This is a genomic window from Mesorhizobium sp. L-8-10 (assembly GCF_016756635.1).
In the GTDB taxonomy this organism is placed as follows: Bacteria; Pseudomonadota; Alphaproteobacteria; order Rhizobiales; family Rhizobiaceae.
Genome location: NZ_AP023263.1, coordinates 5,059,483 through 5,115,525, shown reverse-complemented (window position 1 = coordinate 5,115,525; position 56,043 = coordinate 5,059,483). Strand labels below are relative to the sequence as shown.

The 56,043-nt window shown below is 65.0% G+C and carries 56 protein-coding genes and 3 pseudogenes (2 of these 59 cut by a window edge); 40 read left to right on the top strand and 19 right to left on the bottom strand.

The features are described from left to right. The 6 genes from JN280_RS23705 to JN280_RS23680 all read left to right on the top strand — a co-directional run. Positions 1-302: the end of an SGNH/GDSL hydrolase family protein gene (locus JN280_RS23705; RefSeq protein WP_202305870.1), read on the top strand. It extends 337 nt beyond the left edge of the window; 302 of the gene's 639 nt are visible here — the last part of the coding sequence; its start codon lies beyond the left edge, outside the window; the stop codon is at positions 300-302. Between the two features lie 2 nt (positions 303-304). Next, positions 305-883 (top strand): N-acetyltransferase family protein, encoded by a 579-nt coding sequence (locus JN280_RS23700; RefSeq protein WP_446720786.1) that lies wholly within the window; start codon positions 305-307, stop codon positions 881-883. Positions 884-901: 18 nt separating this feature from the next. After that, positions 902-2,347 carry a dihydrolipoyl dehydrogenase gene (gene lpdA, locus JN280_RS23695; RefSeq protein WP_202305863.1) on the top strand — a complete coding sequence of 482 codons (1,446 nt, stop codon included), beginning with the start codon at positions 902-904 and terminating at the stop codon, positions 2,345-2,347. 77 nt (positions 2,348-2,424) lie between these two features. Further along, positions 2,425-2,715, top strand: a complete 291-nt coding sequence (locus JN280_RS23690) for a GlsB/YeaQ/YmgE family stress response membrane protein (protein WP_202305862.1) — start codon at positions 2,425-2,427, stop codon at positions 2,713-2,715. Between the two features lies 1 nt (position 2,716). Continuing rightward, on the top strand, positions 2,717-3,679 hold the full coding sequence (lipA, locus tag JN280_RS23685; RefSeq protein ID WP_202305861.1) for a lipoyl synthase: 963 nt from the start codon (positions 2,717-2,719) through the stop codon (positions 3,677-3,679). Positions 3,680-3,691: 12 nt separating this feature from the next. Then, entirely contained in the window at positions 3,692-4,147 is a 456-nt protein-coding gene (locus tag JN280_RS23680) for a type II toxin-antitoxin system RatA family toxin (RefSeq protein ID WP_202305860.1), read from the top strand. A gap of 509 nt (positions 4,148-4,656) precedes the next feature. Here JN280_RS23680 and JN280_RS23675 read toward each other — a convergent pair. Together JN280_RS23675 and JN280_RS23670 are read right to left on the bottom strand one after the other, a co-directional pair. Beyond that, positions 4,657-5,613 (bottom strand): DUF2950 domain-containing protein, encoded by a 957-nt coding sequence (locus JN280_RS23675; RefSeq protein WP_202305858.1) that lies wholly within the window; start codon positions 5,611-5,613, stop codon positions 4,657-4,659. A gap of 10 nt (positions 5,614-5,623) precedes the next feature. Continuing rightward, positions 5,624-7,024, bottom strand: coding sequence for a DUF3300 domain-containing protein (locus tag JN280_RS23670; protein ID WP_202305856.1), 1,401 nt, complete (start codon positions 7,022-7,024; stop codon positions 5,624-5,626). 885 nt (positions 7,025-7,909) lie between these two features. Here JN280_RS23670 and JN280_RS23665 point away from each other — a divergent pair. The 4 genes from JN280_RS23665 to JN280_RS23650 all read left to right on the top strand — a co-directional run bounded on the left by JN280_RS23665 (position 7,910) and on the right by JN280_RS23650 (position 11,127). Then, a complete protein-coding gene (locus JN280_RS23665; RefSeq protein WP_202305854.1) occupies positions 7,910-8,758 on the top strand; it encodes a bile acid:sodium symporter family protein in 849 nt (282 codons plus the stop codon). 338 nt (positions 8,759-9,096) lie between these two features. Then, on the top strand, positions 9,097-10,053 hold the full coding sequence (locus JN280_RS23660; protein ID WP_244741980.1) for an AraC family transcriptional regulator: 957 nt from the start codon (positions 9,097-9,099) through the stop codon (positions 10,051-10,053). 136 nt (positions 10,054-10,189) lie between these two features. Then, the gene (locus tag JN280_RS23655; protein ID WP_202305852.1) at positions 10,190-10,552 is read left to right on the top strand and encodes a hypothetical protein; all 363 of its coding nucleotides are present in this window, start codon (positions 10,190-10,192) and stop codon (positions 10,550-10,552) included. 32 nt (positions 10,553-10,584) lie between these two features. Then, a complete protein-coding gene (locus JN280_RS23650) occupies positions 10,585-11,127 on the top strand; it encodes a carboxymuconolactone decarboxylase family protein (RefSeq protein ID WP_202305851.1) in 543 nt (180 codons plus the stop codon). 37 nt (positions 11,128-11,164) lie between these two features. Here the strand turns inward: JN280_RS23650 and JN280_RS23645 are convergent, their stop codons facing one another. Then, positions 11,165-11,596 carry a winged helix-turn-helix transcriptional regulator gene (locus JN280_RS23645; protein ID WP_244741976.1) on the bottom strand — a complete coding sequence of 144 codons (432 nt, stop codon included), beginning with the start codon at positions 11,594-11,596 and terminating at the stop codon, positions 11,165-11,167. 133 nt (positions 11,597-11,729) lie between these two features. Between JN280_RS23645 and gstA the strand changes: the two genes are divergently transcribed. From gstA to JN280_RS23625, 4 genes are read left to right on the top strand one after another with little or no spacing between them, the layout of a single operon-like run. Then, the gene (gstA, locus tag JN280_RS23640) at positions 11,730-12,344 is read left to right on the top strand and encodes a glutathione transferase GstA (protein ID WP_202305849.1); all 615 of its coding nucleotides are present in this window, start codon (positions 11,730-11,732) and stop codon (positions 12,342-12,344) included. A 58-nt stretch (positions 12,345-12,402) separates the two neighbouring features. Further along, positions 12,403-12,798 carry a nuclear transport factor 2 family protein gene (locus tag JN280_RS23635; RefSeq protein WP_202305848.1) on the top strand — a complete coding sequence of 132 codons (396 nt, stop codon included), beginning with the start codon at positions 12,403-12,405 and terminating at the stop codon, positions 12,796-12,798. 3 nt (positions 12,799-12,801) lie between these two features. Continuing rightward, entirely contained in the window at positions 12,802-13,032 is a 231-nt protein-coding gene (locus tag JN280_RS23630) for a tautomerase family protein (protein WP_202305846.1), read from the top strand. Next, positions 13,029-14,006, top strand: coding sequence for a nitronate monooxygenase (locus JN280_RS23625; protein WP_202305844.1), 978 nt, complete (start codon positions 13,029-13,031; stop codon positions 14,004-14,006). Before JN280_RS23630 ends, JN280_RS23625 begins: the two co-directional genes overlap by 4 nt. 218 nt (positions 14,007-14,224) lie before the next feature. Here the strand turns inward: JN280_RS23625 and JN280_RS23620 are convergent, their stop codons facing one another. Both JN280_RS23620 and JN280_RS23615 read right to left on the bottom strand, forming a co-directional pair. Next, positions 14,225-14,725, bottom strand: coding sequence for a CinA family protein (locus JN280_RS23620; protein ID WP_202305843.1), 501 nt, complete (start codon positions 14,723-14,725; stop codon positions 14,225-14,227). After that, positions 14,722-15,942 (bottom strand): bifunctional 2-C-methyl-D-erythritol 4-phosphate cytidylyltransferase/2-C-methyl-D-erythritol 2,4-cyclodiphosphate synthase, encoded by a 1,221-nt coding sequence (locus JN280_RS23615; protein ID WP_202305842.1) that lies wholly within the window; start codon positions 15,940-15,942, stop codon positions 14,722-14,724. Before JN280_RS23615 ends, JN280_RS23620 begins: the two co-directional genes overlap by 4 nt. A 242-nt stretch (positions 15,943-16,184) precedes the next feature. Here JN280_RS23615 and dusB point away from each other — a divergent pair, with 242 nt between their 5' ends. Genes dusB through ntrC form a run of 3 tightly spaced genes read left to right on the top strand, consistent with a single transcriptional unit; the run spans position 16,185 to position 19,800 of the window. Next, on the top strand, positions 16,185-17,210 hold the full coding sequence (dusB, locus tag JN280_RS23610; protein WP_202305841.1) for a tRNA dihydrouridine synthase DusB: 1,026 nt from the start codon (positions 16,185-16,187) through the stop codon (positions 17,208-17,210). Further along, on the top strand, positions 17,207-18,346 hold the full coding sequence (locus tag JN280_RS23605; protein WP_202305840.1) for a two-component system sensor histidine kinase NtrB: 1,140 nt from the start codon (positions 17,207-17,209) through the stop codon (positions 18,344-18,346). The genes dusB and JN280_RS23605 overlap by 4 nt, the downstream gene beginning before the upstream one ends. Next, complete coding sequence (gene ntrC / locus JN280_RS23600; RefSeq protein ID WP_202305839.1) at positions 18,343-19,800, top strand: nitrogen regulation protein NR(I); 1,458 nt, start codon at positions 18,343-18,345, stop codon at positions 19,798-19,800. The genes JN280_RS23605 and ntrC overlap by 4 nt, the downstream gene beginning before the upstream one ends. A 7-nt stretch (positions 19,801-19,807) precedes the next feature. Here ntrC and JN280_RS23595 read toward each other — a convergent pair whose 3' ends face one another. Then, positions 19,808-20,098: a hypothetical protein gene (locus JN280_RS23595; RefSeq protein ID WP_202305838.1), complete on the bottom strand. Its 291-nt coding sequence runs from the start codon at positions 20,096-20,098 to the stop codon at positions 19,808-19,810. Here JN280_RS23595 and JN280_RS23590 point away from each other — a divergent pair. From JN280_RS23590 to hflX, 6 genes are all read left to right on the top strand, one after another. Next, positions 20,097-22,376, top strand: a complete 2,280-nt coding sequence (locus tag JN280_RS23590; protein WP_244741971.1) for a sensor histidine kinase NtrY-like — start codon at positions 20,097-20,099, stop codon at positions 22,374-22,376. The genes JN280_RS23595 and JN280_RS23590 overlap by 2 nt on opposite strands. Beyond that, entirely contained in the window at positions 22,366-23,727 is a 1,362-nt protein-coding gene (ntrX, locus tag JN280_RS23585; RefSeq protein ID WP_202305835.1) for a nitrogen assimilation response regulator NtrX, read from the top strand. Before JN280_RS23590 ends, ntrX begins: the two co-directional genes overlap by 11 nt. A gap of 100 nt (positions 23,728-23,827) precedes the next feature. Beyond that, positions 23,828-25,204 carry a Trk system potassium transporter TrkA gene (gene trkA, locus JN280_RS23580; protein ID WP_202305833.1) on the top strand — a complete coding sequence of 459 codons (1,377 nt, stop codon included), beginning with the start codon at positions 23,828-23,830 and terminating at the stop codon, positions 25,202-25,204. An 81-nt stretch (positions 25,205-25,285) separates the two neighbouring features. Beyond that, positions 25,286-26,149, top strand: a complete 864-nt coding sequence (locus tag JN280_RS23575) for a D-amino-acid transaminase (RefSeq protein WP_202305831.1) — start codon at positions 25,286-25,288, stop codon at positions 26,147-26,149. Between the two features lie 139 nt (positions 26,150-26,288). Next, positions 26,289-26,537: an RNA chaperone Hfq gene (hfq, locus tag JN280_RS23570; protein ID WP_202305829.1), complete on the top strand. Its 249-nt coding sequence runs from the start codon at positions 26,289-26,291 to the stop codon at positions 26,535-26,537. A 30-nt stretch (positions 26,538-26,567) separates the two neighbouring features. Continuing rightward, positions 26,568-27,926, top strand: a complete 1,359-nt coding sequence (gene hflX, locus JN280_RS23565; RefSeq protein WP_202315005.1) for a GTPase HflX — start codon at positions 26,568-26,570, stop codon at positions 27,924-27,926. Between the two features lie 6 nt (positions 27,927-27,932). Here the strand turns inward: hflX and mazG are convergent, their stop codons facing one another. After that, positions 27,933-28,757, bottom strand: a complete 825-nt coding sequence (gene mazG, locus JN280_RS23560; protein WP_202305825.1) for a nucleoside triphosphate pyrophosphohydrolase — start codon at positions 28,755-28,757, stop codon at positions 27,933-27,935. Between the two features lie 170 nt (positions 28,758-28,927). Between mazG and JN280_RS23555 the strand changes: the two genes are divergently transcribed. The 13 genes from JN280_RS23555 (at position 28,928) to ccoS (ending at position 39,619) form a co-directional block, all read left to right on the top strand. Beyond that, the gene (locus JN280_RS23555; RefSeq protein WP_244741967.1) at positions 28,928-29,449 is read left to right on the top strand and encodes a tyrosine phosphatase family protein; all 522 of its coding nucleotides are present in this window, start codon (positions 28,928-28,930) and stop codon (positions 29,447-29,449) included. A 246-nt stretch (positions 29,450-29,695) separates the two neighbouring features. After that, on the top strand, positions 29,696-30,118 hold the full coding sequence (locus JN280_RS23550) for a CBS domain-containing protein (protein WP_202305810.1): 423 nt from the start codon (positions 29,696-29,698) through the stop codon (positions 30,116-30,118). 239 nt (positions 30,119-30,357) lie between these two features. Further along, positions 30,358-31,281: a DMT family transporter gene (locus tag JN280_RS23545; protein WP_202315001.1), complete on the top strand. Its 924-nt coding sequence runs from the start codon at positions 30,358-30,360 to the stop codon at positions 31,279-31,281. Between the two features lie 22 nt (positions 31,282-31,303). Next, on the top strand, positions 31,304-31,852 hold the full coding sequence (locus tag JN280_RS23540; protein WP_202305808.1) for a hypothetical protein: 549 nt from the start codon (positions 31,304-31,306) through the stop codon (positions 31,850-31,852). 469 nt (positions 31,853-32,321) lie between these two features. Beyond that, the gene (locus tag JN280_RS23535; RefSeq protein WP_274609101.1) at positions 32,322-32,762 is read left to right on the top strand and encodes an RrF2 family transcriptional regulator; all 441 of its coding nucleotides are present in this window, start codon (positions 32,322-32,324) and stop codon (positions 32,760-32,762) included. 20 nt (positions 32,763-32,782) lie between these two features. Further along, the gene (gene ccoN, locus JN280_RS23530) at positions 32,783-34,441 is read left to right on the top strand and encodes a cytochrome-c oxidase, cbb3-type subunit I (protein ID WP_202305798.1); all 1,659 of its coding nucleotides are present in this window, start codon (positions 32,783-32,785) and stop codon (positions 34,439-34,441) included. Positions 34,442-34,446: 5 nt separating this feature from the next. After that, positions 34,447-35,178, top strand: coding sequence for a cytochrome-c oxidase, cbb3-type subunit II (gene ccoO, locus JN280_RS23525; RefSeq protein WP_202305794.1), 732 nt, complete (start codon positions 34,447-34,449; stop codon positions 35,176-35,178). A 4-nt stretch (positions 35,179-35,182) separates the two neighbouring features. Then, positions 35,183-35,353: a cbb3-type cytochrome c oxidase subunit 3 gene (locus tag JN280_RS23520; protein WP_202305788.1), complete on the top strand. Its 171-nt coding sequence runs from the start codon at positions 35,183-35,185 to the stop codon at positions 35,351-35,353. Next, positions 35,344-36,213, top strand: coding sequence for a cytochrome-c oxidase, cbb3-type subunit III (gene ccoP / locus JN280_RS23515; protein WP_202305786.1), 870 nt, complete (start codon positions 35,344-35,346; stop codon positions 36,211-36,213). Before JN280_RS23520 ends, ccoP begins: the two co-directional genes overlap by 10 nt. Beyond that, entirely contained in the window at positions 36,210-36,413 is a 204-nt protein-coding gene (locus JN280_RS23510) for a hypothetical protein (protein ID WP_202305783.1), read from the top strand. Before ccoP ends, JN280_RS23510 begins: the two co-directional genes overlap by 4 nt. A 13-nt stretch (positions 36,414-36,426) precedes the next feature. After that, positions 36,427-37,212, top strand: coding sequence for a DUF2189 domain-containing protein (locus tag JN280_RS23505; RefSeq protein WP_202305782.1), 786 nt, complete (start codon positions 36,427-36,429; stop codon positions 37,210-37,212). Next, positions 37,209-39,476: a heavy metal translocating P-type ATPase gene (locus tag JN280_RS23500; protein ID WP_202305781.1), complete on the top strand. Its 2,268-nt coding sequence runs from the start codon at positions 37,209-37,211 to the stop codon at positions 39,474-39,476. The genes JN280_RS23505 and JN280_RS23500 overlap by 4 nt, the downstream gene beginning before the upstream one ends. After that, on the top strand, positions 39,473-39,619 hold the full coding sequence (ccoS, locus tag JN280_RS23495; protein ID WP_202305780.1) for a cbb3-type cytochrome oxidase assembly protein CcoS: 147 nt from the start codon (positions 39,473-39,475) through the stop codon (positions 39,617-39,619). Before JN280_RS23500 ends, ccoS begins: the two co-directional genes overlap by 4 nt. 23 nt (positions 39,620-39,642) lie before the next feature. On the opposite strand, the gene JN280_RS23490 is transcribed toward ccoS, so the two are convergent. Then, entirely contained in the window at positions 39,643-40,965 is a 1,323-nt protein-coding gene (locus tag JN280_RS23490; RefSeq protein WP_202305778.1) for a DUF3422 family protein, read from the bottom strand. Between the two features lie 771 nt (positions 40,966-41,736). On the opposite strand from JN280_RS23490, the gene JN280_RS23485 reads away from it, so the two are divergent. Then, positions 41,737-42,648, top strand: a complete 912-nt coding sequence (locus JN280_RS23485) for an agmatinase (protein WP_202305777.1) — start codon at positions 41,737-41,739, stop codon at positions 42,646-42,648. A 165-nt stretch (positions 42,649-42,813) separates the two neighbouring features. Here JN280_RS23485 and JN280_RS23480 read toward each other — a convergent pair whose 3' ends face one another. Next, entirely contained in the window at positions 42,814-44,319 is a 1,506-nt protein-coding gene (locus JN280_RS23480) for a winged helix-turn-helix domain-containing tetratricopeptide repeat protein (protein ID WP_202305776.1), read from the bottom strand. A gap of 133 nt (positions 44,320-44,452) precedes the next feature. Between JN280_RS23480 and JN280_RS23475 the strand changes: the two genes are divergently transcribed. Further along, positions 44,453-45,655 carry an MFS transporter gene (locus JN280_RS23475; protein WP_202305775.1) on the top strand — a complete coding sequence of 401 codons (1,203 nt, stop codon included), beginning with the start codon at positions 44,453-44,455 and terminating at the stop codon, positions 45,653-45,655. A gap of 96 nt (positions 45,656-45,751) precedes the next feature. On the opposite strand, the gene JN280_RS23470 is transcribed toward JN280_RS23475, so the two are convergent. The 3 genes and pseudogenes from JN280_RS23470 to JN280_RS23460 all read right to left on the bottom strand — a co-directional run bounded on the left by JN280_RS23470 (position 45,752) and on the right by JN280_RS23460 (position 47,200). Next, positions 45,752-46,129, bottom strand: coding sequence for an ACT domain-containing protein (locus JN280_RS23470; RefSeq protein WP_202305773.1), 378 nt, complete (start codon positions 46,127-46,129; stop codon positions 45,752-45,754). A gap of 81 nt (positions 46,130-46,210) precedes the next feature. After that, positions 46,211-46,552 (bottom strand): annotated as a pseudogene (locus JN280_RS23465) (phosphotransferase); the annotation flags it as partial. A gap of 255 nt (positions 46,553-46,807) precedes the next feature. Further along, entirely contained in the window at positions 46,808-47,200 is a 393-nt protein-coding gene (locus JN280_RS23460) for a hypothetical protein (protein WP_202305769.1), read from the bottom strand. A 105-nt stretch (positions 47,201-47,305) separates the two neighbouring features. Here JN280_RS23460 and JN280_RS23455 point away from each other — a divergent pair, with 105 nt between their 5' ends. Then, on the top strand, positions 47,306-48,148 hold the full coding sequence (locus tag JN280_RS23455; RefSeq protein ID WP_202305767.1) for a LysR family transcriptional regulator: 843 nt from the start codon (positions 47,306-47,308) through the stop codon (positions 48,146-48,148). A gap of 9 nt (positions 48,149-48,157) precedes the next feature. Then, positions 48,158-48,442, top strand: a complete 285-nt coding sequence (locus JN280_RS23450) for a FluC/FEX family fluoride channel (protein WP_342216116.1) — start codon at positions 48,158-48,160, stop codon at positions 48,440-48,442. 12 nt (positions 48,443-48,454) lie between these two features. Here the strand turns inward: JN280_RS23450 and JN280_RS23445 are convergent, their stop codons facing one another. The 7 genes and pseudogenes from JN280_RS23445 to tnpA form a co-directional block, all read right to left on the bottom strand. Beyond that, positions 48,455-49,813 (bottom strand): sigma-54-dependent transcriptional regulator, encoded by a 1,359-nt coding sequence (locus JN280_RS23445; protein WP_202305766.1) that lies wholly within the window; start codon positions 49,811-49,813, stop codon positions 48,455-48,457. Beyond that, the gene (locus JN280_RS23440; protein WP_202305765.1) at positions 49,810-51,660 is read right to left on the bottom strand and encodes an ATP-binding protein; all 1,851 of its coding nucleotides are present in this window, start codon (positions 51,658-51,660) and stop codon (positions 49,810-49,812) included. Before JN280_RS23440 ends, JN280_RS23445 begins: the two co-directional genes overlap by 4 nt. A gap of 50 nt (positions 51,661-51,710) precedes the next feature. Further along, positions 51,711-52,088: pseudogene (locus JN280_RS23435) on the bottom strand (DUF1850 domain-containing protein). Continuing rightward, positions 52,085-54,202: a TRAP transporter permease gene (locus JN280_RS23430; RefSeq protein ID WP_202305764.1), complete on the bottom strand. Its 2,118-nt coding sequence runs from the start codon at positions 54,200-54,202 to the stop codon at positions 52,085-52,087. The pseudogene JN280_RS23435 and the gene JN280_RS23430 overlap by 4 nt, the downstream one beginning before the upstream one ends. A 63-nt stretch (positions 54,203-54,265) precedes the next feature. After that, positions 54,266-55,210, bottom strand: a complete 945-nt coding sequence (locus JN280_RS23425; RefSeq protein ID WP_202314998.1) for a TAXI family TRAP transporter solute-binding subunit — start codon at positions 55,208-55,210, stop codon at positions 54,266-54,268. A gap of 218 nt (positions 55,211-55,428) precedes the next feature. Next, a complete protein-coding gene (locus JN280_RS40340; RefSeq protein WP_202305763.1) occupies positions 55,429-55,884 on the bottom strand; it encodes a helix-turn-helix domain-containing protein in 456 nt (151 codons plus the stop codon). A gap of 155 nt (positions 55,885-56,039) precedes the next feature. Then, positions 56,040-56,043 (bottom strand): annotated as a pseudogene (gene tnpA / locus JN280_RS23415) (IS200/IS605 family transposase); it runs 425 nt beyond the window's last position.

Sequence of the window (56,043 nt, the reverse complement as noted above, 5' to 3'; positions counted from 1 at the left end):
TCGTTCGTACGCACCCCTATCAGCTTGCCGCGCCCGCTCCGAAGCTGATCATCGTCTCCCCGCCCGCCGTGTCGCGTACGGATAACGTCGATTTCGCGCAGGCCTTCGCCGGCGGCGAAGGCGCGTCGCAGCATCTGGCAACCCAGTACGCGGCGCTCGCGCGGGAAATCGGCTGCGATTTCTTCGACGCCGGCACTGTCGCCCGGACGACGCCGCTCGACGGCGTGCATCTGGACACCGAGAACACGCGCGCCATCGGCAAGGCGCTGGCGCCGCTGGTGCGCCGCGCGCTGGACCTCTGATCTTGGCGGGAGAGCTCATCATGCGGCGCGCCGAAAGGCGCGACGCGGCCGAACTGGCGATCCTGGTCGATATCGCCTCGCACGGCTTCGCCTCCTGGTTCTGGTACGGGGCGGTGCTGGACGGCAGTCTCGACACGGCGATGGAGAAGGGCCGCATGAGGATGCGGGACGATCCGGCGGAAGGATGGCAGGGCGCGGTGGTCGCCGAATGGAAGGGCGACCTCGCGGGTGCCCTGATCGCCTATCAGATCGGCGAGAGCCCGCGCGACATGCCCGCGCCCCATCCGGTCGTGGAGCCCATCCTTGCGCTGCAGCGGCAGGTGATCGGCAACCGTTTCGTCGACAGCCTCGGCGTCTACCGCGAGCATCGCGGCAAGGGCATCGGTCGAGCCCTGCTCGCCCAGGAGCTTCGCGAGTCGGGAGAGGTGCCGACCAGCCTGATCACCGAAAACCACAACGAGACTGCCCTGTCGCTCTATCGATCGAGCGGTTTTCTCGAAGTGTCGCGCGCGGCTGCCGTCCCGCTTTCCGCGGACCACAAAAGACATGACTGGGTGCTGCTCACCCGAAACCCCGCATAGACGGAGACAGGAAGCATCATGGCCGAAAACTACGACGTGATCATCATCGGTTCGGGGCCTGGCGGTTACGTGACCGCGGTGCGCTCGGCCCAGCTCGGCTTCAAGACGGCGATCGTCGAGCGCGAGCATCTGGGCGGCATCTGCCTCAACTGGGGCTGCATCCCGACAAAGGCGCTGCTGCGTTCGGCCGAGATCATGCACTATGCCGAGCACGCGAAGGATTACGGCCTGAAGATCGACGGCACGGTGTCGGCCGACGTCGCCGCCGTCGTAGACCGCTCGCGCAAGGTCTCCCTGCGGCTCAACGGCGGTGTCGCCTTCCTGATGAAGAAGAACAAGGTCGACGTGATCTGGGGCGAGGCCAAGTTCACCAAGCCCAATGAGATCGTCGTCTCCAAGACGGCGAAGAAGCCGATGGAGCCGCAGCCGGCTGCCCCCAAGGGCACCAAGGGCGAGGGCACCTACACCGCCAAGCACATCATTCTCGCCACCGGCGCCCGGCCGCGCGTGCTGCCTGGCCTGGAACCGGACGGCAAGCTGATCTGGACCTATTTCGAGGCGATGGTGCCCAAGGAGATGCCGAAGTCGCTGCTGGTCGTCGGCTCCGGCGCGATCGGTATCGAGTTCGCATCCTTCTATCGCACCATGGGCGCCGAAGTGACCGTCGTCGAAGTGCTGCCGGCCGTCATGCCTGTCGAGGACGCGGAGGTTTCGGCCTTCGCCAGGAAGCAGTTCGAGAAGCAGGGCATGAAGATCCTGCTCGAGGCCAAGGTCGACAAGGTCGACAAGGGCGCCAACTCGGTCACCGCCCATGTCGAGCTGAAGGACGGCAAGATCGAGAAGATCACCGCCGACCGGATGATCTCTGCGGTGGGGGTGCAGGGCAATATCGAGAATCTGGGCCTGGAGGCGCTGGGCGTGAAGACCGAACGCGGCGCCGTCGTCACCGACGGCTACGGCCGGACGAGCGTCCCCGGCATATACGCGATCGGCGACGTCGCAGGCCCGCCCTTGCTCGCCCACAAGGCGGAGCACGAAGGCGTGATCTGCGTCGAGAAGATCGCCAATGTGCCCGGCGTGCACGCGCTCGACAAGTCGGTGATCCCCGGCTGCACCTATTGCAACCCGCAGGTCGCATCCGTCGGCCTGACCGAGCAGAAGGCGAAGGCCGAGGGTCGCGACATACGCGTCGGCCGCTTCCAGTTCGGCGCCAACGGCAAGGCGATAGCGCTCGGCGAGGACCAGGGTTTCGTCAAGACGATCTTCGACAAGAAGACCGGCCAGTTGCTGGGCGCGCATATGATCGGCGCCGAAGTCACCGAGTTGATCCAGGGTTTCGTCGTGGCGATGAACCTCGAAACGACCGAGGAAGAGCTGATGCATACGGTCTTCCCGCATCCGACGTTGTCGGAGATGATGAAAGAGAGTGTGCTCGACGCCTACGGGCGTGTGCTCAACGCATAGGCCGGGCGCATTTGGAGGTCTGTTTCGCATCGCCGTTATGAACTATATGCGGGAAAGTGCGGACAAGGAGGCACCTCGTGGAACAAAGCTACGGCATTCTCGCCATGCCGGGTGTCGGCTTCTTCGGCATGCTCGTGATCGGCTTCCTGGCCGGCTGGGTTGCGGAACGGACGATGAATCGGGACCACGGGGTACTGACCAACATTCTGGTGGGCATTGCCGGCTCCTTCGTCGGCGGCACGCTTGCCGGCCTGGTCGGCATCCGGTTCTACGGATTCCTCGGCAGCCTGATCGTGGCGATCGTCGGCGCGATCCTCATTCTCTGGCTCTTCGGGCGCTCGCAATCGAGCCGGCCCCAACAGGACTGACATGGTAACGCTCCTCGATACGTTGAACCGGCCGCGGCCGCGGCATCCGGAAAAGGCCCACCGGCCCGACCAGGAAGTGCTGCGAAAGCCCGACTGGATCCGCGTCAGGGCGCCGGTGTCGCGCGGCTATCAGGAAACCCGCGAGATCGTGAAGTCGCATGGCCTCGTGACCGTGTGCGAAGAAGCCGGCTGCCCGAACATCGGCGAGTGCTGGGACAAGAAGCACGCCACCTTCATGATCATGGGCGAGATCTGCACGCGGGCCTGCGCCTTCTGCAACGTGGCGACCGGCATTCCGACGCCGCTCGATCCCAACGAGCCGGACAGCGTGGCCAAGGCGGTCGCCAAGATGGGGCTTTCCCATGTGGTCATCACCTCGGTGGACCGCGACGACCTGGCCGACGGCGGCGCTCAGCACTTCGCCGACGTCATCCACGCCATCCGTGCGGCCGCACCCGGCACCACGATCGAGATCCTGACGCCCGACTTTCTGCGCAAGGACGGCGCGCTGGAAGTGGTCGTGGCGGCCAAGCCCGACGTCTTCAACCACAATCTGGAGACCGTGCCGTCGAACTATCTGACGGTGCGCCCCGGCGCGCGCTACTTCCATTCGATCCGGCTGCTCCAGCGCGTGAAGGAGATCGACCCGTCGATCTTCACCAAATCGGGCATCATGGTGGGGCTCGGCGAGGAGCGCAACGAGGTGCTGCAGCTCATGGACGACCTGCGCACGGCCGGTGTCGACTTCATGACCATCGGCCAGTACCTGCAGCCGAGCAAGAAGCACCACCCGGTGAAGAAGTTCGTCACGCCCGACGAGTTCAAGTCCTATGAGACGATCGCCTATACCAAGGGTTTCCTCGTCGTCGCTTCAAGCCCGTTGACTCGCTCCTCGCACCATGCCGGAGACGATTTCGCCAAGCTTAGGGCGGCGCGTGAAGCGCAGCTGAAGAAAAGCATGTAAAGCCTTCTTTTCATGCCGCAATTCGAAACCGTCAGGAACACCCGACACACTGTGGATGAGATGTTCGCGCTGGTCGCGGACATCGAAAGCTACCCCGAATTCCTCCCGCTCTGCGAAGCGCTGACGGTGCGGTCCCGGCGCGAGCGCGACGGCCGGGTCATGCTCGTGGCCGACATGACGGTCGGCTACAAGGCGATCCGCGAGACCTTCTCGACGCAGGTGCTGCTGAAGCCGGACGAGAAGTCGATCGAGGTGAAATATCTCGAGGGTCCTTTCAAATACCTCACCAACACATGGGCCTTCACCCCGGCGACGCCGTCGGGCTGCGACGTGCATTTCTACATCGAATACGAGTTCAAGAGCCGGGTGCTCGGCGCGCTGATGGGCGCCATGTTCGACCGTGCCTTCCGCATGTTCACCGACGCCTTCGAGAAACGTGCCAACGCGATCTACGGCGCGCCGGCCTGATCCGATCGGGCCTTCGCTTCGCGCGAGCCCATGGCCGGCACCGATTCCACCACCAAGCGTCCGACGCCCGGCACCTGCCAGTAGCATCCTCCGCAAAGCCCGCGTCCTGTAAAGAACTGGATTTTTGCAGGACAACTGCCATGCTGGCCGTTCCGCCACGAGTGCAAAGCAAATCACGACGCCGACGCTGCCGACACAAATTCTGCCGGACAGGCGCAAATTCTCGCAAAGTAAAACTGAGTGTCGGAAATTCCGTCGACCCAAGAAGAATGTCAACAGCAAACCGACACGGCAGACCGGTGGGTCATCAAGAAGTGAAAACCGGCCGATAGCCGCAGACGGATTAAGGGACGTCCTGCCGAAGCACGGCACCACTCCTCACCGAGGGAGGGAAACAGAAAGCGACCATAACCCAGAGACGGTCGATCAAGACGCCGTCCCGCCCGGGAAGGTCACCGTTTTGCGGCCTGGCCGGCGCTACAATCGGCCAAACTTGACGGTGGGCCCGGTCAATCCGCGACGACGTCCCAGTTCTGGTCGGGGTTGAACCGCTTGATCCCTGTCGCGATGGTTTCGGTCTCCTCGCCAAGATCGGCCTCGTAGACGACGCCATTCCGGTTGACGACGAAAGTGTGGACGCCCGTTTCGCCATACTTCACCGGCCAGGCCACCAGCCCGAACCCGGCGATCATGTTGCCGTTGATGACGTAGTCGTAACGCCCCCCGGCGACATTGTCGCCCTGGCCGGTCAGAACGCGGAAGCGATAGCCGAAATAGCCTTCGCCTTGCCTCGCCTTACCCAATGCCGCCTGGTCGGCGAACTCGCCGATCAGGCTTTCGCCGTCGCCCTGGTCGGGCGGCCAGTAAAGCCCGTCGGTGGCGCCCTCGCTGCTGATCAGCTTCTGGGCGTATTCGAGCACGCTGTCGCCGTCGTGGTCGTCGGCGGAATATTCCTCCTGCGCCTCGACAAGGGCGCGCAGCGTCGAAATCGCTTCCAGCTCGTTCTCGCCGACGCGTCTGTTGATGATCTCTTCCAGGCCCGCATAGGTATCGAAATACCATTTGCCGTCGTCGTCCTTCACGATCGGAAAGGGCAGCGGCCAGAGCCTGTCGCCGATCTGGAGCAACTGGCGGTCGCCCAGATCCTGGACAACCACCTGCCTGGCCGCGCCCTGCCGGATCTGTTCGAAGGTCTCCTTCGTGCTTTCCTCGGCCTTCAGTTTGGCCGCGTCGAGGCCGAGCAACTTTGCGAGCCTATCGAAATCGTCGGCCGCGAGCGACGCCTTGAAGGCTTCGATCGCGGCGGCGGGTGTGTCGAAAAGCGGCGGCTCCGTAGCTGCAGCAAATGACGATATGCCGCCATTTTCCTGCGCGAAGGACATGGCGGAGCCGAGCGCCAACGGCAGCGCAACAAGGGCAGTAGCCATCAGCGAGCGAAGCAACATGCGGGTAGCGTTCATGGTCATGTCCTCCTGCTCAGCGCCGACGTCCACCGCCGCCACGATGGACGGACCTGTGGCCGCCGCCACCGCGTGGCCCGGCCATTTGGCGCCCGCCACCGCCGCGCGGTGCCGCTCTGTGCCCGCCGCGTGCGCCGCCGCCCATGGCCTTAGCGCCGCGGTTCGAGGCGATCTTCTGCTTTTTCCCGGAACCGACATGGCCAAGACCGGACGGCTTCTTGGGCCGGTTATCTGCACGAGCTGCCGGCTTTGCCTTGCCCGAAGACCGCTTGACATTGGTCGGCTTCTTGACACTCGACCTGTTCAGATTGGCCTTCGAGGCGTCAGGCCTTTTGCCGTCGGGCCTCTTGATATTGCCCCCGTCGGGCCTCTTCAGATCCGGCTTGGCCTTCAAGCCCTCGAGCGTGCTCTTGCGGACATCCTGCACGTTGGCGGTCCTGCCCGCGCCCCCAGGCTTGCGCTCGTTCCTGATGTTCGACGCCCGGTTGCGGATGCTGTTCGTGCTGTTCTTCTCGATACGGTTCTTGACGTTGGTGCGGTCGAACTTGGCGAACTGGTTGCGGTCGATGTTGATCTTAGAGCGATCGACATTCTTCCAGTCGACATCGTTGAAATTGACCTTGCCGTTGAAATCGCGGTTGTTGAAGCAACCGTTGCAGTCGATGTCGACGTCGTTGCCCCAGCGGCCGCCCCACACGCCCCAATCGTCCCAATCGACGACTGCGGCCCAGGCCGCCCCTGTCACAGCCGCGGCAAAGAAGGTCGCTGTCGGATACCAGTAGCTGGGGTAGGGCTCGGGATAGTAGGAGATCGGCGCGACGGCATAGCCCGGTTCGTAGAGCATCTCCGGCTCGTAGCGCGGCACGTAGACCTTTTCGGTGCTCGCCGACTGAATGACGATGTTGTCGTTCTCCTCGACCACCTTGACCTTGTCGTCGGTCTTGATGATGCCCTTGGCGACCGCCTCCTCACGCAGTTGCTGGATGGCGATCAGCACATCCTTCTGCTGGTAGGCGAGGGCATCGCCGAACTGCTGGGTCCAGTCGAGATCGTCGCTCATCATCTTGACGATCTCGGGATAGTTGAGCAGCGAAACCACGCTTCCATCCCAAGTATCCTTGGGCTTCAGGCTCTTGTCCTTGGCGTACTGCTCGAGATAGCGCTCGGCCTCGACGATCTGCAGCGGATAGAGCGAAGCGCCCGAAATCACGGCGATCAGCTCGTCCGGATAAAGCGCGATGCGCGCCACGAGAACCTCCAACTCGTCCTCGGAGAGTGGAGCCGGCGCGGATGTGTCGGCCGTGGCATCGGCCGTTGCCGCCTGTTGCTGCGCAAAGACGGTTGAAAACGGCACGGCTGCAAAGACCAGACCCGCGGAGGCAGCCGCCACCCGCAATACCAAACCCCAACGTGTCATGGTGAACCTCGCCCCTTGGCCGCCGTGTTCGCCAACTTGCCGATCGCCACATAAATACTAGCGTTGATCACAAGAATATCAATCAGCATCGCAGCCGGCCTCCAATAGAGCTCAGCCTCAATACCTCGCTGAGGTTCATACAGATGGAGGACGCACCTGCCTCTGCCGAACCGTCACTTTTCAGTCGCGCGGACAAGATCGCATGAACCGGCCGTCCGTCCGCGGACGAGTTGACGGCAACCACTGCCGGCGTACGAGAGCCGGTGATGGTCAAGCGAGATGTCGTGCGTGACAATGCCATCCTCCTGATTGTGGCGGCTGGCTGTGGGCCAGTGCAAATCGCGCGACGCAATCGGCCGATACCGTCCGGGCCATGCTAGTGAAAAAGCCACGCTCCGGAAGTTGGACTTAGGGGCAATGGAAGCCGGCATTGAGCAGGTCTCTCGCACCAGGTCTCTCGCACAACGCGATCACTTTCGATCCGAGGGGTTCATCTCCACGAAAGCCTTGGAGTTGCGTTTCATCTCTTGAAGCGACGGCCGATCGTTGCGGGACTCGGCAGGCAGCGGTTCTTGCGCGGCTTTCGCGATCGACTAATCATGCAGAGCAGCCTGGATCCGGAAGAAAGGACGGTGGCAGCCATGCGGGTGACGGCGGGCAATGCCGATCCAGCCGAACGCAATGTGCCGGGCAGGAATCGGCAGGCCGCATTCCTGCTCGCCGGTTCGTTGATTTGCTCGTTGCGGGAGCGTGTCGTAGGCACCGGCGGTGTCGGCCGGCGTTCCCAACCTCGGGCGGGTTGGCCGCGGCCGCCCGATCTGCCGATGTCCCGTCCCGGCTTCCGGGGCGTTGCGCCGCAAGCGGCAAACGGGAGCTGATTTCACCATGACCTTGACCCTCTTGCTGCTGATCAAGGCCGCAATGGCGGTTCTTATCCTGGCGATCGGAATGGGCGCCAGGCTCTCCGACATCCTCTATCTCGCAAGGCGACCGGCATTGTTGATGCGTTCGCTCGTAGCGATGTTCGTGATGGTTCCGCTGGCGGCCTGGCTGATCGCCGTATCATGGCCCTTGGCTCCCGGCGCCAAGGCCGCATTGCTGGTGCTGGCCGTTTCGGCAGGCGCGCCGCTGCTGCCCCGCAAGCTCGAAAAGTTCGGCAGTCCGGAATATTCGTTCAGCCTCGTCGTAACGACCTCGCTTCTGGCGATCGTGGTCGTTCCCCTGTGGGTGGCCGCACTCGCCAGCTACTTCGACGTCGCGGCGGATATCTCCTCCCTCGACGTGGCCACGTCGCTGGCAAAGTCGTTCCTGCTGCCGTTGGCGGCGGGGATGGCTCTGGGGGCTCTCCTGCCTGACCTGACGGCGCGCTATGCCGACAGGGCGACGATCATCGCCGGGGGAGGGCTGACTGCAGCCAGCGTACTGCTGCTCGTGCTCCACTGGCGGCTTCTGCTCGAAATCCAGGCGACGGGGATGTCTGCGCTGGTTGCGCTGATGCTGATCGCGCTTGCGATCGGCCACCTGTTCGGAGGCCCCGAACCGGGTGATCGGACGGCACTCGCCATCGCCTGCGTGACCCGACATGTCGGCATCGCCGTGATCGTCGCGACGACCTTCAGGGGGCCGAAGACGATGGTGATCCTTGCAGCCTATGTGGTCGCCTCGGTGCTCGTCTCGATCCCCTATCTTCGATGGCGCAAACGCAGCCTGCCGATTTCGGCGAATCCCGGGTGAGACAGATCGCCCGGCCCCGGAACACCATCGTGGATGGAGGGGGCGCGAGCCGTCTCCGGCATGTCGACTTTCGGCGTGCGAGCATTCCGGGGCCGAAGGGGGCACTCATGCGGGCTTGGAGGCGAGCCGGGGTCGCTCCCACGTGCCACAGGAAGAGCGCCGAAGTCCCTGCAGCGCGAACCGAGGTCCGGCCTCAGGCGCAAGTGGCCCGCCGCGGGCGGGGCCAACCCATCGCCGGCCGAATGTGTTGGCTTATTGATGCCCAAAAGCCCGCAATGGATGCGAGTTCGTCCAAGCATCTGGACGCCTGCGCACAACCCTGTATAGTCCCTGGCTGCATGTTGGACCTCCTCAGCGACATCCTCACCCGGCTCTCGCTCCGCGGCACGCTCTACTTCCGCACGAGCTTCACCGAACCCTGGGGCGTGCGTGTGCCTGCCTTCCGCGACGTGGCACGCTTTCACTTCGCGCACCGGGGCGAGGCGCTGGTGCGCATAGACGGGCAGCGCATGCCCGTCCACCTGGCGCAGGGCGACCTGATCGTCATCCCACACGGGACCGCACATGTGCTGTCCTGCCGGTATGCGGGCCCTGAAGAGGCGCTGCCGCTCGACGATGTGCTCGCGCGCTCCGGCTTTCCCGGACATGGCACGCTCGTCTGGGGCGGCGAGGAAAACCCGCAGGACACCCAGCTCATCTGCGGACATTTCGCACTGGCCGAGGGCTCGCGGCACCTGCTGTTCGAAAGGCTGCCGCCCTTCATCCACTTAAGGGGCTATGGCGAGGAGGCCGGCCCATGGCTCGAGGCGACGCTCAAGGTGATCGGCGCCGAGGCCGGGGGCGCGCGGCTCGGCGGCGACCTGATCGCGCTCAAGATGTCCGAGGCGATCTTCGCCCAGGCGATCCGGGCATATATCGAGCAGGCCCAGGGCCCCGAAAACGGCATCGCCGGCTTCGCCGACCCCCACCTTGCGCGGGCGCTGACGGCGTTCCATCGGCAGCCTGCCGCCGACTGGACCGTCGCAGCGCTTGCCCGGGAGGCGGGACTGTCGCGTACCGGCTTCGCCGAGCGTTTCACCACGCGGCTTGGCGTCACGCCGATGGGCTATGTCACGTCCTGGCGGATGCAGATCGCGCGCGAGGCGCTGACAACACGGGGACTCAGCGTCGCCGAGGCGGCCGAAGTGTCGGGCTATGCCTCGGAGTCGGCCTTCAGCCGGGTGTTCCGCAAGGAAATCGGACTGCCCCCTGCCGCTTTCCGGCAGACGAGCCAGGGCAGGCCCCGAGCGGCTTGATCGACCGTTCCATCTTTCGGACGATCTGCAATATCCAGCGGACTTTCTGAAATTCATCGTCCGGTCTGTTCGACGTAATCAGGTGGCGCGGCGAATGACTCGCCCTGATTGAAACTCCGTCGAAAGGACCCGCGCCATGCGCTTCGTCACCAAAACCATCCATGCCTGGCTCGACTATCCGGTCGCGGCAGCGCTGATCGCACTGCCTTTCCTGCTCGGCCTCGGCGCCTCGAACTCGCTTGCCCTCGTGGTCTCGCCAATTGTCGGCGTCGCGGCCTTGCTGCTGACCGTGTTCACCGACCATCAGTTCGGGCTGATCCGGCTGCTGCCGTATCGGCTGCATCTCGCCGTCGATCTGACGGTGGGGCTGCTGTTCCTCGCTCTGCCCTCCGCGCTCGGCTTTTCCGGACTCGACGCCGCCTACTACTACCTGAACGGCGTCGCGGTCGTGACCGTCGTCGCGCTGTCGAAGCCCGAAACCGTCATGGCCTCGGCCTGATCCGCAAAAAAGACCAAGCAAGGAACATATCCATGGCACGCATCACGCAAGTCTCCGACAGCACCGCCGGCCCCGAGGCAGCGGCGCTATTTTCCGCCATCAAGGACAAGATCGGCATGGTGCCGAACCTCTACCGCGTCGCGGCAAACCAGCCCGCCGTCCTGAACGCGCTGCTCGGGCTCAGCGAGGCGCTCGGTCGAGGCCGCTTCGATGCCCGAACCCGTGAGGCGGTCGCGCTGGCGGTGGCCGGTGCCAATGCCTGCGATTACTGCGCGTCTGCCCATGCCGCGATCTCGGCCGGGCTGAAGGTCCCGCCCGAGGCGATCGAGGCGCATCTCGCAGGCCGGTCGGACGATCCGCGCACGGCGGCGATCCTGCGGCTGGCGGTTGCCATCGCCGCCGAACGGGGGATGGTGGCGGACTCCGATCTGAGGGCGGCGCGCGAGGCGGGCCTGTCGGACGCCGACATCGTCGAGACGGTGGGCAACGTTGTGGCGAACATCTTCACCAACTACCTCAACCATGTCGCCGCCACCGACATCGACTTTCCCGCCCGTCGCGCCCGGGCAGGCTGAGGAAGCGGCCCGGCGGCAACGCCGCCGGGCCTTCACATCATTCGGCGGCATCGGCAGCAGGGGCGGCGCGGCTCGCCCGGAAGTGCTTCAGCCGCGGGGTCCCGGCGACCGCCGGAACGACGGCGGCCGCCCGGCGCTTGAGCTCCTCGCCAACCTGCGCAATCGCCTCGATCGCCGGCACCAGCCTTCGGCCGAGTTCGTTCAGTTCGTACTCGACCGACGGCGGCGAGGTCGGCATCACCCGGCGCTCGATCACACCGCATTCCTCGAGCTCGCGCAGGCGCGTCGTCAGCACCTTGGGAGAAACCTGGGGGATGTCGGCGCGCAGTTCGCTGAACCGCCGGGGCCCGCCACGCAGATACCAGATGATGTTCGGCGTCCAGGCGCCGCCGATTATCGCCATGCACTCCAGCAGCGGACAGGCCTCGGGCACCTTCGGCGCCTTGTTCTTCCGCATCTTCAAGGCCATGGCGGCACCTCCGGGGTTACCGATCGGAAACTCGAAAGTGAGGTATCATAAAGATAGCACGTTTACAAAGGAAACCTGATTTCCCTACTAAAGCTCCATGACCGACAGGGCCGGAACAGGAAAGGAAACGCCGATGAAACTCTATTACAGTCCCGGGGTCTGCTCGCAGTCGGTGCATATCGCGCTGAACGAGGCGGGCCTTGCCCATAGGATCGAGAAGGTCGACCTGACGAACAAGACGACCGAGACAGGCGCCGACTACGGCAAAATCAACCCGCTGGGCTATGTGCCCGCGCTCGAGCTCGACGAAGGGGAGGTGCTGCTCGAAGCCCCCGCGATCCTGCAATACGTGGCCGACCTGAAACCCGAGACGGGGCTCGCGCCGGCGAACGGAACGCTCGACCGTGTCCGGCTGCAGGCAGAGTTGAACTACACCGCCTCCGAGTTGCACAAATCCTTCGGTCCATTCTTCGCCCCGGTGAAGCCCGAGGGGGCGCTGAAGGATCAGGCGCTGGCCAAACTTGCCAAGCGCTTCGACGCGCTCGAGGAGCGGCTCGCGGACGGGCGGCCCTACATCATGGGGCAAACCTTCACCGTGGCCGACGCCTATACCTTCGTCGTCGCCTCCTGGGCGAAAATCATCGACTTCGACCTTTCCTCGCGGCCGAGGGTGCGCGACTACATAGCGCGGATCGCCGACCGGCCGAAGGTTCGCGAGGTGCTGGAGCGCGAGGGGCTGGCGGCATGATTGCACGAGCAGATCCCACCGCTCCGGGCAGACCTCACCACCCCCCGGGAGTGGCCAGATGGAACAGGCACGCGCGCGCATCGAGGCGCAGATGCAGCTTTACTTCGACGGCCTCTATCTGAGCGACGTGGACCGGCTGGCGAAGGTCTTCGACCCCGCCGCCCGTTACGTCTGCGCGACCGGCGAGGAGGCCATCAATCTAGGCATGAAGGAGTATTTCCCGATCGTCGCGGCGCGGGAACCTCCGGCCGCCCGCGGCGAGGCGCGACGCGACGAAGTGGTCGCAATAACCTTCGCCGGGGAGAAAACGGCTCTCGTCCAGGCACGCTGTGCGATCGGCGAGCGTCATTTCACCGACTTCCTCAGCTTCATCCACACGGCGGCGGGCTGGCGGATCGTCGCCAAGGTCTTCCACTACGAAACGCTGCCAAACCTCGCCTCGGACACGGAGTGACCCATGCCCTATGTCAACATCAAGATCACCCGCGACGGCGCCACCGCCGAGCAGAAGGCGCGGCTCATCAAGGGGGCGAGCGAGCTTCTGGTCGAGGTGCTCGGCAAGAACCCCGCCACGACCGTCGTCGTGATCGACGAAGTCGAGATGGCCAACTGGGGCATCGGTGGGCTTCCGGTGGAGGAGTTCCGCCGCAGATCGGCGGCCGAAGCGCGCCGGGCGCACGGCTCATGACGCGCGCGGTGGTGCTGACGCGGCGCCTCGGCCTCTCCGTGCCGATCCTGCTTGCGCCCATGGCTCAGGTCAGCGGCGGAGCGCTCGCTGCCGCCGTGAGTCGCGCTGGCGGCTTTGGCTTCATCGGCGGGGGCTATTGCGACCCGGACTGGGTCGCGCAGGAATTGAAGGCCGCCGCCGACACGCCGGTCGGGGTCGGTTTCATCACCTGGGCGCTGGCGGAGCGGCCGGCCCTCCTCGACGCTGTCATGCGGCACAGGCCGCGCGCGGTCTTTTTGTCGTTCGGGGACATTGCGCCTTTCGCCGAGCGCATCCGCGCCGCCGGTATCCCGCTTTTCGCCCAGATCCAGACCGTCGCCGGAGCGCGCGAGGCAGCAGCGCAGGGCGCCGACGTGATCGTGGCACAGGGCGGCGAGGCCGGTGGTCATGGCGCAGCGCGCGGGACGCTGGCACTCCTACCGGCCGTGCGCGATGCGATCGGCGATTTGCCGCTCGTGGCGGCAGGGGGCATCGCCGACGGGCGAACGATGGCCGCCGCGCTCGTGCTCGGAGCGGACGCAGTGCTCTGCGGCACAGCCTTCTACGCTGCGGAGGAGTCGCTTGCCCATCCACGCGCCAAGGCGACCACGCTGCGAACGGTCGGAGACGAGACCGCGCGCAGTTCGGTCTTTGACGCCGCGCGTGGGATCGCCTGGCCCGCGCCCTGGACGCTCCGTGCCCGCCGCAACGCCTTCCACGAGCGCTGGCGGTCAGATCCCGGCGGGATAGGACCCGACGAACGCGCGCGCTATGCCCACGCGGCGGCAGCAGGCGACACCGACACCGCCGCCGTTATCGTCGGCGAGGCGGTCGACCTTGTGCGCGAGGCCTTGCCCGCCGCCGCGATCATCGCGCGCATCGCGGACAATGCAAGGCATCGCCTGTCGGCGGCGCCAAACCTGGACTGGACAGCGGCCGAACGGATCGAACCATGATCGCTTTCCACAGACCGGGAGGCCCTCCGATGGCCCGCAAGGCGGCCTTTGCGCTGAAGGAGATGGCGCTCGACCATCGCGTTTTCCCGGTGGACATTCGTCGCGGCGGCCAGTTCGCGCCCGCCGTTGCCGAGCGTCTCGCAGCGCAGCGCGACTACCGCATCTCCGACCCAGCGACGGGAAGCCATGGAGATCTGGCTGCCGGCAATCCCGGTCCGTCACTGCGGGTGAAGCCCATCCAGAGCGGCGATAGCCAGGGCAAGCGCCGCCTTCACCGTTTCCTCGCGGATGTAATCGCGGCTCTTGTCCTCGAACAGCCGCTGCTCCGCCGCAACGGCCCGGCCGCGCAAAGCGATACCGAACCACACCAGCCCGACCGGCTTTTCCGCCGATCCGCCTCCGGGCCCGGCGATCCCGGTCACCGCGATCGCGATGCCGGCATGGGAACGCGCAAGCGCGCCCGCCGCCATCTCCACCGCCGTCTCGCGGGAAACGGCGCCGAACGCATCAAGCGTCGCGGCGGAAACGCCGACCATCTCCATCTTCGCAGCGTTGGAGTAGGTGACGAAGCCACGGTCGACGACGTCGGACGAGCCGGCTATGTCGGTCAGCGCGCCAGCGATCAGGCCACCTGTGCACGATTCGGCCGTGGCCAGCATGATGCCATGCGCGCGACAGGCCGCAAGCAGCTTCTCCGCAAGCTCGCGCCTGCCACTCATGCCGGCACGCTGCCGGGATAGGCCACGCTCACGGTTGCAATCGCCGCGATCCCTTCCTCGCGGCCGACGAAGCCCAGCCGCTCGTTGGTGGTGGCCTTGACCGAGATCCTGTCGGGCGTGATGCCGAGCATGGAAGCGAGGGCCTCGGTCATGGCCGCGCGATGCGGCGAGACCTTCGGCGCCTCGCAGATCAGGGTGATGTCGGCATTGGCGATGCGGCCGCCGCGCTCGCGCACGATCCGGGCAGCATGCTCCACGAAGAGGCGAGAAGCCGCTCCGCGCCATTGCGGATCGGAGGGCGGGAAATGCGTGCCGATGTCGCCGGCGCCGCAGGTGGCGAGCAGGGCGTCGGTCAGCGCATGGAGCCCGACATCGGCATCGGAATGGCCGGAAAGGCGCTTGCCGTGTGGGATCCTTACGCCGCAAAGCACGACATGATCGCCCGGCTCGAAGGAATGGACATCGTAGCCGTTGCCGGTGCGTATGTCGGGGAAGGCGGCCTGCGGCCCCGAAAGTCTCTGATCCGCCAAGGCGATATCCTTTGCCCAGGTGAGCTTTACGTTGTCGGGTGAGCCGGGCACCAGCCGCACCGCAATACCTGCCCATTCGGCGATCGCAGCATCGTCGGTGAAGTCGCTCCGGCCTCCGGCGAAGGCCTTCTCATGGGCATCGAGTATCTTCCGGAACGGAAATCCCTGCGGTGTCTGGGCCGAATGCAGCCCGGCGCGGGGAACCGTCTCGAGAACCGTCCCTCCGGGCGCCTCGCGCTTCAGCGTGTCGGAGACGGGAACCGCCGGCAATGCACCCGACGCATCCGACATCGCTTCGATCGTGCGGTCGATCAGTTCGGCGTCGACGAAGGGCCGAACGGCGTCATGGATCAGCACGGCCCAGGGATGCGCCTCGGCCAGGGCGAGCAGCGCGCGCCGCGTCGATTCCTGACGCGTGGCGCCGCCTTCCACGGTCGCGACGCGTTTCGCCAACGGCCCGACGGCTTCGGCGAACATCGCGCCATCGTCGGCGTGGATCGCCACAACGATCGGGCCGATGCCCGGATGGCCGGCAAAGGCCTCGATGGTGCGCGCGATGATCGGACGTCCGCCGATCCTGCGGTATTGCTTCGGCCCCTCGGCCGACTGTCCGGCACGTTCTCCGCGGCCCGCGGCCACAATCACCACCGCGACTTCGCCGCGGCTCAGGTCTGCTTTCCCGTTCATGACGTGAGGCTTAGTTCGGCGATCGTGGAAAGGCCAGCGCAAACCCGAATTCGCCGCATTTTCGAGCCAGGCAGGCTTGTGTGGTTTCGCCCACGCGTCGCCTGCCTGGCAGCGAGTCCTGCCGCAGGTTCTCGTCGGAAAACCGCGAGACACTTTTCCGAAACCTGCGTAGTTCGCAGTTGCACAAAAAATCGAAACTGTCTAGAAAACGTGCAGGCAACCGAACTGCCCTGAAATTGTGCATGGCTGATCTGGAAAAACTGACGAAACCGCTCGACATCGGGGGCGTGACGATCCGAAACAGGGTGTTCCTGGCGCCCATGTCAGGGGTTACCGACGAGCCTTTCCGGCTGCGGGCCCACGCCCACGGCGCTGGTCTCGTCGTGTCCGAAATGGTGGCAAGCGGCGAACTCGCCAGGGGCCGGGCGGGGGCGGGCCAGCGCCTGCGCCATTCGGGCCTGCCGGTTCACATGGTCCAGCTCGCCGGGCGCGAGGCCCAGCATATGGCCGAGGGCGCGCGGATCGCGGCGGGCGAGGGCGCCGACGTGATCGACATCAATATGGGCTGCCCGGCCAAGAAGGTGACCGGCGGCCTCGCCGGATCAGCCCTGATGCGGGACCTCGACCATGCGCTGTCCCTGATCGACGCCGTCGTCGGCGCCGTCGATGTTCCCGTCACGGTCAAGATGCGGCTCGGCTGGGACGAGGGGGCGCCGAATGCGCCGATGCTCGCCCGGCGCGCCGAGCAAGCCGGGGTGCGCATGGTGACGGTACACGGGCGCACCCGCTGCCAGTTCTATCAGGGCAAGGCCGACTGGCGCGCCATCGCGCGGGTCAAGCAGGCAGTATCGATCCCCGTCGTCGCCAATGGCGACGTCACGACGCCGCAGGACGCGGCGGCCGTTCTGGAGCAATCGGGCGCCGACGCCGTGATGGTCGGGCGCGGGCACTACGGCGCGCCCTGGCTCGCCGGATCGATCGCGCATGCGGCGGGCGCCGAAATCGAGCCGAACATCCCCGCGGCGGAAGACATGACCCCCTATGTGGTCGCCCACTACGAGGACATGCTCGCGCTTTACGGCACCGAGAGCGGACTGCGCCAGGCGCGGAAACATCTCGGCTGGTATCTCGGCCGCCACGCCGGAAATGTATCGGATGATCAACGCGCGAGGATCATGACGGGCACCGACCCCGCCGATGTCGTCGCCGGGCTGCGCAGGGTCTTCGGCCGCGCGGCGGAAAACGGTCAGTTGAGGAAAGTCGCATGAGCATAGCCGCCGCCCAGAGAGCACCGACATTCGACCCCGCCCAGTTGGTGCTCAATACGATCCGCCATCCGGTGATCATGATCGGGCCTGACGGCGCGATCACCTATGCCAATGCCGACGCCGAGGATTTCTTCCGGTCGAGCGCAGCGGTGCTGGCGCGCAACACGCTGGAGCGCTTTGCGCCTTTCGGCAGCCCCTTGCTGGCACTGGTCGAGCAGGTGCGCGAACGCCATGCTCCCGTGAACGAATATCGGGTCGACATATCCTCGCCGCGCCTCGGCGCGGACAAGATCGTCGACATCCATGTCTCGCCGGTGGCCGAGTTGCCGGGATCGGTCGTGGTGATGTTCCAGGAGCGTTCGATGGCGGACAAGATCGACCGCCAGATGACGCATCGCGGCGCGGCGCGTTCCGTCACCGGGCTGGCGGCGATGCTGGCGCATGAGATCAAGAACCCGCTGTCGGGCATCCGCGGCGCCGCCCAACTCCTCGAAAGCGCCGTGTCGGACGATGACCGCGCCCTTACCCGGCTGATCACCGACGAGACCGACCGCATCGTGTCGCTGGTCGACCGCATGGAGGTGTTCTCCGACGAACGCCCCATCGACCGCCATCCCGTCAACATCCATGTCGTGCTCGACCATGTGAAGGCCATCGCCCGGAACGGCTTCGCCCGGAACATCCGCTTCATCGAGGACTACGACCCGTCGCTGCCGCCGGTGCACGGCAATCGCGACCAGCTCATCCAGGTCTTTCTCAACCTGGTGAAGAACGCGGCCGAGGCGATCGACAGGGACGTCCCCGGCGAGATCACGCTTTCGACCGCCTTCCGGCCCGGCATCCGGGTTTCGGTGCCCGGAACGCAGGACCGCGTGTCGCTGCCGCTCGAATTCCGCGTCCACGACAACGGTCACGGCGTGCCGCCCGACATCCTGCCGATCCTCTTCGATCCCTTCATCACCACCAAGCCGAACGGTTCCGGCCTTGGTCTCGCTCTGGTGGCCAAGATCGTCGGCGAACATGGCGGCGTCATCGAATGCGATTCCACGCCGCGCGGCACGACCTTCCGCATCCTGATGCCCGCCTGGAAGGAAGCCGCCGGACACAACGACGCCGAGGGGAGCCCCGCACGATGACCGCTCGCGGACATATTCTCGTCGCCGACGACGATGCGGCGATCCGGACCGTGCTCAACCAGGCGCTGTCGCGGGTGGGCCACGAGGTGCGCGTCACTTCGAACGCCGCCACGCTGTGGCGCTGGGTGGCGGCGGGCGAGGGCGATCTCGTCATCACCGACGTCGTGATGCCCGACGAGAACGCCTTCGACATGTTGCCGCGCATCAAGAAGGCGCGGCCGGAGCTGCCCGTCATCGTCATGAGCGCGCAGAACACCTTCATGACCGCGATACGCGCCTCCGAGACGGGCGCCTACGAATACCTGCCGAAGCCCTTCGACCTCACCGAGCTGCTGAACATCGTCAGCCGCGCCTTGTCCGAGCCGCGGCGTCCGCTTGCCGATCAGCGCGGCGAGGAACAACTCGAGGCCATGCCGCTGGTCGGCCGGTCCGGCGCCATGCAGGACATCTACCGCATGCTCGCCCGCATGATGCAGACGGACCTGACCGTCATGATCACCGGCGAGTCCGGCACCGGCAAGGAGCTGGTCGCGCGGGCGCTGCACGAATACGGCCGGCGGCGGAACGGTCCCTTCGTCGCCATCAACATGGCGGCCATTCCGCGCGACCTGATCGAATCGGAACTGTTCGGCCACGAGAAGGGCGCCTTCACCGGCGCGCAGCATCGCTCGACCGGCCGCTTCGAACAGGCTGACGGCGGCACGCTGTTCCTGGACGAGATCGGCGACATGCCGATGGAGGCGCAGACCCGGCTGCTGCGCGTGCTCCAGCAGGGCGAATACACCACGGTGGGCGGCCGGACGCCGATCAAGACCGACGTTCGCATCGTGGCGGCCACCAACAAGGACCTGCGCAACCTGATCGGCCAGGGCCTGTTCCGCGAGGACCTGTTCTATCGCCTGAACGTGGTGCCGCTTCGCCTTCCGGCACTGCGGGAACGCTCGGAGGACATTCCCGATCTGGTTCGCCATTTCTTCAAGCAGGCGGAGAGCGAAGGGCTGCAGAAGAAGCGCATTTCGAGCGGCGGCATCGAGCTGATGAAACGCTATCCATGGCCGGGCAATGTGCGCGAGCTGGAGAATCTGATCCGCCGCCTGGCCGCGCTTTATCCGCAGGACGAGATCGCGCAGGAGATAATCGAATCCGAGTTGAGGACGGTCGATTCGCCCGTCGCGCCAGGCGGCAATCTGCTGCCTGAGGATCTGTCGATCAGCCAGGCGGTCGAACACTATCTGCAGCGGTATTTCGCCTCGTTTCCCGGCGACCTGCCGCCGCCGGGGCTGTATCAGCGCATTCTGGCCGAGGTCGAGTATCCGCTGGTGCTCGCCTCCATGACCGCCACCCGCGGCAACCAGATCAAGGCCGCGGAGCTGCTCGGCCTGAACCGGAACACGTTGCGCAAGAAGATCCGCGAGCTCGGCGTGAACGTCTACCGGGCCTCGAGATCGGCCTGAGGCCGCACTACGGGGCGCCCCGGCCCAAATCCGCGCGATACGCTGCCGGCTCCTTGATTTCGGCGAACGTCTTTGTTTCCCGAAACCGCTGAACACTCTCGGGAAGAGGTGCGTTGGCCGTCACGTCGACGCCATCCGTTTCCACGAACCGACGCACCAGGGCCTCGGCTGAGGGCACGGGGACGGACAGGAGCGTACGAGATTTCGTCGCGATGGCGCAGATGTTGCACAATCGCCACAATGCGTTGCATACATCCAACGCTGGTGAGGGTTCGATTGGCGGAATGACGACCGACATGCAGACGATTCCCGGACCGGGCATCCCCGGATCGGCGACGACCGAGGGGCGCCGCCTTCTGGCGCTGCCTGGTGTCGTGACCATCGTCGCCGCGCTGGTCACCGCGGCCGTGTCCTTCGCCATCCTGGTCGGGGTCACGCCGATCGTGCCCGATGAGGCGACCACTCTGTCGCTGATCGGCATCAACGCCGTCTTCATCCTGCTGCTGGTCGGCCTTATCGCACGCGAGGTCCATCGCATCTCGGCTGCGCGCAAGCGCGGCAAGGCCGCTTCGCGGCTGCATGTGCGCATCGTCGCGATGTTCTCGCTCGTGGCCGCTATCCCCGCGCTGATGGTCGCGATCATCGCCTCGATCACGCTCGACATCGGCCTTGACCGTTGGTTCGAACTGCGCACCAAGGCCATCATCAACTCGTCGCTATCGATCGCGGAAGCCTATGTGCAGGAGAACGCCCGCAACCTGCAGGGCACGACGCTGTCGATGGCCAACGACCTCGACAGGGCGAGAGCCCTCTACAATCTCGACCGGACCGGCTTCCGGGAACTGTTGACCCAGCAGGCGATCGGCCGCGCGCTCGCCCATGCCGCCTTGATCACGGAAGACGGCTCGCTGGTGATGGCCGCTCTTACCAATGCCGATTTCCCGATGCCGGATCCGCCGTCGGGGGCGGCGCAGCAGGCCGGCAACGGCGAAACGGTGCTGATCGAGCCGCGCACCCGAAACATCGTCGGCGCGATCGTCAAGCTGCGCGAAATCCCCGACACCTATCTCTACACGATCCGGCTGGTCGACCCCGAAGTGATCCGTGCCCGCCAGATCGTGCGCGCAAACACCGACGAGTATCGGGGGCTCGAAGCGAACCGGCGCACCACGCAACTCGCCTTCGCCATGCTCTATCTCGGTCTTACGCTCGTCGTGGTCTTGTCGGCGATCTGGACCGGCATCGCGGTCGCCGACCGGCTTGTCCGACCGATCCGCCAGCTGATCGGAGCCGCAGACGAAGTCGCAACCGGCAATCTCGACGTCTCGGTCCCGGTCCGCGCCAGCGACGGCGACGTGGCCTCGCTCGGCGACACGTTCAACAAGATGCTCTTGCAGCTGAAATCGCAGCGGGACGAGATCCTGACCGCCAAGGACCTTGTCGACGAACGCCGGCGTTTCTCGGAAGCCGTGCTGGCCGGCGTGACCGCCGGCGTCATCGGTGTCGATCCCGACGGCATCGTAACGATCGTCAACCGGTCGGCCGAGACAATGCTGGCGATTTCGGCCGAGGCGTCGGTCGGAAAGAACCTCTCCACCATCCTGCCGCATGTCGGCCGGGTGCTGGAGATCGGCCGCAACTCCCGGCGGCCGGTCTATCGCGAGCAGGTCACTTTCTATCGCGGCGGCGCAGAACGAACCTTCAACGTGCAGGTCACGATCGAGCAAGGCGACGCGGAGACCGAAACGGATTCCCAGTCGCGCGTGGTGACCGTCGACGACATCACGGACCTCGTCCAGGCGCAGCGCTCGTCGGCATGGGCCGATGTCGCCCGCCGCATCGCCCATGAGATCAAGAATCCTCTCACGCCGATCCAGCTTGCTGCGGAGCGGATCCGCCGCCGCTACGGAAAGGTGATCACGGAGGACCGTGAGGTTTTCGACCAATGCACCGACACGATCATCCGCCAGGTCGAGGACATCGGACGGATGGTGGACGAGTTCTCGGCCTTCGCCCGCATGCCCAAGCCCGACATGCAGATGCTGGACCTCCGGGAGGCGCTGCGCGAGGCCTCCTTCCTCGTCGAGGTCAGCCGCTCCGACATCGCGTTCGAGCGCAGCTTCGGCACCGAGCCGCTCATGGGCACCTTCGACAGCCGGCTAATGAGCCAGGCGTTCGGCAATGTCATCAAGAACGCGGCCGAGGCTATCGAGGCGGCCGGGCGCGAGAGCGCCGAGCCGGGCGTGATTCGCATCCGCGCCGCCCGACAGGGCAACATGATCCGCGTCGACGTGATCGACAACGGCAAGGGGTTGCCGCGCGAGAACCGGCAGAGGCTGCTGGAGCCCTATATGACGACACGCGAGAAGGGCACCGGCCTTGGCCTCGCTATCGTCAAGAAGATAGTCGAGGACCATGGTGGGCGACTCGAACTGCACGATGCGCCCCAGGATTTTTACGACGGGAGAGGGGCCATGATCAGCATGGTTCTGCCTGCTGCCGCCGCCCAGCCGGGCAACGGCGAGGCTGGATCGGTCGGCCCGAAGGAAGCTGAAAAGGTCGATAATGGCGTCTGACATCCTTATCGTCGATGACGAAGAAGACATCCGAGAGCTCGTCGCGGGTATTTTGAGCGACGAGGGCCATGAAACCCGCACCGCGCATGACAGCGACAGCGCGCTGGCGTCGATCGCCGGACGGGTGCCGCGGCTGGTGTTCCTCGATATCTGGCTGCAGGGCTCCAAGCTCGACGGCCTGGCGCTGCTCGATCAGATCAAGGCGATCCACCCCGAACTGCCAGTGGTGATGATCTCGGGCCACGGCAACATCGAAACCGCCGTTTCGGCGATCCGTCGCGGCGCCTACGACTTCATCGAGAAGCCCTTCAAGGCCGACCGGCTGATCCTGATCGCCGAACGCGCTCTCGAGACGTCGAAGCTGAAACGCGAGGTTTCAGACCTGAAGCAGCGCAGCGGCGAGACTTTCGATCTCATCGGCACTTCCGTCGCCATGAGCCAGTTGCGCCAGACGATCGAGCGGGTCGCGCCCACCAACAGCCGCATCATGATCATCGGACCGTCCGGCTCCGGCAAGGAGATGGTGGCGCGCGCGATCCATGCCGCGTCCACCCGCCAAAGCGGGCCGTTCGTGACGCTCAACGCCGCGACAATCACGCCCGAGCGCATGGAAATCGAGCTCTTCGGCACCGAATCCAACGGCGGCGAGCGCAAAGTCGGAGCGCTGGAGGAGGCGCATCACGGCATTCTCTACATCGACGAGGTCGCCGACATGCCGCGCGAGACGCAGGGCAAGATCCTGCGCGTGCTCGTCGACCAGCAATTCGAACGGGTGGGCGGCACGAAACGCGTCAAGGTCGACGTGCGCATCATCTCTTCGACCGCCCAGAACCTCGAAGCCATGATCGCCGAAGGCCAGTTCCGCGAGGATCTCTACCACCGCCTCGCCGTCGTACCCGTGACGGTGCCGGGGCTCTCCGAACGACGCGAGGATATCCCGTTTCTCGTCGACCATTTCATGCGGCAGATCGCGCGGCAGGCCGGCATCAAGCCGCGCCGCATCGGCAACGATGCGCTGGCCGTGCTCCAGGCACACAACTGGCCGGGCAACATTCGCCAGTTGCGCAACAACATCGAACGACTGATGATCCTGGTGCGCGCCGACGACGTCGAGACGCCGATCACGGCCGACCTGCTGCCCTCGGAGATCGGCGACGTCATGCCCCGCGCGCCCAGCCAGTCCGACCAGCACATCATGGCCCTGCCGCTGCGCGAGGCCCGCGAGTTGTTCGAGAAGGAATATCTGATCGCCCAGATCAACCGCTTCGGCGGCAACATCTCCCGCACGGCCGAGTTCATCGGAATGGAGCGCTCCGCGCTCCACAGGAAGCTGAAGTCGCTGGGCGTATGACACTCGGGCGGCTTGTCGGCGTCCTTGCCCGACGCTCCGCGTCGCGCTACCGACGTCGCGAGCCGGCGGGGCCAGGGGAAACAATGCGGGTTAGCTTGCCATGAAGGTCATCATCTGCGGCGCGGGGCAGGTGGGCTACGGCATCGCCGAGCGCCTTGCGGCGGAAAAGAACGACGTTTCCGTCATCGACACGTCGCCCGAACTGGTCCGGGCGATTCGCGATTCGCTCGATGTGCGCGGCTTCGTGGGCCACGGCGCCCACCCGGACACGCTCGAGCTGGCCGGCGCCCAGCAGGCCGACATGCTGATCGCGGTGACGCTCTATGACGAGGTGAACATCGTCGCTTGCGAGGTCGCGCACGCCTTGTTCAACGTTCCCACCAAGATCGCCCGCATCCGCGCTCAATCCTATCTGCGTCCGCACTACCAGAACCTGTTCTCCCGCGAGCACCTGCCGATCGACGTGATCATCTCGCCGGAGCTGGAAGTGGCCGAGATGGTGCTTCGCCGCATCGCGCTGCCCGGGGCGACCGACGTCGTCGGATTCGCGGACAACAAGATCGCCATGCTGGCGATCGAATGCCAGGACGAATGCCCCGTCATCAACACGCCGCTCGCGCAGTTGAGCGAGTTGTTCCCGGACCTTCCCACGACTGTCGTGGGCGTCACGCGCAACGGCACGCTGTTCGTCCCGCGCTCGTCCGACCAACTGGTCGCCGGCGACCTTGCCTATGTCGTGACCACCAAGGACCAGGTCCGCCGCACTCTCGGGCTGTTCGGCCACGAGGAGCAGGAAGCGACACGCATCGTGATCGCCGGTGGCGGCAATATAGGACTGCATGTCGCGCGAACCCTGGAGCAGCGCCAGAGCCGCACGCGCGTGAAGATCATCGAGAGCGGGCGCGAGCGCGCGGTCGCGATCGCCGACGAACTGAGGCGCTCGGTCGTGCTGCAAGGCAGCGCCCTCGACCAGAAGCTGCTGCAGGAAGCCGACATCCATGATGCCGACCTGATGGTCGCACTCACCAACAACGACCAGGTCAACATCCTTGCCAGCGCCATGGCCAAGCGGCTGGGCTGCAAGGCCAATCTCGCGCTGATCAACAATCCCGCCTTCCACGACATCACCAGGACGCTGGGGATCGACGCCTATGTCAATCCGCGCGCGGTCACGATCTCCCGCGTGCTCCAGCACGTGCGCCGGGGCCGCATCCGCGCCGTGCACAGCGTGCAGAAGGGGGCAGCCGAGATCATCGAGGCCGAGGCGCTCGAGACCTCGCCGCTGGTCGGTCCCTTGCTCCGCGATCTCGAACTGCCGCATGGCGTGCGTATCGGTGCGATCTATCGCGGCGGCGAGGTCATCAAGCCCAGCGGCGCTGTCCGCATCAAGCCCAAGGACCGGGTCGTCATCTTCGCCCTGGCCGACGAGGTGAAACAGGTCGAGCAGTTATTCCGGGTCAGCCTGGAGTTTTTCTGAGCGCCCGTTTTTAACGCGCACGCGCCGCCCGAATCGCCTTACCACAGGGTCGAAACCCCCGCGCCACGAGAAGGAACGCCCATGCCGCGCATCGCCTATGTCAATGGCCGCTATATCCGCCATGCGCAGGCGGCCGTCCACATCGAGGATCGCGGCTACCAGTTCGCCGACGGCGTCTATGAGGTCTGCGAAGTGGCGCGCGGCTATATTGTCGACATGACGAGGCATCTGGACCGGCTGAACCGATCCTTGTCCGAGCTCCAGATCGCCTGGCCAATGACGCGGTCGGCGTTGCAACTGGTCATGCGCGAGGTGGTGCGCAGGAACCGCGTGATCAACGGCCTCGTCTATCTGCAGGTGACGCGCGGCGTCGCGCCCCGCGATCACGCCTTTCCGGCGCCCGGCGTAAAGCCCGCGCTGGTGGTGACGGCAAAACGCAGCGATCCGGCCGCGGCCGCGAAGAAGGCGGAGACCGGGCTCGCCGTCATCACCGTGCCGGAGAACCGGTGGGACCGTGTCGATATCAAGACAGTCGGCCTCCTGCCGAATGTGCTTGCCCGCCAGCAGGCGAGGTCCGTCGGTGCCCAGGAGGCCTGGTTCGTCGATCCGGACGGAACCGTGAAGGAAGGCGCGTCCACCAATGTGTGGATCGTGACCAGGGACAGCCGCCTCGTCACGCGACCGGCCGACCACGGGATCCTGCGCGGGATCACGCGCGCAACGGTGATCGACGTCGCCGCGAAGCTCGGTCTCGAGGTCGAGGAAAGGGCCTTCAGCGTGGCCGAGGCCAAGCAGGCAAGGGAGGCTTTCATCACCGCCGCGACCATGGTCGTGATGCCGGTCGTGACCATCGACGGCACGCCCGTCGCCAACGGCCATCCCGGCTCAGTTGCACTTTCATTGCGTCACGCGTTTTTTGACATTGCGGAAAAAATCAAGGCCTGATAACCGCTTAGGTGGCAGGGACACATACCATCACGTTTTGCTTGTCTGGCTCGCGCCGCGCAGGACATGCGTGCTTGACATGGGTAGGATATTGAGTCGCTACTAGCCGCAAGACGTTTGGGGATGGCGAAAGAAAAAAATGGCGGAAAGATCGCAAAATCTGCAGGACCTCTTCCTGAACTCGGTTCGTAAGAGCAAGAACCCTCTTACGATTTTCTTGATTAACGGCGTTAAACTGACAGGTGTCGTCACCTCGTTCGACAATTTCTGCGTGCTTCTGCGCAGGGACGGGCACTCGCAGCTCGTGTACAAACACGCCATTTCCACCATCATGCCGAGCCAGCCGGTTCAGATGTTCGATGGTGAGGACAACGGCCGGGACGCTTGATTGGTCGATGAAAAAGGCGCGGGCGGGCGCATGAGCGCCGGCGAGGCGGCGGAGCTTTCCGGTGCCGCCGCCACCACGCGCGCCGTCGTCATCGTCCCGGTCCTGACGCGGCCGGGACGCGCCGATGATTCGCAATGCAGGCCCCGCCTGGCGCGTTCCCCCGAGGCGAGGCACGACGAAGCCGTCGGCCTCGCGCGCGCAATCGATCTCGAACCGGTCCACACGGCGATCGTCGCGATCGCGGATCCGCGCCCGGCCACTCTGCTCGGCAGCGGCAAGGTCGACGATTTCGCGGTGATCGTGAAGGACACCAAGGCGGAACTGGTCATCGTCGATCATCCGCTGACGCCGGTGCAGCAGCGCAACCTCGAAAAGGCGCTCAACGCCAAGGTGCTGGACAGGACGGGCCTCATTCTCGAGATTTTCGGCCGGCGGGCGCGCACCAAGGAGGGCACGCTCCAGGTCGATCTTGCCCATCTGAATTACCAGAAGGGCCGGCTGGTACGGAGCTGGACCCACCTGGAGCGGCAGCGCGGTGGCGCCGGCTTCCTCGGCGGCCCGGGCGAAACCCAGATCGAGGCCGACCGCCGCATCCTGCAGGAGAAGATCCTTCGCCTGAAGCGCGAGTTGGAAACGGTGCGCCGCACGCGCGAACTGCATCGCGCCAAGCGCAAGAAAGTACCATTTCCGGTCGTTGCCATCGTCGGTTACACCAATGCCGGAAAATCGACGCTGTTCAATCGGCTGACCGGCGCCGGCGTGCTGGCCGAGGACATGCTTTTCGCGACGCTGGACCCGACACTGCGGCGCCTGCGGCTGCCGCACGGCACGACCGTGATCCTGTCCGACACGGTCGGCTTCATCTCCGACCTGCCGACCCACCTGGTGGCGGCCTTCCGGGCGACGCTGGAGGAGGTGGTCGAGGCCGAACTCGTCATCCATCTTCGCGACATCTCGGATCCCGACACGGCCGCGCAGTCCGAGGACGTCGAGCAGATCCTTGCCGATCTCGGCGTCGACGCTTCCGATACGAATCGCGTCATCGAGGTCTGGAACAAGATCGACCGCCTCGACGAAGCCAATCGTGAAAGGCTGCTCGCCGAGGCCGCCGGCGGACGCGGCGCGCCTCCGGTCGCGATTTCGGCAGCCACGGGCGAGGGCATCGGCACGTTGCTTGCGGCAATCGAGGAGCGTGTCGCCGGCACGCTCGAGCCGATGGTGGTGAAGCTCGCGCCAAACCAGCTCGGGCTGATCGACTGGCTCTACCGCAACGGCGACGTAATCAAACGCAAGGACGGCAACGACGGCAGCGTGACCCTATCGCTCAAGGCCACAGCCATGGCCAGGAGCGAGATCGAAAGCCGATTGAGAAAGGAAAACAGAGGCTAAGTCGCCTTACTTCGCCTTCTTTGCCTGCTGCCAGAGGGCTTCCATCTCATCGAGATCGGCCGCCTCCAGGCTGCTGCCCCGCGCCTCGAGCGCCCTCTCGACATGGTGCAGCCGCGAGCGGAACTTCCCATTGGTGCCGCGAAGGGCGGTCTCAGCGTCGATATCGAGATGCCTGCCGAAATTGACCAGGGCAAACAGCACGTCGCCGAATTCGTCGGTGACGGCTGCCGTATCGCCCTTCTCCATCGCCTCGCGCAGTTCGGTGATCTCCTCCTCGATCTTGTCGAGGATCGGCTTTGCATCCTTCCAGTCGAAACCGACGCGTGCGGCCTGTTGCTGCAGCTTAAGCGCGCGGGTGAGGGCCGGCAGTCCGACGGGAACGCCGTCGAGGTACCCCCGGCCGTGATCCTCCGGATCGCGGCCCCGCGCCAGACGAGCAGCGTGTTTTTCGGCCTTCTCCTCGGCCTTGATGCGATCCCACATGCCTTTCGCGGAGCCGGCGGCGCGCGCCTCGGCATCACCGAAGACGTGCGGATGACGACGGATCATCTTGGTCGTGATCGTCTTCACCACGTCGCCGAAGTCGAATTCCCGCTGCTCCTCGGCCATCCGGGCGTGGAAGACCACCTGCAGCAGGAGATCGCCGAGTTCCTCGCGCAGGTCGGCCATATCGCCGCGTTCGATCGCATCGGCGACCTCGTAGGCCTCCTCCAGCGTGTAGGGCGCGATCGTCGAGAAGGTCTGTTCGACGTCCCATGGGCAGCCGGTGACAGGCGTGCGCAGGGCAGCCATGATCTCGACGAGCCGGCCTATGTCTTTCGATGGCTGCATGATCCCGGTTTACCTCTCGTTCCTGCTTCCCGTGCGGCCGATGAAGGGCCATATCAATGGCCTCTACCGTATCGGCCCGCGAATCGGAATCGGTTTTCGGCGACGACGATGCGGCCGTTCATCGTATCGGTGCCCCTTTCGTGTTCGATGGGCGCGCCGGAGAAGGAGCAATGGCAATGCCGGCCACCATCCATGTCTGTCCCATGACGAGGGTCGAGGGGACCGTGACGTCTTCAGGTGCACGGCATCTGGTCTCGCTTCTTACTGCAGGAACAGATTTCGGGCGGCCGGCCTTGATCGCCGCCGAAAACCACCTGTGGCTGACCATGAACGATATCGTCGCGGCGCAGGACGGCCTGACACCGCCCGGCCGCGCCCATGTCGAGGCGCTGCTCGATTTCGCGCGGCGCTGGGATCGCGATGCGCCGCTGGTGATCAACTGCTTCGCCGGGATCAGCCGCTCGACGGCCGCGGCCTACATCGTTGCCGCGGCGCTGGCGCCCGGGCGCGACGAGCACGAGCTCGCCCGCACGCTGCGAGCGCTGTCGCCTTCGGCGACGCCCAATCTGTTGCTGGTCGGCCTGGCGGACGATCTGCTGAGGCGCGACGGCCGAATGGTCGCTGCGATTGCCGCAATCGGCCGCGGAGCGGAGGCTTTCGAGGGAACTCCCTTCGCGCTGCCGATCAGCTAGCGTTGCGGTTGCGGCATCCGCGCCCCGCTCGAGTGAATACGAGATGTTAGACACCGGCGGTGCGGTAACACTCTGATTTTCTAACGCTATTGTGACACCCGTATTCACCCTGCCAGTCGGGAAAGAGGAATACGGTTTCCGAAACCAATTGTCATTGGCCGTCGCCGCCGCTCCGCGTTAGGATTGGCACGGAGAGGGCGGAAAGCAGTGCATCCAGCACATCAACTCCTGCAACGGAGAGCCGCCATGAAAGTCAAGGACGCAATGCATCGGGGCGTCGAATGGGTCAGCCCCGAAACGCCGGTCGCCGAGCTCGCAAAGCTGATGCGGGATCAGGATATCGGCTCAATCCCCATCGGAGAAGACGACCGGCTGATCGGTATGGTCACCGACCGGGACATCGTCTGCAACGGGCTGGCGGAGGAAGACTTCGACGGTCGGAAAGCCACGGCGCGCGACGTCATGACCTCGGGCATACATTGCTGCCGTGAGGACGACGATCTCGCCAAGGCCGTCCGGCATATGGAAGAACTCAAGATCCGCAGACTGCCCGTCATCAACAAGAGCATGCGGATGGTCGGCATGCTCAGCATGGGCGACTTGAGCCGCGCGGCGCCCAGCGATCTGCTGTCGGAATGCATGAAGAGCGTTTCGGCGCACCATCACTGACCCGCGATCGCCCGGCGACGGTCACGCCGCCGGGCAAACCCCGCAGCGAGGCCTGCCCCTTCGAGACTGAGCCGGCGTTTCCACGGACGATCGCGGCTCGGTCTGGCCGCGCGTCGCGCCGGTCTGCGGCGTGCCGAGTATCGCAAAAAGGTGCCTTGATTTGGCCCGGCGTATCTGGGATGGCAAAGCGGCGCGGCGGCGAAGCCGCTCCGTCTTTCACACAGCGCCGGCCCGACATGATGATTGCGCGTACCCCGTTCTTCCGTGCCGGCTCAAACGTCGTTCTCGCCGGCATCCTGCTGATGCTTTTGGGCGACTTCCTGTTCGCGCTGAACGACGCCATGGGCAAATGGCTGGTCGCCAGCTTTTCGGTCGGCCAGGTGCTGCTGATCCGTTCGATCGGCGCCTTCATCGTGCTCGGTCCGATGATCGCGCGGCAGAGCGGAAGCGCCCTGTTCAAAGTCGAGCGTCCAGGCCTGCAACTGCTGCGCGTCGTCGCCGCGACGGCGGACACCGGATTGTTCTACGCGGCCGTCGCCTATCTGCCGCTCGCCGACGTCATGACCTTCTACATGGCCGGCCCCATCTATGTGGCGGCGATATCGCATCTGTTTCTCGGCGAGAAGGTCGGGTGGCGCCGCTGGGTGGCGATCCTGGCCGGATTCGGCGGCGTGGTGATCGCGCTGCGGCCGTCCTCGGCGTCGCTGTCGCTCGCCTCCTTGTTCGCCCTCGTGGGCAGTCTCTGCTTCGCCTTGAGCCTCGTCATGAACCGCGTGCTGAGAGCGACCAGCGACACGACGCTGGTCACCTGGCAGACGCTGGGCGCCCTTGTGGCGGGACTGGCCTTCACCATCGGCAGTTGGCGGACGCCGACGGCGCTCGACCTCTTCGCGATGCTGCTGCTCGGCATCGTTTCCTGCGCCGCGCATCTCATGATCACGCGTGCCCTGAAGCTCGCGCCGGCCTCGACGCTCGCGCCGCTGCAATACAGCCTGCTGCTATGGGCAGCCGTGTTCGGCCTGATCTTCTTCGGCGATGTGCCAGATACCCAGATTCTGATCGGGTCGGGCGTCATCGTCTTCGCCGGCCTGTTCATCTTCCACCGGCAGAAGGTCGTCGACAAGACCGTGCCCGTCGAGGCGGTGCCGCGCGACGGCCGTTGACGCCGAGGGAAGGAGGCCGCCGGTGAGGCAAGGAGAAAGATCAGGGCAGGGCGGCCCTTCGCGGCGCCTGGCCGCGATGCTGCTTGCAACCCTTATCCTGCCCGGCTCCGCTGTTGCCCAGCAGCCCGGGAGCAATTCGCCCGTCGGCACCTATCTCTGGTATCCGGAGCCCGGCGGGCCGAAATCGGATCAGGATTGCCGCGACCTTGTCGCCCGTGTCCAGCCGACCCGCGAAAAGGCGGAGATGTCGCTGTGGGGCACCATCCCCCAGAACGATCCGGCAGCGGGGTCCTTCTTCCTGCTTTTGTCGCCGACGCGCATGGAACCTACCTATGCGGCCGAGGGCGACTATGATTTCGGCGATGTCAGGCTGGGCGAGACGCGCGACGGCGAGACGCCGTTCGAGCTCACGCCGGACGATCATGAGGATGTCGTGATCAAAGGCACAGTCATCGCGAAACCGGGCGGCGAGATCGTGACGGTCATCCTGCGCGGCATTCCGCTCGATGGCGACACGACCAACAGAACCACCTATTTCTGCCGTTTCGAGGACCTCGGCACGGAGACCTGAGGCGCTGGAAGATGGCGCTGCCAGCGGATCAGATTGACCTCTCATAGTCCATTCGCCGCCGGTGCGTCCGGGTCGGCCTGAGACGTCGAGCCGCCCGCGCCGGGTCGATGCATGCGACCTTTTGCGCGCTGGCCAAAGTCCGTCGGCGCGCCAAAAGTGGTAGGTAGAATACCATTTAAATTCGCGCGCGGGATCGCCATCGACAGCTGCAAGACGTGATGACACAATCTCCATCGAATCCGTTGCGCGCCGGCAAGGCGGGCAGTCGTCGGGAACCGCAATCCAGGTTGTTTGGAGAGGCAACATGGACTTTGGCTGGCGGCCGCAGGCTGAACGTGTGCCTCTGTGCCGTCCATTCGGCATGGCTCCCGTCTCGTGTGCTCACCGGGCCGTCCGGCTCTCATTTCAGCGGCGTTGTCCGGACGGCTTCGTCTTCGGCGGCTTATCGAGGGGAGGGCATGCCGTGCGAATGACCTTCCACACCGACTATACGCTTCGGATGCTGATCTATCTGGCCATGCGCCCTGGCCGCGTCTCCACGGTCGGCGACGTCGCCGAGGCCTATCAACTGTCGCGCAACCACCTGCTCAAGGTCGCGCTCAAGCTTCGCAAGCTCGGACTGATCGCCACGGTCCGCGGCAGGGCTGGCGGCATCCGGATCGCCAAGCTCCCGGCAGAGATCAGCATCGGTGCGCTGGTGCGGGCCACCGAGGAGGAGTTTGCCCTCGTCGAGTGCCTTCAGGGGGACGGAGGCTGCTGCGCCATCTCTCCGGCCTGCCGGCTCAAGGGCATGTTCGGCGAGGCGCTGTCCGCCTATCTCGCGGTTCTCGACAGATACACGCTTGCCGACGTCGTCCGAAACAGGACGGCGCTGGAAACACTTCTCGGCGTCGACACGCACGCGGCTTGAGAGGAGGGGAAGGGATGTCCATGGCCTCACGGCTCACGATCGGCGAACGGCAGCTTGCACTGGTCATTCTCGCCCTTCTCGGACTAGGCGGCCTGGCGATGGCCGCGGCCGGGCGCAACGATCCGCTGGGAGCGCACGGCTTCGTCGTGCTCGCCTTCGCCGGCATCGTCGCTTTCGTCGTGCTGGCCGCCTACTATGCTCCGGAGCCGGACGCGACACGGCTGTCGCGCTATTACGACGACCCGACGAAAGTCGGCATCGTGCTGGCCATGATATGGGCCGTGATCGGGATGGCCGTCGGCGTATGGGTGGCCGCGCTGCTGGCATGGCCCGACATGACCATCGACGCCGCCTGGGCGAGCTTCGGCCGCCTGCGGCCCGTCCATACGAGTGGCGTCATCTTCGGCTTCGGCGGCAACGCCCTGATCGCGACATCCTTCCACGTCCTGCAGCGCACCTCGCGCGCAAGGCTGCCCGACCAGCTCAGCCCCTGGTTCGTCCTGCTCGGCTACAACCTGTTCTGCATCCTGGCCGCAAGCGGCTACCTGATGGGCCTAACCCAATCCAAGGAATATGCCGAGCCGGAGTGGTATGCCGATATCTGGTTGGTGGTCGTCTGGGTCGTCTACTTCCTGATCTACATCCGCACGCTTTCGCGCCGGAAGGAACCGCACATCTACGTCGCCAACTGGTACTACATGGCCTTCATCCTGGTCGTGGCGGTGCTGCACATCGTCAACAATCTCGCCGTGCCGGTGTCGTTCAGCCACGCCAAGAGCTATTCGCTCTTTTCCGGCGTGCAGGATGCGATGACGCAGTGGTGGTACGGCCACAATGCCGTGGCCTTCTTCCTCACCGCCGGCTTTCTCGGCATGTTGTATTACTACCTGCCTAAGCGCGCCGGCCGGCCGATCTTCTCCTACCGGCTCTCCATCATCAGCTTCTGGGGCATCACCTTCATGTATATGTGGGCCGGCTCGCACCATCTGCACTACACGGCATTGCCACAATGGGTGCAGACGCTCGGCATGACGTTCTCGGTCGTCCTGCTCGTTCCGTCCTGGGCGTCGGCGGGCAACGCGCTCGCCACGCTCAACGGCGCCTGGCACAAGGTGCGCGACGACGCCACGCTGCGCTTCATGATGGTGGCCGCGGTCTTCTATGGCCTGTCGACCTTCGAAGGCTCGTTCATGGCGATCCGCGCAGTCAATTCCCTATCTCACTATACCGACTGGACGGTCGGGCATGTCCACGCTGGCGCGCTCGGCTGGGTCGCCATGATCACCTTCGGCTCGATCTATGCCCTGGTGCCGTGGATGTGGAAGCGGGAGGCGATGTATTCTCCCAAGCTGGTCGAAGTCCACTTCTGGTTGGCGCTCTCCGGCACCATCATCTACGTCTTCGCGATGTGGAATTCCGGCATCATCCAGGGGCTGATGTGGCGCACCTACAATGAGAGCGGCACGCTGGCCTTCTCCTTCATCGACTCGCTTGTCGCCATGCACCCCTACTACATTGCGCGGACCATCGGCGGCCTGCTCTTCCTGCTCGGCGCGCTGGTGGGTTCCTACAATGTGTGGATGACCATCCGCAGCGCCCGCGGCGATCTCGCGACAACCGAGGGCGAGCCCGACGAACCCGTCGCGCCGCCTGCCGGCGCATTGCAGGCCGGGGAGTGACCGCGATGCCCGAATTCCATCGCAAGCTGGAGCGCAGCGCCATCGGCTTCGTGCTGGCCATCGTCGGCGTGTCCGCCATTGGCGGGCTCGTCGAGATCGCGCCGCTCTTCACCATCGATGAGACCGTCGAGCAGGCGCCCGACATGCGCGTCTATACGCCGCTCGAACTCGCCGGCCGCAACCTCTACATCCGCGAGGGCTGCTATGCCTGCCATTCGCAGATGATCCGCACACTGCGCGACGAGGTCGAACGCTACGGTCCTTACTCGCTGGCCGTGGAATCCAAATACGATCATCCGATGCTGTGGGGTTCGAAGCGCACCGGGCCCGACATTGCCCGCCTCGGCGGCAAATATTCTGACGCCTGGCATGTCGCCCACCTCATCAACCCGCGCGACGTCGTGCCGGAATCGGTGATGCCGAAATATGGCTGGCTCGCGCGCAATCCCCTGAAGATCGACGATCTGGGCGAGCATCTCGCCGCCCAGAGGGCGGTCGGCGTGCCGTACACCCAGGAAATGATCGACAGTGCCGCCAACGACGCCTACGGTCAGGCGACGCCTGACAGCAATTTCTCCAGCGGGGTCACCGAACGTTACGGTGAAGCCACCGCGGTGCGCGCATTCGACGGCGATGCCGCGCAGGTCACCGAGATGGATGCGATCGTGGCCTATCTCCAGATACTCGGTCGGCTGACCGATGCCGCGCAGCGTCAGGCCGCCAAGGTGGAGGAATGACGCCATGGAAATCGATCATGAGTCCGTCGTCGGCTTCGCGAAGAGTTGGGGCCTTTTCTACCTGATCGCCCTGGCGATCGGCGTGCTGATCTATGCATTCTGGCCTTCCAATAAAAAGCGCTTCGACCGCGCCAAGCGCAGCATCCTGGACAAGGACGACAAGCCGTGGAGCTAGGCAAGCAGGATCCCGTCACTGGCCGCATGACCACGGGACATGAATGGAACGGCATCGAGGAACTGGACACACCGGTGCCTCGTATCGTGCTGTTCTTCCTCGCGGCGGGAACGCTCTTTGCGGTGATCTACTGGATATTGATGCCGGCATGGCCACTGTGGTCGACCTATACGAAGGGGCTGCTCGGAAACGACCAGCGTGAAGTCGTGGCCAGGCAGGTCGAGGAAGCCGCGGCTGAGCGCGCCGCGTGGACCGATCGCGTCACGGCGGAGGGTTATGCCCAGATCGAAGCCGATCCGGCGCTGATGCAGAAAGTGCGCGAGACCGGACGCACGCTGTTCGACGACAATTGCGCGGTCTGCCATGGCGTGGCCGCCACCGGTGGGCCCGGCTTCCCATCCCTGGCAGCCAAGGCATGGCTGTGGGGCGGTGGCCCGGAAGCGATCGCGGAAACGATCCGGGTCGGTATCAATTCCACCGATCCCGATACTCGCGTTTCCCAGATGATGGCCTTCGGCAAGGACGGCGTACTCGACAGACGGCAGATTGGCGATGTCGTGGCATATGTGCAATCCTTGTCGCAAGGCGGAGGCGATACGGACCAGATCAAGGCCGGGCAGGAGGTCTTCATTGCCAATTGCGTCGCCTGCCACGGCGACGACGGCAAGGGCAAGCAGGACGTCGGAGCACCCGATCTCACCGACGACCACTGGATCTACGGCGGAGACACGCAGTCCATCTACACGTCGGTCTATTCGGGACGGCAGGGACATATGCCCCATTGGGGAAGCCGCCTCTCGCCGCTCGATATCAAGATCCTGGCGCTCTATGTGAGCACGCTGGGAAGCGCGGCGAAATGAGCGCGCCGGCCGAAACGGGTTCGCCACGGATCAACTGGAGGCTGCTCGCCCTGGCGATCGCCGCCGTCGGCATTGCCCTGGTGGCCGGGGCGAATGTGCATCTGGTCTATGTCGCGGTCGGCTCGCAGCCCGACTGCGTGCCGCATGCGAAGGTTGCCGGGGAGCCGGGCGCCTTCAGGGCGGCCAAGCCGGCCTGCTAGGAGGAAGTACGGCATGGGAACCATCGATCAAACCGGTACCGCGCTTCCGCCGCTCAGCGAGAGACGGCGCCGGAACCTGCCGGCTCGCGCCGCATTCGACTGGCTGCGTGCCGGCTGGCGTGATCTGACCACGCAACCCGGCCCGAGCCTTCTCTACGGCCTGGCCGTCTTTGCCGTGTCGATCGCCATCATATGGGGGCTTTTCGCGCTCGGGATCGACTACATCCTGTTTCCCGCGCTTGCGGGCTTCATGGTGGTCGGGCCGCTGCTCGCCATCGGGCTCTACCAGAAAAGCCGTGACATCGAAGCCGGCACACCGGTCGCGCTGAGCCGCATGATCTTCGTCAATGCCGCATCCGGCGCGCAGGTCTGGTACACCGGCGCGATCCTTTGCCTGCTGATGCTCACCTGGATGCGCGCCGCCGTGATCATCTACGCCCTGTTCTTCGGCCTGAGGCCGTTCCCGGGCCTCGACCATATCGCGGCCATGCTGTTCACGACTCCGGAAGGCTGGGGCATGCTGCTCGTCGGTTCGGTCGTTGGCGGGCTCTTCGCCGCCTTCTCCTTCGCCATCAGTACCTTTGCCGTGCCCATGCTGCTCGACGAACGGACGGATGCCTTCACCGCCATGGGCACGAGCATCTCGCTGGTCTGGAACAACCTGCCCGTGATGCTCGCCTGGGGAGCCATCGTGCTGGTGCTGTTCCTGCTCGGCGTCGCGACCGGATTGCTCGGCCTGATCGTGGTGTTTCCGCTACTCGGCCACGCAACCTGGCACAGCTACCGGGCGATCCATTGAGCTGTTGCGCGCCTGGCGCCGAAGCCGGCGCCGATCTGGGCGGCGCGCCGCGGCGCGAGGAGATCCGGCTCGCAAGCCGCGCCCTCGATGATGGCCTCAGGCAGACCGACCTTTCGGTCCCTGGCGTCCATTGCGCCAATTGCATCCGGGCGATCGAAGGCGGGCTCCGACGTTTGCCTGATGTGGTCCAGGTGCGGGTGAACCTGTCGACCCGACGCGTGGCGATCAAATGGCGCGGCGAAGAGCCTCCGCCCTTGATCGAGACCCTGGCTGAGCTCGGCTATTCCGCGCAACTGTTCGACGCAGGCGCCGAAACCGGCGATCCCGAGCTGTCGCGTCTGGTCCGGGCGCTCGCCGTCGCAGGCTTCTGCGCCATGAACATCATGCTGCTCTCGGTCTCCGTGTGGTCCGGTGCAGACCCCGAGACCCGTAATGCCTTCCATTCGATATCGGCACTCCTGGCCCTGCCGGCTCTCCTCTATTCCGGGTCGATCTTCTTCGGCTCCGCCTGGGGCGCTCTTCGCAAGGGCCGCACCAATATGGACGTGCCGATATCAATCGGTGTCGTGCTGGCCCTCGGCCTCAGCCTCTACGACACCATGCACAATGGAGAGCACGCTTACTTTGACGCGGCGACATCCCTCATCTTCTTTCTGTTGATCGGTCGCGTTCTTGATCACATGATGCGTGAGAAAGCGCGCGCTGCAGTGCGCGGGCTGATGCGGCTGGCTCCGCGCGGTGCAACGGTCCTGAGGGCGGATGGCAGCCTCGACTATCTTCCTGTCGACGAGATAAGACCTGGAATGCGCATCCGGCTTGCTATCGGCGACCGCGTGCCGGTCGACGGCAGGGTGGAGGAGGGGGCCTCCGAACTCGATTGCGCGATCGCGACCGGGGAAAGCAGCCCGCAGCGCGTTGCGGTCGGCGCGCCGGTCATCGCCGGAACGCTGAACCTCTCAGGGCCCTTGACCATTGTCGCCGAAGCCGGCGCGCAAGCATCGTTCCTCGCGGAGATGGTCCGCCTCATGGAGGCTGCCGAAGGCGGGCGGGCGCGCTACCGGCGGCTTGCCGATCGCGCCGCGCGGCTCTACGCGCCTGTCGTCCACGTCGCCGCCTTCCTGACGTTCCTGGGATGGATGGCGGCAACCGGCGACTGGCATCGATCGATCGGCGTCGCCATCGCGGTGCTGATCATCACATGCCCCTGCGCCCTGGGCCTCGCCGTCCCGATCGTGCAGGTCGTGGCCGCACGACGCCTGTTCGAGAACGGGATCATGGCGAGGGACGGTTCAGGCATCGAGCGCCTGGCCGAGATCGACATGGTGGTCTTCGACAAGACCGGCACGCTGACCTCGAGCGTACCGCGGCTGGCTGGCGTCTCGTCGATCGCGCCGGCAGCGCTCGCCACCGCCGCAGCCATGGCCGGTCATTCCCGCCACCCATTGTCGAAGGCACTGACGGCGGCCTCTGCCGGCAGGAACCTTCCCGACGTAGGGCTCTCCAATGTAACCGAACTTCCGGGCCTCGGCATCGAGGCGCGGGTCGACGGGGCGACCTTCCGTCTCGGCCGTGCCGATTGGGTTCTGTCCGACGACAACGCGGCACCTGGATTCGGAACAGTGCTCGGCGAGGGAGGGCGCCTTGTCGCGAGCTTCACCTTCGAGGATCGGGAGCGCACAGGTGCTTCCGAGGCCGTTGCGGCGCTGCGAAGGGAAGGGCTCGCGATGGAGATCCTCTCCGGCGACCGCGAGCCGGCGGTTGCCGCAATCGCGCGAAGGCTGGGCATCGGGCATCATATCGCCGGCCTCCTGCCCGCGGGAAAGGTCGACCGCCTGAAAGTCCTGGCCAAGGCCGGCCGCACCGTCCTGATGGTCGGGGACGGGCTGAACGACGCGCCCGCGCTCGCCGCGGCCCATGTCTCGATGGCACCGGCCAATGCCGCCGATATCGGCCGCAATGCAGCCGACTTCGTTTTCCTCCATGAAAGCCTCGGCGCGGTTGCGACAGCGACAGCCGTCGCACGCGAAGCCGGGAGGCTTGTGAGGCAGAACTTCGCCCTGGCGATCGCCTACAACGCGCTCGCCTTGCCGATCGCGATCGCCGGCCTGGTCACGCCACTGATTGCAGCTTTGGCGATGTCGCTGTCATCGATCGTCGTGGTCGCGAACGCGTTGAGGCTCAAGGCCGGAAGGCCGCAGAAGCCGGCCGCTGCAACCGGAGCGGCACGCCCGCGCGCCATTTCACCGCTGGCGGCAGCGGAATGAGCAGCCTGGTCTTCCTCATCCCGCTCGCGCTTCTCCTTGGCGGAGCGGCACTCGGAGCCTTCCTGTGGTCGCTGCGCAGCGGGCAGTATGACGATCTCGACGGGGCAGCCGAGCGCATCCTCCTCGACGACGAGGACGATTAGTCAGCGTTCCGGGGTCTCGTCGGTCACTCGGCGGCCGCGGATTTGTGCTCCTGATGCGCGCGGCGGATCCGCCGAACACCCCACCAGACCAGAAGCACGACCGGCGGGACGGCGGCGGCGGTAACCACTTCAGGGGCAATGGCGTGGTCCACCGCGGAAGCACCCTTGGCAATATAGCCGACGAGGCCGACCACGTAGTAGGAAACAGCCGCGACCGACAGGCCTTCGACCGTCTGCTGAAGCCGCAACTGAACCCGGGCGCGATTGTTCATCGAGGCGAGCAGATCCCGGTTCTGCTTCTCGACCTCGACGTCGACCCAGGTGCGCAGCAGCGTGGTGGCGCGCGTGAGCTTGCGCGACAGATTGGCCTGCCGTTCCTCGACCGACCGGCAGGTGCGCATGGCCGGCGCCACCCGGCGCTGCAGGAAGCCGGCCCAGGTGTCGTAACCGGGAACGACCGCTTCATCCAGCGCATCGAGCCTCTCGCGGACGATGCCGTCATAAGCGCGGCTGGCGCCGAAACGATAGAGGCTGGCCGCGGCATCGGCCTCGAGCTCGGCGGCAAGCTCGGTAAGGTCAGCGAGCAGCATCTGGCTGTCGCGCGCCTCGCTGGCCTTCATTTCCCGCGTGATCTGGGCGAGGCGATCCTCGATGCGGCGGACCCGGCCGGATAGCGAGAGCGCCATCGGCAGCCCGAGCATAGCCAGTGTGCGATAGGTCTCGATGTCGATGAGGCGCTGCGACAGAGCCCCGGTGCGCGCAGGCGTCATGCCGCGGTCGAGCACCAGGATGCGCGTCAGCCCGTCGCCGTCCTGCCGGAAATCGGTGACGATCGCCGCGGCGCCGTTTTCGACCACGGAGTAGCATAAGCTCGTCGGATCGAAGCCTGCAATCAGCTTTTCTCCGGCCGGCGTCCATTTGCGGATCTCGAGCCTGATGCCCGAGATCACCGCCCCGGGAGGGCTGAAGCCATTGCCGAAAGGAGAATCCTCGTCGGACCGGCCCGTCTCGCCGAGCGGCCCTTCCCAGAGATAGGTCGAGAACTCGGTATGCCGCTCCCAGCGGACCGACCCTTGCCCCCATTTCATCGCGTGATGTCGCGCCTGGCGGTCGGGCGCGGCTATGCCGAGCCTGCGCGACAGCTCGGAAAGCACCGCGTGATCCACGCCCGAGCCGGCCTCGGTCATGAAGGAGAGCTGGATCAGGACGCGCGGCGTCTCGACCAGCGGGTGCGGACGGGAATGGACCTCGCCGAGCGCGCCGGGGCGCTCTCCATGCGCCGGAAAGCCCATGACGCTGCCGGTCGCGCGCGGCAGGAATTCGAAAGACGACGGCCTGGCAGTCATCAATGGATTCCTCGATGGTCGGATCGGCGAGGCTCTAGAGAAGATTGCCTCCGCACGCAAACGCCAAATCAGCGCGCGCTGAAGAGCCGCAGGCTCCTTGCCGTCCGCGGGGTGTGCGGGCTCCCGACGGGCTTTCGCGGCCAGCGAGTGCGGGGAAGGGCGGCAAGCCCGTACTCAACCCCTCGCCGGTCGAGCCAAGTCATCCGCGGCAGCCGATCGGCCAGTACCGTCTAGAGAATCGGACTTTTGTCGTATTTTCAGGCAATTATGGACGACAGCGCAATCACTTCCTTCAAGGCAGGTCTACCGGCGCCAGCATCTTGCGACCTATGGCAATGACGCCCAAATTGTGGCCTATGAACAATACCTTGTCGATCAACAATAAGGTTACGGACGAATTGATGTTGCGAACGGACACGATCGCCGCCGATGGGCCCGTTTGGCGGTGATCGGTAATCGGCCTTCGAGATCGACCCGCCGCATACGGCCCAACCATTTGGCAGAAGATCGCGGCGCTCTCTGTGTCCGAGAAACCACAACCTCGCGACCGGCCGACGGTCGCGTGACCTATTGGAAGCGACCATTGGCCATGCAGCACGTGTTCGACCAGTCGAGCCACGGGAGAAAAACCCAGGGCGATTGGCTTGGCACCAAGCCAGGGTCACGGCTTTCAGTTCCATAATCTATCTTATGCGACTTCGATGGGCGCACCTTGCATTAAATCTCGTGACCTTGCAGGCTCAGCTCAACCATCATCGAGACCAAAAAGAAATGACCGCCTCACCTTCCTTTCTCGGCTTTCCCGATCGCCTCGCGGAAGGCCGCATGCCCCGTGCGGTGATCTTCGGAGCCGGTCACGGCAGCACTTATCCCGGCAAGGACAGCAGTGGCTATGCCTTGGCCGCCGACGCTATCCGCGCCGCGAGCCAGGTCGATGCCGCGCTCGTCGAGCACTGGGATTTCGATCTCGGCGGCCCGCTGTTCGACGGCAAGCCGGTCTGCTGCATCGACGCCGGCGACATCCCGACCACCATGCATGACAATGCCGGCAACCGGGCCCGGATCGCGGCGAAGACGCGCGAGGTCCTGGCATTGGCGGCCGTACCGATCCTGCTCGGCGGCGACGATTCCGTGCCCATTCCCTTCCTCGCCGGCTTTGCGGATCACGGCCCGGTCTGGGTCCTGCAGATCGATGCCCATATAGACTGGCGCGACGAGTTGCATGGCGAACGCTACGGCTATTCGAACCCGATGCGCCGAGCGAGCGAAATGCCACATGTCGCCGGCATCGTGCAGGTCGGCATCCGTGGCGTGGGCAGCGCACGTCTCACTGAAATCGAAGCGGCGCGGCACTATGGCGCCCGCTTCGTGACCGCCCGCGAGGTTCACGCCCAGGGCGTCGAAGCCGCTCTCCGGCATATTCCGAAAGGAGCGCGGATCGTCGTCACCCTCGACTGCGACGGCCTCGATCCCGGCATCATGCCGGGCGTGGCTGGGCGTACGCCCGGCGGCCTCACCTACACGCAGGTGATCGACCTGATCGCGGGCCTCTGCAGGCGGGCCAGGATCACAGGATTCGACCTTGTCGAACTCTATCCTCCCGCCGACATTGACGGCCTGTCGGCCCTGACTGCCGCGCGCCTTCTCGTCAATGTGATCGGCACCATCGTCAGGCAGGTTTGAAACCCGGCCGCCTCTCGCTTTCAGGCTCTCAGAGCTATAGCCGGAAGTTGGCTGGTCGTGCTTGCGCAATCCCAACCAGCTGACGCCCCGATCGTCGGCTCTGGTCGGCACCAGGAAGGCGCGTCACTGTCGCACTTTGCCGCGCCCTACCCTCTGGTCGGCGCGTCATTCCGGAAGACCCGCCTTGCGGAAGCCATCGACGAAATGCTCGAGCGTCGCAGCGTCGCGGAACGGCTCCTTCGAGGCCCAGTGGCGGGTCGTGAAATGCGGGTTGGCGACCAAAAAAAGTTCGACCTCTGCGCGCGCCTCGTCGAGCCGGCCCAGTTGGGCAAGGCTTGCCGCCAGGAAACGGCGTGAGCTCGTACGATAAGTCTCGTCCTTGCGCAGTGTCTCGACGGCAGCCTCGTATTCGCCGGCCGCATATTGCGCCTGGCCGAGCGTCAGATAGTACCAACTTGCCGGAAACGGGTTCAGCCGGAACGCCTTGCGACTGTGCTCGAGGCCCTCCTCGACCCGCCCGGCAAGGACCGCAATGTCGGATAACGCCGCCCAGGTGTCGGCCTCGTTCGGGTCGAGTTCGATCGCCCTGGCGAATTCCGCATCCGCCTCGGCGAAGCTGCGCTCATAGGCAAGCAGATACGCCAGGACCCAGCGGCTACCTGCATCGTTGGGATCGATCGCAACGGCTTTGCGCGCCAGTTCCAAGGCAACCCTGCGGCTGGATTCGGCCGGTCCGCCGCTATGCACCCATCCCATCCAGTGGTTCATGGCGAGCCAGCGATGGGCCTCGGCATATCCCGGATCGAGCGAAACCGCACGCGTGAGCATCAGATGCGCTTCTCGGGCCGTCTGCGGCGTATCATCCATCAGCTTGCGCGCCCGCACGCAGAGATCATAGGCCTCGATATTTTTGGGCCGGTTGCGGGGCGGCGGTGTGCGCAGCCGTCCGAGCAACGCCTCCACGATCTTGCCCGTGACCTCGTCCTGAACGGCAAAGATATCCTCCAGGCTGCGATCGAAACGTTCCGCCCAGAGATGATCGCCACTCGCTGCGTCGACCAGTTGGGCATTGATGCGCACGCGCCCCGCGGCGCGTCGTGCGCTGCCCTGCAGCAGGTAGCGTACGCCGAGTTCCTCAGCGATTCCGCGCACGTCCATCGCCTTTCCCTTGTAGGCGAAGGCCGAGTTGCGCGCGATGACGAACAGGCCTGACCTGGAGAGGTCGGTGATCAGGTCTTCGGTCAACCCATCCGCGAACGATTCCTGCTCGGGATCGTTGCCGACATTGACGAAGGGCAGCACGGCTATCGATGGTTTGTCCGGCAGCGGCAAATGCTTTCGCTTCGCGCCACCGAGCGTTTCCGTTGCCCCCGTGAAGCGGTAGCCGACGCGCGGAACCGTGGCGATCCATTCACCGCCGTCGGCGGCCGGACCAAGCAGCTTTCGCAGCGCCGCAATCTGGACGGTGAGGTTGCCTTCCTCCACTGCCGTGCCCGGCCACGCCGCGTCCATCAGTTCGACCTTGGCCAGGATCTCGCCGGATCGTCCGACGAGCGCCGCAAGCAGCTTCAGCCCGCGATAGCCGACGGCAACGGGGACATCGTTCCGAAGGAGCGTTCCGGCACCCGGATCGAGCACGAACGGACCAAAGGCAAAGCGCGATCCCTGCATGCGGCGCATCTATAGCCGGTTTGGAAGTTTTTGGAACTATTCGGGCGAGCTTAATGACGCCGCCGTTCGTATCCCGCAGCTTCTGTCCGAGCGAGGGGCTGCCCCAGCACCCTCAATCCATATGGAGGTTGCCATGAACGATACCATCGCGTCGGCCCCGCACCAGGGCGGCGCGAAGTCTGCCGAAAGCGCGACGCGAGAGAATCGGATGCCATGGGCCGCGATGGCGGGCATCATCGCGACCGTCACGGTGTTCGCCGTGGCACAGGGGCTGACCTATCCGCTGCTCAGTTTCATCCTGGAGCGGCAGGGAATGACATCAGGCCTGATCGGCTTGTCGGCGGCGATGACGCCGCTGGGTTTCGTCGTATCCGCGCCCCTCATTCCGGCGCTGGCGCGGCGAGTGGGCGGGACGCGGCTTGCGATCCTGTGTTCGATCCTGGCCGCGCTCACCCTGATCGCGATTGCCCTGATGCAGGACGTCTGGGCCTGGATGCCGCTCCGCTTCCTGCTCGGTTTCTTCGCCAACCCGCTTTACGTTATCAGCGAAACCTGGCTGATCTCGATCGCGCCCGCGTCACGCCGGGGCCGCATCATGGGCCTCTATTCGTCGGTCGTTTCGGGCGGCGTCGCCATCGGCCCGCTGTCGCTCGGCCTGGTCGGCACGCAGGGTTGGCCGCCCTTCATGATCGGCATCGTGTCCTTCCTTCTTTGCGGCCTGATCGTGCTTGCGGTCGTACCGCGCCTGCCTGGCATGCCGCATGAAGGCGGGGCAACATCGGTCGTCGGCTTCTTCGCACTGGCGCCGCTCCTCTTGTTCGCGGTTTTCGCAGCAGCCGCCTTCGAGCAGGTCCTGCTTTCCTTGTTCGCTGTCTATGGCGCCGCGCTCGGCAGCGCCGAGGAGCGTATGGCTTCGCTTATCGGCAGTTTCATCGCAGGCAATGCCGCGCTGCAGATTCTGCTCGGGCGCCTGGCCGAACAGTCTGGCTCGACGCGGACGATGTTATTCTGTGTCCTGGCTTCGCTGGCCGGCTGCCTGCTGCTGCCGTCGATCTTCAACACCTGGCTCGTCTGGCCGGTCGTTTTCGTCTGGGGCGGGGTCTCGTTCGGGATCTACACCATGTCGCTGATCCAGCTCGGCGAGCGTTTCACCGGTCAAGCCTTGGTCGCCGGTACAGCGGCCTTCGCGTTCGTATGGGGCACCGGCGGCATCGTGGGCTCGCCCGCGACGGGACTGGCGATGCAACTGATCGGACATCAGGGGCTGCCATCATTCCTTGGCCTGCTGTGCTGCGTACTGGCGGTGTTTCTGTTGGCGAAGAGACGGCGGTTCTGATCGAGGCGCTTGCCCCGTGCCGCGTCGAAATGCGTGCGGCCGCGCCTGCTTCCATCTGAACCGCCGTTGCTGACGGGACCAGCCCACCGTTCCCCTTCAGACGAGCAGGTGACCGGCCTGGCGCAAAAGCGTGCGGGTTTTTTCCGCGTCCGTCGTCTTCACCAGAAGATGGTCGCCATCGAAGGTCGACACGACGAACACGCCGACGCCGTTCGAGGACAACGGCTCGATCACCGACAAGATGATGCCGGTCTCGCCGAATCCGAACGGCCCCTGAAGCTTGAAGCACGACCAGCCGTCATCGAACTTGACGCCATCGGGCACACGCTCACGCTGGCACACGACGGATAGTTCGTCATCGGTGCGGCTTATGCTGACGAACCCGTCGCCATCGGCCCACAATGGGACTGGAAGGTGATTTTCCAGACGCGAAACCGCGTATTCTCCCGGGAGTTGCCTAAGAGTGATGCTCATGCCCGGAAGGCATCGCATCCTCCACAAATCGTTGCAATGGGCCCTTGGAGCCCAAGCGGTGCTGGGACGGTCGATGTAGTATCAGCCCCAGGTCAGCGGGTCGAGCCGGAGAGAGAAGGCAAGTCGTTCGTTGTCCGGTCTCGCGATCCCCAGAGTGTCGAACAGGATTGAAAAAGCCTGCTCGGCCTGAGCCTTTATCGTCCAGTTCCCCCCGGCATTCGCAACCATCAAGGCCAGATCGGCATAGCGGTCCCCTCCTCCGAGTCGCCCGAGATCGATCATGCCCGTGCATCGGAGGTTCGCACGAGAAACCATGAAGTTCGGCATGCAGGGATCGCCATGACGGACGACGCGGTCGGCGACTTCCTGATCGAGCCGGACCGGGAGTTCGCGTTCAATACGGGCCAGCAGCTCGAGCGCGGGCTTGCCCGCGCACAGCATCGACGACGCGGCCGGTATAGATCGTGTTTCAGTGAATGATGATGTCGGTGACGACCAGGTTGAGGGCCGACGCACATTGATTTCGTCTCGGCCCGGCTGCGGGGCCTTCCCCGTAGATGCCGACGCCGTGGCACATCACGACCTCTTTCCGGCGTTGCGGCGTCAGTTCCCAAGGGGGATCTCGACAGCTTCTGATTGCGTGGTATCCGGACGAGATGCCCGGATACCATCTTGCAATCACGCGAGAACATTCTCGACGGGCGTCGCAATCTCTCGGAAATAATCGACCCGACCATCGCTTTCGTGGGCGAGGATCCAAGTCTGGCCAATGACTTCGCGGTTGCGCACGGGATAAAGGAACTGCTGACGAAAACTCGAAAGCGTCCAACCGTTGCCGAGCTCCTGCGTGTCAAGAGAGAGGATGCGTGTCCCGCCCTCGAACACTTCGCTCGCCAGGCGCTGAAGGACCGCGTGGAATTCGGCGCGGCCGAGGCAGCGCTGCCAAGAGACATCCACGTCGTCACCACGATAGTGCTCGATCCGAAGATCGAAATCATCTGTCGTTACCGCATCCATACTCTCCAGGTCGCCGCGCTCGAATGCGCGCAGCAGGTTATCGATTGCAGGCATACAAGGTTCCTTTCCTTCTGGCCGCCACTGCGGGCAGAAGGGGTTTACCTCAGCCTGACGTATCGATAAAATATGCTATCGCTATCATATGACCATAAAATCCTTATGTTAGATCTACGTGCGATCACCTACTTCGTCGCCACCTATGAAGAGGGCAGCATCACCGCCGCCTCCACGCGTTGCCATATCGCGCAACCGTCGATCACAAATGCGTTGCAGTCGCTGGAGGGCAGGCTCGGATGCCGCCTGTTCGAACGTAACCGCCGTGGCTGCACGCCCACGCCGGAAGGCGAGCGTCTTTATCGCCGCAGTGTTGATCTGCTCGCGCATGCCCGGGCTATCGAGCGTGAGATCAACTCGGCCAATGACCACACGATTCTGAAACTCCATCTGCAGCCGGACATTATTCTTGCCGCAGTCCGTCCGTTGCTCGACTTCCTATGTCGGCGTCGTCCCGGCTTGCGTATCTCGTTTTGCGCAAGCGAGGGTGAGGCGGACATGTCGATTGTCGCGATCGGAGTTGGACAATCGCGTAGAGGCTTCAACGAGTTGTGGCGCGAAGACTACGTCCTCGCTGTACCAGCGTCGCACCCATTGCGGTTCAGCAAGGAGATCGGATTGGACGCGTTTGACGGCCTGGATCTGATCGACCGACCGCATTGCATACGCTATCGGTGGTTTCGGGATAGTCTCACGGCCGCGGGAGCAGAACCGGCGATCGTCGCGCAGGCAAATTCGGAAGAAACGGTTCTCGCGTTGCTTCAAATGGGATTGGGCGCGGCAATTCTGCCCGAACGCCATCTGCCCACCAACATTGCGGATATGGCCGTAATTCGCTTCGCGCCTGAGATAGCCCAGTTTCGAATTGTCGGCGTCGTTTTCAATGGCAAGACAGTGTCCAACATCCTCCGCTTGACCGTCGAGGAACTCAGGGCTTCAGTTGTCTGAAGCCAGGCCGTGTGGACGGATCAAGCCAAGATGAAGCCGGCGGTGAGAGCGACCAGGGATGCGAAGTCTCGCTTCGTCTTCTCGCAGCGTTGGGCGTGGCGCTTGAAGCGCTTGAGTTTGCAGACAGGCGTGCTCGGCTTCTCCACCTTCTCGCTCGACACCATCGGCCTCCGGGAGCGCGGACAAGGGCTGATGGCGGCGATTTACGCGGCCGCGTCGCTCGCCCTTTCGCTCCTCGGTCTCGTCGCCGGCCTCATGCTCGTTCGCTCGCTCACCCAGGGGCACGCCGCATGAGCAAGCCCGGTATCATTTCGCAGCCTCGCTCGAAGGCTCTCCCCGCCGTTCTCTCAGGCCAAGACGGGCTATTTTCTCGTTGAGGGTGCGGTGGGGAATCCCGAGGCTTGCCGCCGCCTTGGCCGTATTGCCGTCGCTGTCCTCGATCGCCCGGCGGATCAGGTCGCCTTCGAAGTCGGCCAACTGCTCGGGCAGGGTCAGGGGATCGTCGGTCGGCTGGGCTTCCCCGCTTGATATGGCCCCATCAAGCCCCAGGGCGAAGCGCTCGGCGCGCGCCTTGAGCTCCCGGATGTTGCCGCGCCATTCCTCCTGCCGCAGCCTCGCCACGAGATCGGCGGACATACTTCGCTCGGCGCGACCATAGCGATGGGCGGCGAGCGAGGCGAAGTGACCGAAGAGCAGGCCGATATCGTCCTTGCGCTGCCTAAGCGGCGGAATGCGCACATCGACGGTCGCAAGCCGGTAGAACAGATCCTCGCGGAACCGTCCCGCGGCGATTTCGCCAGATAGGTCGCTCTTGGCCGCGGCGACGACGCGCACATCGACCGGCCGCAGGCGGTTTTCACCGAGCCGCTCGATCACGCGTTCCTGCAGCACACGCAGGATTTTCGCCTGCAGTCCCAGGGGCATCGACTCGATCTCGTCGAGGAAGATGGTTCCGCCGTCGGCATGCTCAAACTTGCCCTGCCGGTCGGAGAGCGCGCCGGTGAAGGCGCCTTTCGCATGGCCGAAGACCTCACTCTCGAAGATGCTCTCCGGCAAGGCGGCACAGTTGATCGCGACGAAAGGTCCGGCATGGCGGCGGCCTTGCCGATGCAGGGCCTGCGCGACGAGTTCCTTGCCGGAGCCGGTCTCGCCGATGACCAGGACGTCGATGTCGAGATCCGCCAGCATCTCCACGCGGCTGCGAAGATCGCGCATGGCCGGGCTGTCGCCGATGATCTCCGAGCCGCCGCTCCCCTCATGGACCAGGCCCTGAAGGCGGGCGATCTCCTGCTTCATCCGGCGCTTCTCGACAGCCTTGTCGAGCAGCGAAAGCAGATGCTCGGCATCATAGGGCTTCTCGATGAAGTCCTCCGCTCCCCGTTTCATCGCCTTGACCGCCAGCGTAACGTCGCCGTGGCCTGTCATCAGGATGACCGGCACATCGCTGCGGATCTTGATGATGGAGTTCAGAAGCGTCATGCCGTCTATGCCCGGCATGCGGATGTCGCTCACCACGACATCCGGCTCGTCGCGCATCAGTTGCTGATAGGCTTCTTCGGGCCGATGGAAGGCGGACACGGCAAACCCGCTGACCTCCAGCCAGTTGGTTGCCGCCTTCAGGAGATCGCGGTCGTCGTCGACAAGGAGAATATGTCCGCGGCTCATTGTGCTGCCTCGAGTGGACGTGCGGAGCGTTTGCCCACCGGCATGGAAACCGTGGCCATCGTACCGCCGCCAGGAGCCTCCGCAAAGGTTATCTCGCCGCCGAATTCCTGCACGATGGCAGTCGCGATGGAAAGGCCGAGGCCGAGCCCCTCGCCCGTCAGCTTGGTGGTGAAGAACGGTTCGGCGACACGATCACGGTGTTCCGGTGCGATGCCGGTCCCGTTGTCGATCACCGTGACGTTCACTCGCCCGGCCTCCGTGGTCCGCCGGACGGTGACCGAAGGTGCCTGCCTGCCCTCGACCGCATCGAGCGCATTCAAGATCAGGTTGAGCATCACCTGCTCGAGCTTCACTGCGACGGCAACGACGACCGGTGCTATCCCCGGCGTATCGATGGTCGGCACGACGCCGAGGGTCTTGGCCCGGGGCGCGGCGAGATCGAGCGCGTTGCGGATAACGACGTCGATATCGACCGCTTCGAGATCGGACGCCCCCTTCCGGCCGAAGGTCTTCAGGTGCTTGACAGTTCGCTGCATGCGCTTGACCAGGGCTCGCGCGTCGAGGAGCATCGCGCCGACCTTTCCCGCCTCCTCCTTCTCGGCCAGCACGCCGGCCGTCGCCAGCGTCGCCTCAAGCGCCGCGAGCGGCTGACTAACCTCATGCACGATTGCTGTCGACATCCTCCCGAGGGCCGCCATCTTCTCCGAATGGATGAGCCCTTCCTGTGCGCGGCGAAGCTCGTCCTCCGTCCGCTTGCGCATGTCGATCTCGCGGGCGAGGTCCCGCGTGCGCTCGGCGACCTTCCGCTCCAGGATGTCGCCCTGGCGCAGCCGCATCCGGATGATGAGCGCGCGCTGATGGAGGAAGTATAGCGTGCTGGTCGAAACGAGGCCGGCGATCAGCGCCGCAAGCGCCCAGAAGCCGGCGATCTTGCCGATGTCCCCCGTGCTCGTTGCCACCAGCACCAGCCAACCGTCCGGCTCGACCACGGAGAACTTCGCCAGGAGTTGATGCCCGCCCTCCTCCACCTGAATCGCCGGTGCGTCCGCTTCGCCCGCAGGCTGGATGACGCCCGAAGGCAGGATCGGTTTCGTCGCGGCGAGATTGGCGCCCTCGTAAGTTCGCTCCTTCGAGAGCCGTTCGACGGCCTCGCCGGAAAGCGCTGTCAGCGGCCGGTATTTCCAATCCGGGTTGCCGGAGAGAAAGACGATACCCCAACGGTCGGCAATCGCCGTCTGGACGCCCGCGGCCTCCCAGGTCAATTCGAGCGGCAGCAGATCAGCCTTGACGACGGCGATGATCGGCGGATGACCGGATACGTCTATCCGCGAGGTGAGAAAATAGCCGGGCTTCCCGGTTGTGACGCCGATCGCGTAGTAGCGCCCCTCTCCCGTGCGAAGCGCGTCCTGGAAATAGGGGCGGAAGCCGTAGTCGTGACCGACGAAACTTTCGCTCGTCGCGAAATTGCTCGCGGCAAGCGCGATGCCGCGGTCGTCGAGGACGTAGAGCTCGGCTGCGCCGGCCTGTTTCACCACGGTCCGGAGATAACGGTTCGCGGCCTCAAGAACGGCCGGGCTGCGTTCGCCTTCGGCAAGAGCGCGTATGCGGGCATCCTCGCCGAGAATCAGAGGCAGATAACGGAAGCGCTCGATCTCGGTCTCGATTGCCCTATTCGTCAGGACGAGGCTTCGCTGAAGCTGCCCCTCCAGGGCGCCGATTGCCGCGACGCTTGCGAGGTGGTAGGCGACGAATGGCGCAATGCTGGTCACGACCAGCATCAGGACCGTCATCCTGCCGATGTTGCGCGCCATTGTCGGGCCGACTTGCCTTGGAATTGTCCGTTGCATCGAATGTAGCGCCTCCTGTCTGAAGGGAGAACACGAGACGCGCAAGATCCTTACGGCCGTTGCCTGTCACAGTGCTGCAGGACGACCGGCTGCTGTTCCCGCCCTCCGAGCTCACGGCATTCATCGGCATCGCAGAGCGTCCAGCCGGAGGCGGTTGCGCCAGAGGCTGCAAGGACCAGCTCGGGAAGCGGCGGAAGACGCGGGGTCCAGACCTACCAGTCGCCCTCGCGGCAGGCGTCTTCGCCAGGCTCCATGCCCGCACCCGAACCTTGGACGCGCGCCTCCTCAAGGACAAAGCCCTGTGACGTGGAAACCCAACGCTCCTGCCACCGGCTCTTCTCGACCCAATGCGTCCAGGCGAGCGTGAAGACGGCGGCGGCAAAGGCGACAGCCTTGCCGCCGGCAACAATGCAGACCAAGGCGGTCACGCGGCTTCCGGCACCGGCTTGCCGCTCCCCGAGCGCGCCCGGCGCCAGATCAGCAATGCGAACAGGGCCGCAAGCGCGAAGCCGATCTCGTCCGTCAAGGGCAGTGCCGCCAATAGAGTGAAGGCGGCCGCGGCGGCGAGCACCCGCTCGACAACCGAGAGCCGGACAGCGACGAAGCCGATCACCGCCGCCCCCCACAGACCGATGGCAAGACCTGTCTTGACGACAATGTAGGCGACGGCGGCCGGATAGCCGACGGCCGCAGCCATGGAGCCGCCGTCCTGGAGCATGAGTGCCGGTGAATAGACGGCCATGAAGGGGATGACGAAGCCGGCCGCCGCCACTTTGATCGCCTGGATCGAGATCCTGAGCCCGCTTTCGCGGGCGATCGGCGCAGCGGCGAAACAGGCGAGCGCCACCGGCGGCGTCAGGTCCGCGAGAATGCCGAAGTAGAACACGAACATGTGGCTCACGATGAGCGGTACGCCGAGCTCCAGAAGGGCGGGTCCGGCGATCGACGACGTGATGATGTAGTTGGGAATTGTCGGGATGCCCATGCCGAGGACGAGGCAGGTCACCATCGTCAGGAGCAGCGACAGGAAGAGGCTTTTGCCGCCGACGGAGACGATGAACTGGCCAAAGGTGTTGGCAGCACCCGTCAACGTCATCGTGCCGATGATCACGCCGACGAGGGCGCAGGCAATCGCCACCGGCAAGGCCGTCTTGGCGCCTTCGGCAAGCGCGTCCCGGCAGATCATGAGGGTTGCACGGCCGCCCTTCGAGAGCGCGTTGACGCCGATCAGGAGCGCCAGTGCGCCGATGACCACGCCGATGCCGAAGCGGAAGAAGGAAGCCGCCACCAGGCCGAGGCCGATCCAGAAGATGACCCGGATGACGCCGCCCGGAAGACCGAGCGCGACCGAACTGCCGAGAATGAGCAGGGTCGTGAAGGCAAGCCCGACCGTGCCCGCGAAAAGCGGCGTATAGCCCGAGAACAGGAGCCAGACGAGCGCCGCCAGGGGAAGGACCAGGTACCATTGTTCGGCGATCGCCGCCCTTGCCGAGGGCAGCTCGCCCTTGGGCAGACCGAGCAGCCCGCGCTTGCCGGCTTCCAGATGCACCATCCAGAAGGCGGAAGCGAAATAGAGCACGGCCGGGATGATCGCCGCCTTGACGATCTCGTGGTATTCGACGCCAAGCGTTTCGGCCATGATGAAGGCGACGGCGCCCATCACCGGCGGCATGATCTGCCCGCCCATGGAGGCCGTGGCCTCGACGCCGCCCGCAAAGGCCGGCCGGTAGCCGAACCGTTTCATCAGCGGAATCGTGAACTGGCCGGTGGTGACGACATTCGCCACGCCGGATCCCGAGATGGTGCCCATGAGGCCGGAGGAGATGATCGCCACCTTGGCCGCGCCGCCGCGTCGGTTGCCGACGAAGCTCAGAGAGACATCGTTGAAGAGCCGGATCATGCCGGCCTTCTCCAGGAAGGCGCCGAAGAGGATGAAGAGGAAGATATAGGTCGACGACACGAAGGTCGGGATGCCGTAGATGCCCTCGGTCCCGTAGGCCATGTGATCGATCACCTGGGCGAAGCCATAGCCGCGATGATCGAGCGGCGCCGGCAGGTATTCGCCGAACAGGCAATAGGCGAGGAACAGGCCGGAAATGATCGGCAGCGCCGGTCCCATGATCGCCCAGGCGGCGGCGAAGACGACGCCGATAGCGACGACGCCGACGGCGATGTCGCGCGGCAGGGGATCGCCCGCACGCATGAGCAGGGCCGTATAGTCATAACACTGGTAGAAGGCGACCGCCGCTCCGAGCAAGGCAAGCGCCCAGGCAAAGGTCTTCGCAAGCCCGCCCCGCCCGGCGAGCGCCGCCAGCAAGGGAAACACAAGCACCGTGACGAAGCCGACGTGAACCACACGCACGAGCTGACTCGGCAGGTCGACCAAGTGCGCGGCGGTGGCGATCTGGAAAATGGAGAAGGCAAGCGCGATCGCAAACAGGATCCGGCCATCCCAGGTCTTCGGAAAAGCCTGGGTCAGCGCGTCGTGCCCATGCAGCGCCGCGCCGGCGGACTGGTTCTGGTCTTTGGTATTGTCGAGCATGGATTCCTCCCGAAAATCCGAGCTGCGGGCGGCGTCGCTGAACGCAGACGCCGCCCATCGCGGTTAGCGCAGGCCTTTTTCCTTGTAGAAGCGTTCCGCGCCGGGATGGAGCGGAACGGGCATGCCCGAAAGCGCATCCTCGATGCGGATATTCGCCGCGGCCTTGTGGGCAGCCTCCAGAGCCGGCAGGTTCTCGAAGAGCTGCTTGGTCATCTGATAGGCCGTTTCATCCGAAACGTCGGAATGGGTGATGAGGAAGTTGACGACCGCCACCGTCTTCACGTCGCTGTCCTGCCCCTGGTAGGTGCCCGCCGGCACGGTCGCGGCGACATAGGGCGCGCCGAGCTTGACGGCGATCTCATCGGGGATCGTGACCATCTGCACCTCGACCGAGGTTGCGAGATCCTTGAAAGACGAAACGCCGAGGCCGGCCGACTGCAGTGTCGCGTCGAGCTGCCGGTTCTTCATCAGTTCGACCGACTCGGCAAAGGGCAGGTATTCGATCTTGCCGAGATCGTCGTAGCTCATGCCGGCGACGGCGAAGATGGCGCGCGCGTTCAGTTCGGTGCCGGACTTCGGCGCGCCGACGGAAAGGCTCTTGTCCTTGAAGTCGGCGAGAGTCGTGATGCCGGATTCCTTCGACGCCATGATCTGGATGTAGTTCGGATAGATGGCGGCAATGCCGCGCAGCTTATCGAGCGGCGCCCGGAAGCCGGCTTCCGTGTTGCCGTCCCAGGCGAGCTTGACGGAGTCGCCGAGCGCGAAGGCGAGTTCGCCCCGCCCCTGCTGCAACAGGTTGAGATTCTCGACCGAAGCCTTCGTCGCCTGAACCTGCGTGCGTGCACCCTCGATCTTCTCGCCGTAGATCTTGGAAAGAGCGACGCCGAGCGGGTAGTAGACGCCCGACGTGCCGCCTGTCAGGATGTTGATGAACTCGTCCGCCCTCGCCGATGCCGCGGAAAGGACGATGGACGTGCTGGCGATTGCCGCGATGGCGGCGCGTTTCAATATGTGATTCACAGAGATTCCTCCCATTCATGCATGATCGACGCGGCCTTCCTTCCGGAACGGATTCGCGTGATGCCCACCCAGCAAGAGACGGGCCAACTCTAAGTGATTGTTTTCAAATGAACGGAGGGAAAGCTGCGCATGACGGTCGGCGGAATCTTGCCGATCGTCCGGCCGTCTTCGGCAAAAACTCGCCCGGCACGTCCCCTTTTACCGGATCACCGAGCCGGTCGCGGGCCGGTCGGCAACACTGCCCCGTGGGACGCGGCGACCCCACCGCCGGCAAGGCTCCGGCGAAAGGCGCTTGGAGACAGGCCGAGCCTCTGGCGAAACGCGGTGGCGAGATGCGCGTGCGAGGAAAAGCCGGTCGCAAAGGCGACGGCGCTCAGATCTTCGGCGCAGGCGGCGATCAGCGCGCGGGCCAGCCGTCGGTCGACGATATAGGCATGAGGGGGCGGGCTAGGCGCTGCGGGATCGACAGCAGCATGTGCACATGGTCGCGATTGATGGACCCGGCATGAATGACCACCCCGTGCGCGCCGTCTCGCGCAGAAGCGCCCGGCACCGGTTGCCCACCTCCAAGCGCCGCGTAGCGATACTTCGTCACCCAGCCAGCTGATATTTGCAGTCCCAGACCGTGTGGTCGCCGTGCTTGTACGCTTCCATCCGGCCAATCTACAACGGAAACGGCACCATCCCAGCCGCCTAAAGGCGTGGGGTTTCCTGATCCCCTATCGGGGACTGTGAATGCTCCACCGCCTGGAAGGCGGTGGCTTCAGGTTACGGCTTAAAGCCGGATCGGCCCGCCCTGCGGCGGGCAGGCGCGCACTCAC

Bases quoted from the DNA above. Each gene is read 5' to 3' on its own strand.
- lpdA (WP_202305863.1), top strand. From the start codon at position 902: ATGGCCGAAAACTACGACGTGATCATCATCGGTTCGGGGCCTGGCGGT.
- lipA (WP_202305861.1), top strand. From the start codon at position 2,717: ATGGTAACGCTCCTCGATACGTTGAACCGGCCGCGGCCGCGGCATCCG.
- JN280_RS23680 (WP_202305860.1), top strand. From the start codon at position 3,692: ATGCCGCAATTCGAAACCGTCAGGAACACCCGACACACTGTGGATGAG.
- JN280_RS23675 (WP_202305858.1), bottom strand. From the start codon at position 5,613: ATGACCATGAACGCTACCCGCATGTTGCTTCGCTCGCTGATGGCTACT.
- JN280_RS23670 (WP_202305856.1), bottom strand. From the start codon at position 7,024: ATGACACGTTGGGGTTTGGTATTGCGGGTGGCGGCTGCCTCCGCGGGT.
- JN280_RS23665 (WP_202305854.1), top strand. From the start codon at position 7,910: ATGACCTTGACCCTCTTGCTGCTGATCAAGGCCGCAATGGCGGTTCTT.
- JN280_RS23660 (WP_244741980.1), top strand. From the start codon at position 9,097: ATGTTGGACCTCCTCAGCGACATCCTCACCCGGCTCTCGCTCCGCGGC.
- JN280_RS23655 (WP_202305852.1), top strand. From the start codon at position 10,190: ATGCGCTTCGTCACCAAAACCATCCATGCCTGGCTCGACTATCCGGTC.
- JN280_RS23650 (WP_202305851.1), top strand. From the start codon at position 10,585: ATGGCACGCATCACGCAAGTCTCCGACAGCACCGCCGGCCCCGAGGCA.
- JN280_RS23645 (WP_244741976.1), bottom strand. From the start codon at position 11,596: ATGGCCTTGAAGATGCGGAAGAACAAGGCGCCGAAGGTGCCCGAGGCC.
- gstA (WP_202305849.1), top strand. From the start codon at position 11,730: ATGAAACTCTATTACAGTCCCGGGGTCTGCTCGCAGTCGGTGCATATC.
- JN280_RS23635 (WP_202305848.1), top strand. From the start codon at position 12,403: ATGGAACAGGCACGCGCGCGCATCGAGGCGCAGATGCAGCTTTACTTC.
- JN280_RS23630 (WP_202305846.1), top strand. From the start codon at position 12,802: ATGCCCTATGTCAACATCAAGATCACCCGCGACGGCGCCACCGCCGAG.
- JN280_RS23625 (WP_202305844.1), top strand. From the start codon at position 13,029: ATGACGCGCGCGGTGGTGCTGACGCGGCGCCTCGGCCTCTCCGTGCCG.
- JN280_RS23620 (WP_202305843.1), bottom strand. From the start codon at position 14,725: ATGAGTGGCAGGCGCGAGCTTGCGGAGAAGCTGCTTGCGGCCTGTCGC.
- JN280_RS23615 (WP_202305842.1), bottom strand. From the start codon at position 15,942: ATGAACGGGAAAGCAGACCTGAGCCGCGGCGAAGTCGCGGTGGTGATT.
- dusB (WP_202305841.1), top strand. From the start codon at position 16,185: ATGGCTGATCTGGAAAAACTGACGAAACCGCTCGACATCGGGGGCGTG.
- JN280_RS23605 (WP_202305840.1), top strand. From the start codon at position 17,207: ATGAGCATAGCCGCCGCCCAGAGAGCACCGACATTCGACCCCGCCCAG.
- ntrC (WP_202305839.1), top strand. From the start codon at position 18,343: ATGACCGCTCGCGGACATATTCTCGTCGCCGACGACGATGCGGCGATC.
- JN280_RS23590 (WP_244741971.1), top strand. From the start codon at position 20,097: ATGCAGACGATTCCCGGACCGGGCATCCCCGGATCGGCGACGACCGAG.
- JN280_RS23595 (WP_202305838.1), bottom strand. From the start codon at position 20,098: ATGTCGGTCGTCATTCCGCCAATCGAACCCTCACCAGCGTTGGATGTA.
- ntrX (WP_202305835.1), top strand. From the start codon at position 22,366: ATGGCGTCTGACATCCTTATCGTCGATGACGAAGAAGACATCCGAGAG.
- trkA (WP_202305833.1), top strand. From the start codon at position 23,828: ATGAAGGTCATCATCTGCGGCGCGGGGCAGGTGGGCTACGGCATCGCC.
- JN280_RS23575 (WP_202305831.1), top strand. From the start codon at position 25,286: ATGCCGCGCATCGCCTATGTCAATGGCCGCTATATCCGCCATGCGCAG.
- hfq (WP_202305829.1), top strand. From the start codon at position 26,289: ATGGCGGAAAGATCGCAAAATCTGCAGGACCTCTTCCTGAACTCGGTT.
- hflX (WP_202315005.1), top strand. From the start codon at position 26,568: ATGAGCGCCGGCGAGGCGGCGGAGCTTTCCGGTGCCGCCGCCACCACG.
- mazG (WP_202305825.1), bottom strand. From the start codon at position 28,757: ATGCAGCCATCGAAAGACATAGGCCGGCTCGTCGAGATCATGGCTGCC.
- JN280_RS23555 (WP_244741967.1), top strand. From the start codon at position 28,928: ATGGCAATGCCGGCCACCATCCATGTCTGTCCCATGACGAGGGTCGAG.
- JN280_RS23550 (WP_202305810.1), top strand. From the start codon at position 29,696: ATGAAAGTCAAGGACGCAATGCATCGGGGCGTCGAATGGGTCAGCCCC.
- JN280_RS23545 (WP_202315001.1), top strand. From the start codon at position 30,358: ATGATTGCGCGTACCCCGTTCTTCCGTGCCGGCTCAAACGTCGTTCTC.
- JN280_RS23535 (WP_274609101.1), top strand. From the start codon at position 32,322: ATGACCTTCCACACCGACTATACGCTTCGGATGCTGATCTATCTGGCC.
- ccoN (WP_202305798.1), top strand. From the start codon at position 32,783: ATGGCCTCACGGCTCACGATCGGCGAACGGCAGCTTGCACTGGTCATT.
- ccoO (WP_202305794.1), top strand. From the start codon at position 34,447: ATGCCCGAATTCCATCGCAAGCTGGAGCGCAGCGCCATCGGCTTCGTG.
- JN280_RS23520 (WP_202305788.1), top strand. From the start codon at position 35,183: ATGGAAATCGATCATGAGTCCGTCGTCGGCTTCGCGAAGAGTTGGGGC.
- JN280_RS23510 (WP_202305783.1), top strand. From the start codon at position 36,210: ATGAGCGCGCCGGCCGAAACGGGTTCGCCACGGATCAACTGGAGGCTG.
- JN280_RS23505 (WP_202305782.1), top strand. From the start codon at position 36,427: ATGGGAACCATCGATCAAACCGGTACCGCGCTTCCGCCGCTCAGCGAG.
- ccoS (WP_202305780.1), top strand. From the start codon at position 39,473: ATGAGCAGCCTGGTCTTCCTCATCCCGCTCGCGCTTCTCCTTGGCGGA.
- JN280_RS23490 (WP_202305778.1), bottom strand. From the start codon at position 40,965: ATGACTGCCAGGCCGTCGTCTTTCGAATTCCTGCCGCGCGCGACCGGC.
- JN280_RS23485 (WP_202305777.1), top strand. From the start codon at position 41,737: ATGACCGCCTCACCTTCCTTTCTCGGCTTTCCCGATCGCCTCGCGGAA.
- JN280_RS23480 (WP_202305776.1), bottom strand. From the start codon at position 44,319: ATGCAGGGATCGCGCTTTGCCTTTGGTCCGTTCGTGCTCGATCCGGGT.
- JN280_RS23475 (WP_202305775.1), top strand. From the start codon at position 44,453: ATGAACGATACCATCGCGTCGGCCCCGCACCAGGGCGGCGCGAAGTCT.
- JN280_RS23470 (WP_202305773.1), bottom strand. From the start codon at position 46,129: ATGAGCATCACTCTTAGGCAACTCCCGGGAGAATACGCGGTTTCGCGT.
- JN280_RS23460 (WP_202305769.1), bottom strand. From the start codon at position 47,200: ATGCCTGCAATCGATAACCTGCTGCGCGCATTCGAGCGCGGCGACCTG.
- JN280_RS23455 (WP_202305767.1), top strand. From the start codon at position 47,306: ATGTTAGATCTACGTGCGATCACCTACTTCGTCGCCACCTATGAAGAG.
- JN280_RS23445 (WP_202305766.1), bottom strand. From the start codon at position 49,813: ATGAGCCGCGGACATATTCTCCTTGTCGACGACGACCGCGATCTCCTG.
- JN280_RS23440 (WP_202305765.1), bottom strand. From the start codon at position 51,660: ATGCAACGGACAATTCCAAGGCAAGTCGGCCCGACAATGGCGCGCAAC.
- JN280_RS23430 (WP_202305764.1), bottom strand. From the start codon at position 54,202: ATGCTCGACAATACCAAAGACCAGAACCAGTCCGCCGGCGCGGCGCTG.